62 protein-coding genes and 7 pseudogenes (2 of these 69 only partly in view) are annotated in these 57,671 nt (G+C 37.1%); 8 read left to right on the forward strand and 61 right to left on the reverse strand.

Translation table 11 applies throughout. From position 1 onward, the window contains the following. The 11 genes from ANG_RS06345 to ANG_RS06400 all read right to left on the reverse strand — a co-directional run. A protein-coding gene (locus tag ANG_RS06345) for a hypothetical protein (protein WP_003038040.1) crosses the window boundary here: on the reverse strand, window positions 1–639 show its 5' portion. 90 nt of this gene lie to the left of the window's left edge; the window shows 639 of its 729 coding nt (coding positions 1–639); its start codon is at window positions 637–639; its stop codon lies off the left edge, out of view. Further along, window positions 636–3,752 (reverse strand): phage tail tape measure protein, encoded by a 3,117-nt coding sequence (locus ANG_RS06350; protein WP_003038035.1) that lies wholly within the window; start codon window positions 3,750–3,752, stop codon window positions 636–638. Before ANG_RS06350 ends, ANG_RS06345 begins: the two co-directional genes overlap by 4 nt. A 186-nt stretch (window positions 3,753–3,938) precedes the next feature. Further along, a complete protein-coding gene (locus ANG_RS06360; protein WP_020999653.1) occupies window positions 3,939–4,358 on the reverse strand; it encodes a hypothetical protein in 420 nt (139 codons plus the stop codon). Window positions 4,359–4,360: 2 nt separating this feature from the next. Continuing rightward, on the reverse strand, window positions 4,361–4,939 hold the full coding sequence (locus ANG_RS06365) for a major tail protein (protein ID WP_003038032.1): 579 nt from the start codon (window positions 4,937–4,939) through the stop codon (window positions 4,361–4,363). 14 nt (window positions 4,940–4,953) lie between these two features. Continuing rightward, the gene (locus tag ANG_RS06370; RefSeq protein ID WP_003038030.1) at window positions 4,954–5,271 is read right to left on the reverse strand and encodes a hypothetical protein; all 318 of its coding nucleotides are present in this window, start codon (window positions 5,269–5,271) and stop codon (window positions 4,954–4,956) included. After that, on the reverse strand, window positions 5,268–5,636 hold the full coding sequence (locus tag ANG_RS06375) for an HK97 gp10 family phage protein (RefSeq protein WP_003037999.1): 369 nt from the start codon (window positions 5,634–5,636) through the stop codon (window positions 5,268–5,270). Before ANG_RS06375 ends, ANG_RS06370 begins: the two co-directional genes overlap by 4 nt. Next, entirely contained in the window at window positions 5,623–5,967 is a 345-nt protein-coding gene (locus tag ANG_RS06380; RefSeq protein WP_020999655.1) for a head-tail adaptor protein, read from the reverse strand. The genes ANG_RS06375 and ANG_RS06380 overlap by 14 nt, the downstream gene beginning before the upstream one ends. Beyond that, window positions 5,967–6,248 (reverse strand): head-tail connector protein, encoded by a 282-nt coding sequence (locus tag ANG_RS06385; protein ID WP_003038052.1) that lies wholly within the window; start codon window positions 6,246–6,248, stop codon window positions 5,967–5,969. The genes ANG_RS06380 and ANG_RS06385 overlap by 1 nt, the downstream gene beginning before the upstream one ends. A gap of 8 nt (window positions 6,249–6,256) precedes the next feature. Then, a complete protein-coding gene (locus ANG_RS06390; RefSeq protein ID WP_020999657.1) occupies window positions 6,257–7,438 on the reverse strand; it encodes a phage major capsid protein in 1,182 nt (393 codons plus the stop codon). 13 nt (window positions 7,439–7,451) lie between these two features. Then, window positions 7,452–8,135 (reverse strand): head maturation protease, ClpP-related, encoded by a 684-nt coding sequence (locus ANG_RS06395; RefSeq protein WP_020999658.1) that lies wholly within the window; start codon window positions 8,133–8,135, stop codon window positions 7,452–7,454. Beyond that, complete coding sequence (locus ANG_RS06400; protein WP_003038005.1) at window positions 8,128–9,390, reverse strand: phage portal protein; 1,263 nt, start codon at window positions 9,388–9,390, stop codon at window positions 8,128–8,130. The genes ANG_RS06395 and ANG_RS06400 overlap by 8 nt, the downstream gene beginning before the upstream one ends. Before the next feature lie 160 nt (window positions 9,391–9,550). On the opposite strand from ANG_RS06400, the gene ANG_RS10960 reads away from it, so the two are divergent. After that, a protein-coding gene (locus ANG_RS10960) for an IS3 family transposase (protein ID WP_148290573.1) occupies window positions 9,551–10,902 on the forward strand; the annotation gives its coding sequence in 2 pieces (ribosomal slippage) (window positions 9,551–10,013 and window positions 10,013–10,902; 1,353 coding nt in all). Window positions 10,903–10,934: 32 nt separating this feature from the next. Here ANG_RS10960 and ANG_RS06415 read toward each other — a convergent pair. From ANG_RS06415 to ANG_RS06535, 26 genes and pseudogenes are all read right to left on the reverse strand, one after another. After that, window positions 10,935–11,420: pseudogene (locus ANG_RS06415) on the reverse strand (VirB6/TrbL-like conjugal transfer protein, CD1112 family); the annotation flags it as partial. A 19-nt stretch (window positions 11,421–11,439) separates the two neighbouring features. After that, a pseudogene (locus ANG_RS10965) lies at window positions 11,440–11,520 on the reverse strand (Maff2 family mobile element protein); the annotation flags it as partial. Window positions 11,521–11,526: 6 nt separating this feature from the next. After that, on the reverse strand, window positions 11,527–13,173 hold the full coding sequence (locus tag ANG_RS06420) for a recombinase family protein (RefSeq protein ID WP_025271815.1): 1,647 nt from the start codon (window positions 13,171–13,173) through the stop codon (window positions 11,527–11,529). A 3-nt stretch (window positions 13,174–13,176) separates the two neighbouring features. After that, window positions 13,177–13,380 (reverse strand): hypothetical protein, encoded by a 204-nt coding sequence (locus ANG_RS06425; protein WP_025271816.1) that lies wholly within the window; start codon window positions 13,378–13,380, stop codon window positions 13,177–13,179. Window positions 13,381–13,441: 61 nt separating this feature from the next. Then, window positions 13,442–14,293 carry an ATP-binding protein gene (locus tag ANG_RS06430; protein WP_025271817.1) on the reverse strand — a complete coding sequence of 284 codons (852 nt, stop codon included), beginning with the start codon at window positions 14,291–14,293 and terminating at the stop codon, window positions 13,442–13,444. Between the two features lie 128 nt (window positions 14,294–14,421). Further along, entirely contained in the window at window positions 14,422–15,156 is a 735-nt protein-coding gene (locus tag ANG_RS06435; protein WP_025271818.1) for a hypothetical protein, read from the reverse strand. Between the two features lie 84 nt (window positions 15,157–15,240). Then, on the reverse strand, window positions 15,241–16,266 hold the full coding sequence (locus tag ANG_RS06440) for a PDDEXK nuclease domain-containing protein (protein WP_025271819.1): 1,026 nt from the start codon (window positions 16,264–16,266) through the stop codon (window positions 15,241–15,243). Window positions 16,267–16,580: 314 nt separating this feature from the next. After that, window positions 16,581–18,215 carry a MobQ family relaxase gene (mobQ, locus tag ANG_RS06445; RefSeq protein WP_025271820.1) on the reverse strand — a complete coding sequence of 545 codons (1,635 nt, stop codon included), beginning with the start codon at window positions 18,213–18,215 and terminating at the stop codon, window positions 16,581–16,583. A gap of 245 nt (window positions 18,216–18,460) precedes the next feature. Then, on the reverse strand, window positions 18,461–18,790 hold the full coding sequence (locus ANG_RS06450; RefSeq protein WP_025271821.1) for a DUF3847 domain-containing protein: 330 nt from the start codon (window positions 18,788–18,790) through the stop codon (window positions 18,461–18,463). Between the two features lie 85 nt (window positions 18,791–18,875). After that, complete coding sequence (locus ANG_RS06455; RefSeq protein ID WP_025271822.1) at window positions 18,876–19,292, reverse strand: sigma factor-like helix-turn-helix DNA-binding protein; 417 nt, start codon at window positions 19,290–19,292, stop codon at window positions 18,876–18,878. 125 nt (window positions 19,293–19,417) lie between these two features. Beyond that, window positions 19,418–20,149, reverse strand: a complete 732-nt coding sequence (locus ANG_RS06460; protein WP_025271823.1) for an ABC transporter permease — start codon at window positions 20,147–20,149, stop codon at window positions 19,418–19,420. Beyond that, a complete protein-coding gene (locus tag ANG_RS06465) occupies window positions 20,149–20,880 on the reverse strand; it encodes an ABC transporter permease (RefSeq protein WP_025271824.1) in 732 nt (243 codons plus the stop codon). The genes ANG_RS06460 and ANG_RS06465 overlap by 1 nt, the downstream gene beginning before the upstream one ends. Continuing rightward, on the reverse strand, window positions 20,873–21,796 hold the full coding sequence (locus tag ANG_RS06470; RefSeq protein WP_025271825.1) for an ABC transporter ATP-binding protein: 924 nt from the start codon (window positions 21,794–21,796) through the stop codon (window positions 20,873–20,875). Before ANG_RS06470 ends, ANG_RS06465 begins: the two co-directional genes overlap by 8 nt. 51 nt (window positions 21,797–21,847) lie before the next feature. Continuing rightward, window positions 21,848–22,264, reverse strand: a complete 417-nt coding sequence (locus tag ANG_RS06475) for a DUF5301 domain-containing protein (RefSeq protein WP_025271826.1) — start codon at window positions 22,262–22,264, stop codon at window positions 21,848–21,850. A 45-nt stretch (window positions 22,265–22,309) separates the two neighbouring features. Then, entirely contained in the window at window positions 22,310–23,077 is a 768-nt protein-coding gene (locus ANG_RS06480; protein WP_025271827.1) for an ABC transporter permease, read from the reverse strand. Between the two features lie 119 nt (window positions 23,078–23,196). Beyond that, window positions 23,197–24,105: a sensor histidine kinase gene (locus ANG_RS06485; RefSeq protein ID WP_025271828.1), complete on the reverse strand. Its 909-nt coding sequence runs from the start codon at window positions 24,103–24,105 to the stop codon at window positions 23,197–23,199. A 3-nt stretch (window positions 24,106–24,108) separates the two neighbouring features. Then, window positions 24,109–24,807, reverse strand: coding sequence for a response regulator transcription factor (locus ANG_RS06490; RefSeq protein WP_025271829.1), 699 nt, complete (start codon window positions 24,805–24,807; stop codon window positions 24,109–24,111). A 19-nt stretch (window positions 24,808–24,826) separates the two neighbouring features. After that, window positions 24,827–25,036, reverse strand: a complete 210-nt coding sequence (locus ANG_RS06495; RefSeq protein WP_025271830.1) for a helix-turn-helix domain-containing protein — start codon at window positions 25,034–25,036, stop codon at window positions 24,827–24,829. Between the two features lie 125 nt (window positions 25,037–25,161). After that, window positions 25,162–25,314, reverse strand: a pseudogene (locus tag ANG_RS10970) (Maff2 family mobile element protein); the annotation flags it as partial. Between the two features lie 3 nt (window positions 25,315–25,317). Further along, entirely contained in the window at window positions 25,318–25,629 is a 312-nt protein-coding gene (locus tag ANG_RS06505) for a single-stranded DNA-binding protein (protein WP_004832499.1), read from the reverse strand. A gap of 245 nt (window positions 25,630–25,874) precedes the next feature. Further along, window positions 25,875–26,882: a hypothetical protein gene (locus ANG_RS06510; RefSeq protein WP_025271832.1), complete on the reverse strand. Its 1,008-nt coding sequence runs from the start codon at window positions 26,880–26,882 to the stop codon at window positions 25,875–25,877. An 85-nt stretch (window positions 26,883–26,967) separates the two neighbouring features. Continuing rightward, window positions 26,968–28,749, reverse strand: coding sequence for a VirD4-like conjugal transfer protein, CD1115 family (locus ANG_RS06515; protein WP_025271833.1), 1,782 nt, complete (start codon window positions 28,747–28,749; stop codon window positions 26,968–26,970). Continuing rightward, on the reverse strand, window positions 28,746–29,231 hold the full coding sequence (locus ANG_RS06520; RefSeq protein ID WP_025271834.1) for a PcfB family protein: 486 nt from the start codon (window positions 29,229–29,231) through the stop codon (window positions 28,746–28,748). Before ANG_RS06520 ends, ANG_RS06515 begins: the two co-directional genes overlap by 4 nt. Beyond that, window positions 29,231–30,268 carry a DUF6017 domain-containing protein gene (locus ANG_RS06525; RefSeq protein WP_025271835.1) on the reverse strand — a complete coding sequence of 346 codons (1,038 nt, stop codon included), beginning with the start codon at window positions 30,266–30,268 and terminating at the stop codon, window positions 29,231–29,233. The genes ANG_RS06520 and ANG_RS06525 overlap by 1 nt, the downstream gene beginning before the upstream one ends. A gap of 76 nt (window positions 30,269–30,344) precedes the next feature. Then, complete coding sequence (locus tag ANG_RS06530) at window positions 30,345–30,626, reverse strand: CD1845 family protein (protein WP_025271836.1); 282 nt, start codon at window positions 30,624–30,626, stop codon at window positions 30,345–30,347. A gap of 18 nt (window positions 30,627–30,644) precedes the next feature. Next, window positions 30,645–30,977, reverse strand: a pseudogene (locus tag ANG_RS06535) (23S rRNA (uracil(1939)-C(5))-methyltransferase RlmD); the annotation flags it as partial. Between ANG_RS06535 and ANG_RS06540 the strand changes: the two are divergent. Next, window positions 30,950–31,582, forward strand: a pseudogene (locus ANG_RS06540) (IS982 family transposase); the annotation flags it as partial. The pseudogenes ANG_RS06535 and ANG_RS06540 overlap by 28 nt on opposite strands. A gap of 125 nt (window positions 31,583–31,707) precedes the next feature. Here ANG_RS06540 and pta read toward each other — a convergent pair. From pta to ANG_RS06560, 4 genes are read right to left on the reverse strand one after another with little or no spacing between them, the layout of a single operon-like run. Beyond that, the gene (gene pta / locus ANG_RS06545) at window positions 31,708–32,685 is read right to left on the reverse strand and encodes a phosphate acetyltransferase (RefSeq protein WP_025271839.1); all 978 of its coding nucleotides are present in this window, start codon (window positions 32,683–32,685) and stop codon (window positions 31,708–31,710) included. Window positions 32,686–32,695: 10 nt separating this feature from the next. Continuing rightward, window positions 32,696–33,586 (reverse strand): RluA family pseudouridine synthase, encoded by an 891-nt coding sequence (locus ANG_RS06550; RefSeq protein WP_003033251.1) that lies wholly within the window; start codon window positions 33,584–33,586, stop codon window positions 32,696–32,698. Further along, window positions 33,583–34,401, reverse strand: coding sequence for an NAD kinase (locus ANG_RS06555; protein ID WP_003033280.1), 819 nt, complete (start codon window positions 34,399–34,401; stop codon window positions 33,583–33,585). Before ANG_RS06555 ends, ANG_RS06550 begins: the two co-directional genes overlap by 4 nt. Next, window positions 34,385–35,056 (reverse strand): GTP pyrophosphokinase, encoded by a 672-nt coding sequence (locus ANG_RS06560; RefSeq protein ID WP_003033241.1) that lies wholly within the window; start codon window positions 35,054–35,056, stop codon window positions 34,385–34,387. The genes ANG_RS06555 and ANG_RS06560 overlap by 17 nt, the downstream gene beginning before the upstream one ends. A gap of 95 nt (window positions 35,057–35,151) precedes the next feature. Here ANG_RS06560 and ANG_RS06565 point away from each other — a divergent pair, with 95 nt between their 5' ends. The 6 genes and pseudogenes from ANG_RS06565 (at window position 35,152) to ANG_RS06590 (ending at window position 39,756) form a co-directional block, all read left to right on the forward strand. Beyond that, entirely contained in the window at window positions 35,152–35,712 is a 561-nt protein-coding gene (locus ANG_RS06565) for a CYTH domain-containing protein (RefSeq protein ID WP_003033316.1), read from the forward strand. An 83-nt stretch (window positions 35,713–35,795) separates the two neighbouring features. Then, on the forward strand, window positions 35,796–36,755 hold the full coding sequence (locus ANG_RS06570) for a ribose-phosphate diphosphokinase (protein ID WP_025271840.1): 960 nt from the start codon (window positions 35,796–35,798) through the stop codon (window positions 36,753–36,755). A gap of 9 nt (window positions 36,756–36,764) precedes the next feature. Then, on the forward strand, window positions 36,765–37,880 hold the full coding sequence (locus ANG_RS06575) for a cysteine desulfurase family protein (RefSeq protein WP_003033292.1): 1,116 nt from the start codon (window positions 36,765–36,767) through the stop codon (window positions 37,878–37,880). Between the two features lie 4 nt (window positions 37,881–37,884). Further along, window positions 37,885–38,232, forward strand: a complete 348-nt coding sequence (locus tag ANG_RS06580) for a DUF1831 domain-containing protein (RefSeq protein WP_003033258.1) — start codon at window positions 37,885–37,887, stop codon at window positions 38,230–38,232. Window positions 38,233–38,395: 163 nt separating this feature from the next. After that, entirely contained in the window at window positions 38,396–39,040 is a 645-nt protein-coding gene (locus tag ANG_RS06585; protein WP_006267105.1) for a redox-sensing transcriptional repressor Rex, read from the forward strand. A 27-nt stretch (window positions 39,041–39,067) separates the two neighbouring features. Next, window positions 39,068–39,756 (forward strand): annotated as a pseudogene (locus ANG_RS06590) (gamma-glutamyl-gamma-aminobutyrate hydrolase family protein). On the opposite strand, the gene radC reads toward ANG_RS06590, so the two are convergent. The 20 genes and pseudogenes from radC to pcrA all read right to left on the reverse strand — a co-directional run. Then, window positions 39,753–40,433, reverse strand: coding sequence for a RadC family protein (gene radC, locus ANG_RS06595; protein WP_003033331.1), 681 nt, complete (start codon window positions 40,431–40,433; stop codon window positions 39,753–39,755). The pseudogene ANG_RS06590 and the gene radC overlap by 4 nt on opposite strands. Before the next feature lie 86 nt (window positions 40,434–40,519). Next, on the reverse strand, window positions 40,520–41,173 hold the full coding sequence (phoU, locus tag ANG_RS06600; protein ID WP_003033270.1) for a phosphate signaling complex protein PhoU: 654 nt from the start codon (window positions 41,171–41,173) through the stop codon (window positions 40,520–40,522). 157 nt (window positions 41,174–41,330) lie between these two features. Continuing rightward, complete coding sequence (gene pstB, locus ANG_RS06605) at window positions 41,331–42,089, reverse strand: phosphate ABC transporter ATP-binding protein PstB (RefSeq protein WP_003033290.1); 759 nt, start codon at window positions 42,087–42,089, stop codon at window positions 41,331–41,333. Window positions 42,090–42,131: 42 nt separating this feature from the next. After that, on the reverse strand, window positions 42,132–42,935 hold the full coding sequence (gene pstB / locus ANG_RS06610; protein ID WP_003033284.1) for a phosphate ABC transporter ATP-binding protein PstB: 804 nt from the start codon (window positions 42,933–42,935) through the stop codon (window positions 42,132–42,134). 11 nt (window positions 42,936–42,946) lie between these two features. Beyond that, window positions 42,947–43,831, reverse strand: coding sequence for a phosphate ABC transporter permease PstA (gene pstA / locus ANG_RS06615; protein WP_003033308.1), 885 nt, complete (start codon window positions 43,829–43,831; stop codon window positions 42,947–42,949). Continuing rightward, complete coding sequence (pstC, locus tag ANG_RS06620) at window positions 43,821–44,732, reverse strand: phosphate ABC transporter permease subunit PstC (protein ID WP_003024154.1); 912 nt, start codon at window positions 44,730–44,732, stop codon at window positions 43,821–43,823. The genes pstA and pstC overlap by 11 nt, the downstream gene beginning before the upstream one ends. A gap of 21 nt (window positions 44,733–44,753) precedes the next feature. Then, window positions 44,754–45,620, reverse strand: a complete 867-nt coding sequence (locus ANG_RS06625) for a phosphate ABC transporter substrate-binding protein PstS family protein (protein ID WP_003033255.1) — start codon at window positions 45,618–45,620, stop codon at window positions 44,754–44,756. A 108-nt stretch (window positions 45,621–45,728) separates the two neighbouring features. Next, window positions 45,729–47,030: an RsmF rRNA methyltransferase first C-terminal domain-containing protein gene (locus ANG_RS06630; protein ID WP_003033261.1), complete on the reverse strand. Its 1,302-nt coding sequence runs from the start codon at window positions 47,028–47,030 to the stop codon at window positions 45,729–45,731. Further along, the gene (locus ANG_RS06635) at window positions 47,031–47,804 is read right to left on the reverse strand and encodes an inositol monophosphatase family protein (RefSeq protein WP_025271841.1); all 774 of its coding nucleotides are present in this window, start codon (window positions 47,802–47,804) and stop codon (window positions 47,031–47,033) included. After that, a complete protein-coding gene (locus ANG_RS06640) occupies window positions 47,788–48,072 on the reverse strand; it encodes a UPF0223 family protein (RefSeq protein WP_020999571.1) in 285 nt (94 codons plus the stop codon). Before ANG_RS06640 ends, ANG_RS06635 begins: the two co-directional genes overlap by 17 nt. A gap of 1 nt (window position 48,073) precedes the next feature. Then, window positions 48,074–48,475 (reverse strand): Spx/MgsR family RNA polymerase-binding regulatory protein, encoded by a 402-nt coding sequence (locus ANG_RS06645; protein WP_003033247.1) that lies wholly within the window; start codon window positions 48,473–48,475, stop codon window positions 48,074–48,076. 121 nt (window positions 48,476–48,596) lie between these two features. Further along, window positions 48,597–49,529 (reverse strand): bifunctional riboflavin kinase/FAD synthetase, encoded by a 933-nt coding sequence (locus tag ANG_RS06650; RefSeq protein ID WP_025271842.1) that lies wholly within the window; start codon window positions 49,527–49,529, stop codon window positions 48,597–48,599. Between the two features lie 25 nt (window positions 49,530–49,554). Then, a complete protein-coding gene (truB, locus tag ANG_RS06655; protein ID WP_003033231.1) occupies window positions 49,555–50,433 on the reverse strand; it encodes a tRNA pseudouridine(55) synthase TruB in 879 nt (292 codons plus the stop codon). A gap of 43 nt (window positions 50,434–50,476) precedes the next feature. Further along, window positions 50,477–50,624, reverse strand: a pseudogene (locus tag ANG_RS11570) (GNAT family N-acetyltransferase); the annotation flags it as partial. Between the two features lie 9 nt (window positions 50,625–50,633). Continuing rightward, window positions 50,634–51,908 carry a DUF2130 domain-containing protein gene (locus tag ANG_RS06660; RefSeq protein ID WP_003033332.1) on the reverse strand — a complete coding sequence of 425 codons (1,275 nt, stop codon included), beginning with the start codon at window positions 51,906–51,908 and terminating at the stop codon, window positions 50,634–50,636. Window positions 51,909–52,033: 125 nt separating this feature from the next. After that, window positions 52,034–53,773, reverse strand: coding sequence for an ABC transporter ATP-binding protein (locus ANG_RS06665; RefSeq protein ID WP_003033278.1), 1,740 nt, complete (start codon window positions 53,771–53,773; stop codon window positions 52,034–52,036). Beyond that, window positions 53,766–55,535, reverse strand: a complete 1,770-nt coding sequence (locus tag ANG_RS06670; protein ID WP_003033302.1) for an ABC transporter ATP-binding protein — start codon at window positions 55,533–55,535, stop codon at window positions 53,766–53,768. Before ANG_RS06670 ends, ANG_RS06665 begins: the two co-directional genes overlap by 8 nt. Window positions 55,536–55,791: 256 nt before the next feature. Next, window positions 55,792–56,691, reverse strand: a complete 900-nt coding sequence (locus ANG_RS06675; protein WP_003033237.1) for a helix-turn-helix transcriptional regulator — start codon at window positions 56,689–56,691, stop codon at window positions 55,792–55,794. Between the two features lie 24 nt (window positions 56,692–56,715). Continuing rightward, the gene (locus tag ANG_RS06680; protein WP_003033242.1) at window positions 56,716–57,114 is read right to left on the reverse strand and encodes an NUDIX hydrolase; all 399 of its coding nucleotides are present in this window, start codon (window positions 57,112–57,114) and stop codon (window positions 56,716–56,718) included. 19 nt (window positions 57,115–57,133) lie between these two features. Continuing rightward, a protein-coding gene (gene pcrA, locus ANG_RS06685) for a DNA helicase PcrA (protein WP_003033267.1) crosses the window boundary here: on the reverse strand, window positions 57,134–57,671 show its 3' portion. Its footprint extends 1,745 nt past the window's final position; only the last 538 of its 2,283 coding nucleotides appear in the window; its start codon lies off the right edge, out of view; the stop codon is at window positions 57,134–57,136.

Genomic DNA, 57,671 nt, shown 5'->3' on the forward strand with positions numbered 1-57,671 from the left:
CGTCAAAAAATCACCAGACCACTTGATTCTTTTTCCTGATGAGGTTCTAAAACTTGGTTTGTCAGGGTTGTTATCCATCACCAGTGTTTCACTAGACTCTATTTTCTCCAAACGAATAACCTGACTGCCAACCGTAAAACTGGTTTCAGTTGAGTTGTTGCCTACTATTGTCAATTTGGGAAAAGCCAGAGCCGAACCCTTCATTCGCAAAGCACCATTTTGAGTGAATGACTGACTATCCGTATCTTTAAAGAATTTTGTGGGATGGCATTGGAATGTCACTTCCATCTCATAAACTCCATGCTTGTCCTTTATCATTTTTGAAACAAGGACTTTATAGCACCAAAGTCGAACTGTCTTCAACTGCTCACTCTCCAGCCAAAACTGTTCTTTAGAAAAGAGTGTCAAAAACTGAAAGAGTTCTTCTTCACTTGCTTTGACTACATAAATCTTAAATGCCAACTCCATCACATTGCGATGCTTGTTGGTTTCCATGACAGCACCACTGATCCCTCTATGCTCAAGGAGCTGTGTTTTACTGCTTTTCATGACAATTGGTGGACTGTTTTCTACAATCACCTTAAAGGGGAAAGAGGAAGTATGCACCCCATCAATAACTAATTCATTGTATCGAATCATGTTCCCAATCCTTTCAGTTGTTTTTGCCTAGCGAGTTCATCTGCCAATCTTCCTGCCACATGTTCTGATAAGCGTTCTAAATCCGCTTCTTCTCTAATTACCACATCTGAAATTGTAATGGTAATCTGAGGCAGATCATCCAAGGTAGAAGCAATTCCTCGACCAATCTGACTCAATGTTTCTCTGTTCAAAGGAAGAACCGCTTCTCTTCCTGACTCTCCTCCCGCTAAGAGGTTCATACCATTTACGCCAAATATGGTCGGCTTGGTTAAAATCCCACCTTTGGCATACCATTCAATCCCAATCCGTGGAATATCCCCCTTTAACCAATCAAGCGGATTAGCGGATCCACTGACACTAAAGTGTGGCAACGGAATATGCGGCCAAGAGATATGGAAATTAAAGAGATTCTTTATGGCATTGATGGCAGAGGAGACGGCATTTTTAGCTCCATCAATTGCTCCAGAAATGGCATTTTTGATTCCATCCCAAATATTTCGAACAGTTGAGAAGATGTTGTTTAGGACATTTGATATGGTCTGCAAGATACCATTCCAGATATTGGATAGTGTGCTTGCAATCCCCTGAACAATCCCTGTCACCGTGGATTGAATGGCATTCCAAATGGATGAAAATAAAGAAGAAAGGGCTGATAGAATATTTGAAACACTATCTTTGATGCCATTCCAGCTATTCACTATAAATTGCCAGATGGCATTAAGAATGGTGCCAATGATGGACTGAATCCCTTCCCATACGGTAGATACAATTTGTTTAATGGTTTCCCAGGCACCAGACCAATCCCCAGTAATTACCTGCATGACCAATGTGATAATGCTAAGAATAACATTTAGGACTGTTTCTATTATCGTCTTGATAATATCCCAGGCTGTTGTGACAACTAGTTTGATATTCTCCCAAACGGCTGTTAGATAAGGCCCAATTAAATCCATAATGGTGGTGATTACCGTCGAAATGGCATTCCAGACTGTTGTTGCAGAATCTTGAATCAACTGCTGATTTTCCTGCCACCAAGAAACCAAGGTTCCCCAAATTTCCATCACAAAGTCTATAACTTGCTGAACGATGAAAGAAATAGCTGAATAGATGGCATTCCAAACTTCCATAACAGCCGTTCTGAAAGCTTCATTATGTTCCCACAGTTCCTTAATACCAATGACCAATAAAGCAACAGCTGCTATCACCGCAAGAACAATTCCTACAATCGGAGCAGCCGCAGATAACATCCCTCCAATCGTCGTCCCAAGAGCTAAAGCTGCAGCTTGTAAGGCCACAATAATGGGTAAGAGAATACCCGCAACAGTCACCAGTCCACCCACAACCAGAATGAACTCCCGCACCGGTTCCGGAAGATTCACGAACCATTCCGCAACACTTTTTAAAAGCGGAACAAGTTGTTGGAGAATCGGAGCTAGAGTTTCTGCAATCGATCCTCCGACTTCGGCCATAGCTTCTTTAGCTGCATTTTGAGCAATCGTAAACTGATCAATAGGATCAAGCGTTGCTTCATAGGTAGAAGCAACTACTCCCTTAGCTTTTTCTGCGGTTCCTGCTAAATCATCAAAAGATAGAGCCCCCCGCTTAATGGCATCCACCATCCGTGGAGCAGCTTTAGTACCAAAGATACTGGATGCAAGCGTTAAGGCTTCCGTTTCACTGGTGCTGTTTCGGATTTGTTCGACCGTTTCTCTTAAGCCTTCACTCAGTGTCTTGCCCTTAGCCGCATAGTTGACTGCTGCTTTGGAGAGGGAAGAAAGAGCAGCCGAAGAATCGACCCCACTTTTTTCAAACTGCCCCATAAGAGCCACACCCTCATCAAACGAAAGTCCTAAAGCCTTAATTTGTGGAGCACCTTGGATGGCTTTGGTCATCAAATCCTGAACGCTGACACCAGTCGCCTGTGCCGTATAAGTGACGGTATCTAAGACCCGATTTAAATCACTCGTCTCAAGTCCATATGCTTCAATGGCTTGTTTTGCGGAAATGGCTGATTCCGTCACGTCCGAACCATTGATTTCCGCATACTTAATCAAAGTCGCAGAAGCGTCCTTTAAGGCATCACCAGTCAACCCAAACTGGGTATTAAGCTCACCAACAGCACTGCCCACTGTTTGAAAGTCCGTTGGAATTTCAGTCGCAAGACCTTTTGCAATATCCGTCATCTCATCCAGCGCTTTTCCACTGGCACCGGTTTTGGTGACAATGATATCCATCCCTTCGTCCACTTCTCGAAAAGCTTCCAATGTTGCTTTTCCGAAGTCAATCAGCTTCTGACTAATTTCGCTCAGTTTTTCACTGAAGTTAACTAAAATCTCAGACTTTAGAAGATTGTTGGTTTCTGCTAAGCTGTGGTTGGCATTATCACTTGCCCCACTCATGTTGCTCATCTCATCTTGCAGATGATGGTAAGCCGTCTTGGTTTCATTGAGTGACTTCTCTAACTTATTGGCTTCAACTGAGTTCTCACCGTACTCAGCCTTGGTCAACTCTAACTGTCGTTCTAAATTGACAATCTGTTTCTCAACAATCTCTGACTGAGTCGCAATCTTCTTCTGAGCAAGGGCTAACTTTTCAGATTCACTGGCATTACGACCTAGCTGACTTTCTTGGAGTTTAAATGAGGAAGCAACCTTCTCACTCTCTGAAGCCAGTTGACTTTGTTCCGCTCCTAGAGCTGCTAGTCTACTTTTGTTGCTGGTGACACTAGAGCCATTTTGTTCCAAAGCTCGGCTGACACTTTCCAGCTTATTTTCATAGCTTTTGAGAGTGTTCTGAGTGATTTCGACTTCCCTTTGAAATGCTCGGTACTGATCAGCTCCGATTTTGCCACTTTGAAACTGAGCTTCTACTTGAGATTGGGCTTGACGTAATGTTTCTAGCTTCTCTTTGGTTGTTTGAACTTGCTTAGCTAAAACCTCTTGTTTCTGAGTTAAGAGAGTAACATTTCCTGTATCAAATTTTAGTGCCTTATCAATTTGTTTCAGCTCTCGGCTTGCTTCTAAGGCTTCGTGATTCACTCCTTTTAGAGCTTTTTGTAAGGGCTGCGTATCGCCACCAATTTCAATTGTGATTCCTTTAATGGTTCCAGCCATACCCTACCTCCTTACCGCTACATCAAAAGTTATCAAAGTCTGTCTGAGTGGCTTTCCTGCTTCGAATTTCTTCTTTAGTACGCACTTCCACATAGTCTGTCTGATAATCCAGCGCCATGCCAATCGTTATCTCCTTTAAATCAGAAATTGATAGCCCTGTCTCTTTACAACAGTGAAGATAGGATTCTACTGTGAAAGTTTCGCTGCTCGCTTCTTCCGACGCATCGACTTTTTTCTGGTTGTCATCCCTTGATTTAACAATTCCATCAGAACCGGTCCTACTGTTTGAAGCGGAAATTCTTCTAAGCCCATAAAGAACTCTTCAAAAGGTTCAATTGATGGGTTAGCTGATTTGGCAAAAACCCAAAAGAGCCGGTGGAAAAACGTCATATCAAAATCCGCCAACATGCTCATATCCACATCCGATGCAGATAAAGTTTTGCCTTCTTCTAACTGTTCAGCTTTTTTTAGAATCGACTCTGCCTGCAACATTTGAAACAGGTCCTGGAAATAATCTTTCCCAAATTCTTTTTTATAGGCAATTGGTGTGTAAGCATTGGTCGCAAGCTCAATTTTCTTACCTGATAACTGAATCGTTTTCCGCATGATTAACCTCCCAGTTTCACAGTTGGCTCATAGACTTTTGTAAACCAAGTCTTTTTGACATCTTCTGGGGTATCCTCTGTGGTCCTGCGACGGACGATTTTATCCAGCGGCCGAGGACTGGCTTTGAATTTCAATTCTACTTCGTTGATGTCTGAACCGCTCTTTGTTTTGGAAGCAACGGTTGGCCTGCTTGCATAACAATAATAGAGCACATGGAGCGTTTCCTTCTTATCCCCTTCAAAGCGAAACATTAAAGCAAAGTTTTTCTTTTCGCTGCTTGCAATTTCTGAGATGACATTACTCTGGGCATCGATAGTTTCTCCCAACACTCGGGTCAAAAATTCCTGTGTCAGAAGAGCCAGTTTCAGAGTTCCTTCATAGCCATCATTGGATTCTGTCGTATAAAAATTGATGTTGTCTGCTTTATAGGAACCCGAATCCCCTTGTGGCTCCAAGGTCAGCTCTGCGGCACCTCTGAGTCGCTCTACTGTGCCGTAGGTCAGCGCCCCATCATCTCCTTCTTTGGTTACTTCTGCCCAATGGACATCCTGCAAACCAAAGGTGACTTTATTTTTCTCCATCGGATTTTTCCTTTCTATTGACTTAAATGATAAATAACCTGATACAGCTTTTCTGTATACAGATAGGTTTCTTCCTTGTCAAAAAAGAGAGAATGGCTGTCGAGTACTGCTTCTATTTTCTCTTCTAAACCAAGGTCTTTTTTCTCGGTATAAAGCTCCAGTCTGACTTGACTTCCTTTGTGATAAGCCAGATTATCTGCTCCATAATTCTGAGAAGCAGGAAACCAATACACCAAAAAGGGAGGAGCTGGACTGTGACCCTCCTCAAAATGGTGATAGGCACAGGGCAAACCTAGACTGCTTAAAAATGGAAACCACTCATCTTTTTTCATAACTTCTCCTTCAAGCGCTCTTCAAATTGGCGAATCATCTTTTCTTCAACAGGAGCAATATGACGAATTCCTTCAACCCTACCACCGTCTCGTTTAGCATGACCGTTTTCTAAGAGATGCATCAGTCCTGGTGTTCGATTATGAATCGTTTTTATCAAAGCTAGATTCGTTTCTTTAGTCGCAGTAGAGGTCCAGTCTCGAGCATATTTTCCCCTCTTTTTGGGAGAACCATGCTTTAACTCATTGACGGCTTCCTGCGTACTGTCTTCCACCACTGCTTTCAATGTTTCAGTAGACCTTTCCACATAATCTTCTAACTCCTTTTGAACAGCCCGAGCTAGGTCAGATGGATCAATTGTTGCCATATTGCACCTCCTCTGTCGCATCTATCAGGATTAATTTCTGAGGATAAGTCAACGAATCAATGGCCTTGATATTATAAACCTTATCCTCAAAGCGAAGACGAGTGGTTTTACTATCCAACTCTCGAATAGCAGGGTCATAGCGCAGCGTAAATCGTAATTGATGAATATTCTTGATCATTACTGTAGCAGTGCCTTCCGTTTCAAGAAGCACCTTGCAGGAACACCACCTAGAAAACAACGGTTGCCACTGACTATTTTCATTGCCAATAGCATCTTGCTCAATGACTCGTTTTTCAAAGAAAACTCGTTTACTTAATGGGGCTATTCTCATTAGAATACATCCCTTCTATGAGCAGAAAGAAGAGCCTTGAGCAGTTCTACTAGGTTTTCCTGTCCTCCTTCTTCCCGATGCTCATAAAGATAAGCCGTTCCAAATAAAACAATCGTCTGAAGGAAGTCAACTTCTTTCTCCTCCGTCACTTCCTCCAGATTCTTGCGTAGGATACTGGAACACAACTCTTCACTGGCGGAAATCATGACTTGAATCAACTGATCATCCTCTGAGTGTTCAACCCTTAGATAGTTCCTTGCTTCCTCCAAACTAATCTTCATGAGAAGCCTCATTTCATGGTCAAAACTTTAACCGCTTCATTCAGAATTAACTTACCATCCACACGCTGACTAGCAAGGAAGCCAACTTGACCGCTTTCTGCATAGAGTTCATTCAGGCGTTTAAAGGAACGTCCTTGACGATCCGCAATCCAGTAGTAAGAAAAGTCACCGAAAGCCAAAACTTTCTTACCTGTATCAATGGTTGGTACAAAGCTAGAGGTGAAATAAGGACGATTCAGAATCATATCTGGTACACCAGCTTGAACAGATGGCTGCCAGATATAGTTGCCATTATTGTCCTTGAGTTTCCGTAAGGCTTTGACAGTCGAATCGTTCAAAATCCATACTGCATTTTTCCGATAAGGTGATTTAAGCGAGTGATACAAATCCATGACATCGTCAAAGGTAATCGTCGCACCACCACTAGTCGCCCCTTCAGTGACCGTTTGAAAAATTCCTGTTGGCTTACCTGTTCCATCACCAATCAGAAAAGCTTCCTCTTCCTTCACACCAATACGACGAGCAAATTCATTAGCCATATAGCTTTCCAAATCAAAGACGGAATCATAGAGCAGCTCATCAGAAATCTTAATGGCTGTTCCAACCTTATGGGAACCAAGCGTTACTTGATTAAAGGTATCTTCTGATTCCTTGAACTTAGAGTTCTCATCCATCCAAGTGGCTTCACCGTTCCCTGACACAACTGGAATCTTCCGCTCTCCGCTTGATGTCTGAATAACCGTTGCGAGACTCCGCATGAAGTTTTCTTCTTGAAGAGCCTGGATCAGACGTTTCTCATATTCATCTGGAACCAAGTAACCGCCACGTGAGTCGTCTCCAATACTGAGGGTATTTTCAATATCATAAAAGTTTTTCTTGCGGATATTGTTCCAAAAAGCTGTGTTATAGGCTTTAGAGGAACGTCCGCCTTTTGGATTTCCTCCGCCCACGGTTGGATTGGCAACAATCGCTTGACTAACCGGACTGGCCAATTCCTTGTCTAGTGCTTCCTGCCGTTCCAAGCGTTCAATCTCTTTACCAAGACGAACGACTTCATCTTCCATTTCTTCATAACGAGCCGTATCTTCTGCAGAAACCAGACCCTTATCATCTCTACAGGTATCTAGGAAGTTTTTTGCTTTCTCCCATACCTGTGCTCGTTTTTCCCGCAATTGTAAAATTTTACTCATGGTTATTCCTTTCCTATTTCAAGAGTGACAAACGTTTCTCTAACTGAGAAACTGGTGTTTTGGGCTGAGTTTTTTTATCAGCCAATTTTAAAAGCAATTGGTTGGTCACCGCTGCTTGACTAAACATCATACTTTGAACTGTTCCCTCTTCATGTGGAGCAGGTTCATACAAAATAGAATCCGCAAATCCAAGTTCAAGAGCCTTCTTAGCATTAAACCAAGACTCAGCATCCATCAAGTGGGATAGCTGTACCCGAGATAAACTAGTTTTAATTTCATAGGCATTGAGTATGGACTCTTTGACTTCCGATAACATAGCAATGGCCTTCTCCATTTCTTTAGAATCGCCAATTGCGACCGTCATCGGATTATGAATCATCATCATAGCTACTGGACTCATATTGACGGTGGTTCCCGCCATAGCAATGACACTGGCTGCCGAAGCTGCAATGCCGTCAATATTAACGGTCACATCGTCTTTATAATCCATTAACATGTTGTAAATTTGAGCTGCTGCAAAGACATCCCCACCTGGTGAATTAATCCATAAGGTTAATGGACCACTGCCACTCATAAGTTCATTCTTAAAGATTTGCGGAGTCACATCATCATCCACCCAGGATTCACTGGCGATTGTGCCATTTAGATGCAGTACGCGCCCCATTGCATCCTCGCTGAAATTCCAAAATTTATTCATGACTCTCTCCTTCTTGATTTGTTTTCATAAATCCTCCTGCATCCTTTAACTTGGTCATATTTCCATTAATGAGATAAAGGTCACCACCTTCTTCTGGCGGTATAGGGTTAAGTTCTTCTAGCTTCCTGATGTCATTGGTTGATAGCCAACCGTTTTGTCGACCAATCGCATAGCCATTCATCCGACTTTGGTAATCTCCACGAAGCAAGCCGTCCACATTAAATTTAATGAAATGGGTCTTCTTCTCTTCCGGCAGCAGCAAACTTTTCTTAAGAGCCTGTTCAAACCGAACCACCCAGGGATCCAAGGTATACTTAACAAACTCAAGGGATTGTTGCTCAATATTCGAAAAACTGGACTTCTCTAAATCTCCTACCATATGCGGTGGAATCCGAAAGAGACGTGCAATCTCATTGATTTGAAACTTGCGGGTTTCCAAGAACTGTGCTTCTTCAGGCGGTATCCCAATTTGCTTATAGCTCATCCCTTCTTCCAATACAGCGACCTTATGAGCATTTCGTGTCCCCTGATAGACTGCATTCCAAGAATCTCGGACCTTAGCAGGGTCTTTTAAAATCCCCGGGTGTTCGAGAACTCCACCGGGATTAGCACCGTTGCCAAAGAAACTAGCGCCATACTCTTCACAGGCTAGCGTCATCCCGACTGCATTCTTTGCCAGAGCAATCGGAGAATAACCAATCAGACCATCAAATCCTAAGCCAGGAATATGAAGTACCTCTTCTTGTGATAAAACAATGCTTCCTTTTTCCTGAAAATTAGGATTGTCTTCCTCAAAACGATTGTAAACATAAAAGAGCTTACCCTTCTCACTTCGATGAACGCTCATCTGATCCGGTAGCAAAGGATACAGCCCAATCACCTGACCTGAACGGTCACGAAGAATCTGAGAATAGGCATTCCCCCAGATCAAGAGATGGCTCATCAAGGTTTCTCGAAAGACAAAAGAAGTCATATCAGGGTTCGGCTCATCATGCAAAAGCGTGTAAAGGGCATGTTCTGTATCCTTCGTTTTCCCTCCTTCGGTGTATCGATAAACATGAAGAGGTAAAGATGCAATGGTCTCTGACAGAATCCTTACGCAGGCATAGACCGCTGTCGTTTGTAATGCCGTCCGTTCATTGACCGTTTTCCCACTCGTGGTTCGACCAAAGAGTAGCGAAAAGTCATTTCCTTCATACTTATTTTTGGGCTCTCCCCTCTGTCGTTTTAGTCCTAATCGTTCCAATATTCCCATAGTCATCTCCTTTTCTAGGCATGAAAAAAAGCACCTCTCTTGAGATGCTTTACAATCACTCTTTCAATTGTGGAAAATCTAATAAATTTAAAAGGATAAGATTCTGAACTGCACCCCAAAAGTTAGACAAGAAAACTCTAACTTTTGGGGTGTTATTTTTATGAAATTAAGTTATGAAGACAAGGTTCAAATCTATTACTTGCGAAAAAGCGGCGCAACTCTCAAGTCATTATCAAAACAGTTTAACTTCAATCAGTCAGGGATCGAATATCTGATTCGGCTGATTGATAGGCATGGAGTAGGCATTGTCAAGAGAGGTAAGAAGACTTATTATTCTCCTGAACTAAAGCAAAAAATCCTTCATCAAGTTCTTCTTGAAGGGCGTTCTCAATTGTCAGTCTCTCTCGATTTTGCCCTTCCTAACAGGGGGACTCTCCCAAATTGGCTGGCACAATATAAGAAAAACGGCTATACTATTGTTGAGAAACAAAGAGGGAGACCACCAAAGATGGGACGTAAGAAAAAGAAAACTTGGGAAGAAATGACGGAACTAGAGCGACTTCAAGAAGAGAACGAGCGTCTTAGAACGGAGAATGCCTATCTAAAAAAGTTGAGGGAGTTACGCTTAAGGGACAAAACCTTACAGCACGAAAAGCAGAGACAATTAGAGAGATGGTCAAGGGAGGATTCCGATTAAGTTTCCTACTAGCCATAGCTAAACTCTCTCGTGCAACTTACTATTACCAGCTAAAACAGCTGGACAAACCAGACAAGAATCAAGAGTTAAAAGCTGAAATTCAATTGATTTATGATGAGCACAAGGGAAACTATGGTTATCGTCGGATTCATCTTGAACTGAAAAATCGTGGCTTTCACGTTAATCATAAGAAAGTTCAGCGATTGATGCAAGTGATGGGACTACAAGCTCGAATTCGTCGTCAACGGAAGTATTCTTCTTACAAGGGGGAGATTGGTAAGAAAGCTGAGAATCTCATTCAGCGTCAATTTCAAGCTTCTAAGCCTTATGAGAAGTGCTATACAGATGTAACCGAATTTGCCTTACCAAACGTCAATGGAAAGCTCTACCTGTCTCCTATTTTAGATGGGTATAATAGTGAAATCATTGCCTTTACCTTGTCACGTTCACCTGACTTGAACCAGGTCAGAACAATGTTAGCCAAGGCTTTTCCTGCTGAAACCTACAAGGGAACCATTCTCCACAGTGACCAAGGCTGGCAGTATCAGCACCAGTCTTATCATCAATTCTTAGAAGCGAAAGGAATTGTCCCATCTATGTCTCGCAAGGGCAATAGTCCAGACAATGGGATGATGGAGTCCTTCTTTGGCATCCTCAAATCGGAGATGTTCTACGGTTATGAGAAGAGTTATCAATCGCTTGAGGAGCTGGAGAAAGCTATTGCAACTTATATTGTTTATTACAACAATAAACGGAGCAAAACTAAACTAAAAGGACTTAGTCCTGTGCAGTACAGAACTAAATCCTTTCACTAATATTTTTTGTCTAACTTTTTGGGGGCAGTACATCCAAGCCCCTTTTCTTTTAGGGTATCCATCATTGCTACTATCTGATCTCCGGAAACGGTGGCAGAGGTATTTATCACCCCTGCCGCCTTATTTACCATGTGCTGTGCCACATCAAAAACTGCCATTGAAAACTCAAAGGCATGGGATACTAACCATACAGCAATCCACATCTTGATGATGTACTTAAAAAATTCAAAGGTATCTATATCGTGCATATTGTTCTTTTGCATTACCATATTGATAAGCTCGATACAAAGAACTGCTGTGATGATTAGTCCCGCTATTGGAATGATAACGGAATCGTTAATGCTTTTGATAAAGGCAAATACATCTCCGTTCCACCCCATAGGCGTTTTACCTACATCTGTTGCAACCGCACCAACTTTGTCGTTGATATCAAGAAACATGGACTCTAAGTTTGCTTGGATACCGCCCAGTAGAAGTTCCTTAAAGAATTCTTCTATCTTGTCGAATATTCCAAACATCTAAGCTCTCCTTTTCTTCTTAATTGAGTACACCCGCAAGTAGTGGAATGAGCTTAAGTCCGATAAGAACGATACCTCCTCCAGCCATAAGCTGCTTTATGGCTAATTAGAGATTGTAGCTGACCTGTAAGCTGTCTGTATTTCCTATGAAATTGTAATGTATTTCTATTATTTGGGTGATTTCTCCGTCCACTACTTCCTTTTCGTGAACATAGATTTTTGAGATGAGTTCATTTAAGGTTTCTTTGTCCAGCTTCTTAATATTCTTGTGTTTCTTGATGAGTTCTATCCATTTATAGACACCATTTTCATCTACTCTACTTGTAACAACTTTTCTTTCCATTTCCTCAATTCGCTTTGTTAAAAGCTCTTGCTCATCTTGAGATTTTTCAAGTATTCTTTGGAAATTGCTCTCGCTGATTTTCTTATTTATCCAATCATCATAGAGTTTCTCAATCTTGTTACCAAGCTCTGCCACTCTTTTACTATCTTCTTCAATCTTCTTTGCGATATAGATTTGTTCTTCTTCATTTTCTGTATCTCTTGATTTTTCAAGAGCCTTTAAGACTTCCTTTTCATCTTTTAAAGCGAAGTCTGCATTCTTTCTAATATCTGCAAGTACGATTTCATAAAGAGTATCAAAGTATATCCTATGCTGAGTACACAAGTTTTTTCCGTATCTGCGATAAGTGTTACAAGTGAGTATTTTCTCTTTTTTCTTTGAGTTGTTTCTTCCAAGATTTAAGGCTTTCCCACAATCAGGGCATTTGACAAGTCCTGCGAAGATACTTTCTTCTCCTGTCTTAAAAGGTCGCTTCCTACTTTCTATCTTTTCATTTGCCATTTTGTAGGTATCTTCTGAAACGATAGGTTCGTGGGTATTTTCTACAACTATCCAATCATCTTTTGGTTTGTCTGATAGCCAACCGATTTTGAATTGATAGTTTGCTTTCTGACTTGCCGTGTGTCCAAGATAAACAGGATTTTCAATTATCTCCTTGATTGTTGTACAATCCCACCAATACTCGCCGTCTTTTAGGGTTTTTTCTAATTTGGTAAAAACATTTCTAAGTCCCTTTTTCCTGTTCCACCAAGTAGGTGTAGGAATTTTTTCATCAAAGAGTATTCGCCTTATTGCCTGTACTCCATATCCACTGATAGCAAGGTCATAAATCTTTTCCACTATCCACGAAGTTTCTTCATCTACCATAAGAGAGTAAGTATCATCAGGATTTTTCATATATCCGAATGGTGCAAGGCAGCCTGTAAATTTACCTTGTCTTGCTCTTGTAAGATATGCCGATTTCATCTTCTTTGAAACATCTCTTGAATAAAACTCATTTAGTACATTCTTAAAGGGTACTATCTCATTATTGTCCTGTAAGGTATCCACTCCGTCATTGACTGCAATATATCTCACTCCGTTTTTTGGAAAGAAATTCTCGGTATAATATCCTGTCTGAAGATAGTTTCTTCCAAGTCTTGATAAGTCTTTAGTAATGACTATATCAATTTTTCTTTCCTCAACATCTTTTATCAGTCTTTGAAATGAGGGGCGGTTCGTATTTAAGCCTGTGTATCCGTCATCGACATATACATCAGCTATATTCCAACCTCTTGCCTTGACATAATGTTCAAGCATATCCCTTTGGTTTTGTATGCTGGCACTCTCTCCTTTCTGCTCATCATCTTTAGACAGTCTGCAATAAATTGCAGTCCGATATGAAAAGTGATTTGAATTTGTTTGTATCATTTCCTATTCCTCCTTTGGATTTTTAGGAATGACACAACCCTCTCTAAAACTGTCTTTAGTATAGCACACTTTCTTATCTTTATCAATATTATATTGTGTATATTCAATGTTGTTGTCTTTTTTAATCAGCTTGATAAACGCTTCTGCTCCTGTTCTTTGTGTTGTATAGTTTCGTTTTACAATATATTTTGTCTTTTCTTTTTTCATCGATTGCTCCTTTCCTTGCAATTAAAAAAGCGATTAGAATTTTTTACTTTTCTAATCGCCTCTACTCATCTATTAAGTTTTGTGCTTTCTTCAGCTTTTCTTTACTTTGTATTTTTCTTCTGTCCACTCCTATAACTCTAAGGGGTAAACACATCTCTATTATCCTTGAATAAATCCTCCCAAGCATTATATCTTCCTGTTCTTTCTCTATATCCTTAAAATTAAGGTTTGTAGTTATAATGGTCGGTCTTGCCTTTAGGTATCTTGCATTTATCACATTGTAGATTTGCTCTAAGGCATATTCTGTATTTCTCTCTATCCCAAAATCATCAAGAATTAGTAAGGTTGGATTTGTTATTTGCTCAATATATTCGTTTCTATCAAGGTTAAAGCCACCTTTTTGTAAGTCATTTAGTATCTGTGCGAAATTTCTCATCTTAACTGTATAAGAATACTCTGTGATTATGGCATTGGAAATAGCACAAGCTATATAGGTCTTACCACTTCCTACATTTCCATATAAAAGCAAGCCTACATTGTCCTTTCTCATTTCTTCAAAATGCTTTACATAGTTTTTAGCTTTTTTGATGATTTCTTTATCGGTATCTTCATCAGCATTTTCAAAGGTATATGCTTTTTTATTTTTGGATATAAAGCAGTTTTGTCTTAACCTATCCTGTTCTATTTGCTTTTCTCTTTGTTTTTCTCGTTCCTGTCTATCTCTATCACATTTACAAGTTGTTCTGATAATCATAGGCTTATCCAACATCTGAATTACTTTGCCATCTATTATTTCATTACAAGCCTTGCAATAGATATGTCCGTCCTTTTCATGCTGAGTATCTTTGTTGTAGGTAAAATCTGTACCTCGTATTTTTGTAGTTACCATATTTTGATTTTCTTTGTTATTCATAACTTTAATTCTCCTTTTTCCTGTTAATTAGTGGAATGCGTTTTAAGGTTTTTTTATCTTTGGTGTATTCTGATACCTATTTTAGCTTTAATGCTCTAAAAACACCTTTCCACCTTGTTATATGATGTTTATAGGCTATCGCTATCCTCATAGTTGGTTGAGTAGGTTTTAGAACTTCCATTTTGAGTGTTTTTCTGTGTTAGTTTTTCTTTATCCTGTTCATACCAATTAAGAATGGTTACATAGTGGTCTTTATAATCTGTTCCTTTACTTTTAAGATACCTTGATAGCTTTTCAATCATGGTATCGGTATGACCTTGAAGCTTATCCTTTAGCTTATGGTATTCTTCGTCAGTTAATCGAACATTTTGATATTCTCCGTAAAAAGAAAAGGGGGCTGATTGGTTTTCTTGTTCTCCTCTCCCCTTATCTATACTATGCGGACAATTGACGGACACTTGGTTGTCAGTTGGTTGACTTTTAGTTGACAAGTGGTTGTCATTTGGTATACCAAGATTTTCAAGCTTTATATACGCTCCATTCTCTGTTTCTGATAAGAATTCTTTTTCTTTGATATACAAAGTTTCTTTTCGTCTATCATTTCGGATATAGTTATTTATCTTCCAATGGGTAATGACTATAATTCCTCTTTCAAAGACAATTACAAAGCCTTTTGTAATTAAGATTTTTAAATCATCGTCATTTGCTCCTATGATCTTTATTATCTTCTTTGGATTATCCACAAAGCCGTCATCATCTGCCCTCATTGATAAATGAAAATATAGGCATTGGCTACTTAGTGGCATATCTAAAAATAAATCGCTATCCACTATCTTCAATGAAAACATTCTTTTATCTGCCATTTATTCCTACCTTTCTTCAAATAAAAAGAGAAGTATCGGCACCTTTGCTTTTACTTCTCTAAAATATTTCTGTAATTTTTACTATTATTTTTTCTTGTACTTTTTTACTACTCTTTCTACCTGTTCTTCTAATTGTTCTCTGTCTGGAATGTATAGCGTATACTTAGAAGCAAATATCTGGTTAGATAAGCTACCAAGTGCATATTCTGCCTGTATGCTATCCTTGTTCGCACAAAGGATAATTCCAATAGGTTCATTATCCATTTCGTCATTAACTTCTGCTTTATAGTAGTTAAGATACATATTAAGCTGTCCTACTGCTTCTGGCATTAGCTTTCCTGTTTTTAATTCAATCAAAACATAGCTTCTGAGTATCTTGTTGTAAAATACCATATCAACATAATAATGGGTATTTCCAAGTGTTACCCTTTGTTGTGAGCCAACATACATAAAGCCTTTACCAAGTTCCAATAAGAATTTTTCTATATGAGTTACAAGTGCTTTTTCTAAATCACTTTCCATCATTGGCTTTTCTTCAGGTAGTCCTAAAAACTCAAATACATACGGATCTTTTATTACATCACTTGGCGTAGCTATTTCGTTTCCCTTTAGAGCTAAATCTAATACTTTTTCTTTATTTTCATCTCCACTTGATAGCAATAATCTCTCAAATAGTGATGTATTTATTTGTCTTTTTAATTCCCTTACAGACCAATTTGCATTGACCGTTTCTTTCTCATAAAAACTACGCTTATTCATATCGTCAATAGACAACAACTCACAATAATGCGACCAACTCAATTTAACAGACAGTGTCTGTTGAATTTCATATTCTTGATAAAATCTCCTCATAAACTGTAGATTAGAAACCGAAAATCCACGCCCAAATTCTTTAGTCAGCATTTTAGACAAATCTTTCAGTAGAGTTTTCCCATACTCAGCTCTATCTGAATGACCTTGCTCATCTTCTACAATAATTCTCCCTATTTCCCAATAAGTTTTTACTAATATATTATTAACTTGCTTCGCTACATCAGTTCGTGCATTATCCATTAGTTTTTTTATATTTGCATAAACATCTGCATGAAGATTTTCAACTAAATTATTCATAAGTTTACTCCTTAACTCATCATACTATATTGCTAATTGTACCATAAATATTGAGTGTGTTCAATATTTATACAGCTAAAGGAAGTAGTAATTTATGACACCCTTTATAGTTAATACACCCTGAAATATGAAGTCCTTATATAGCTGCCATCGTGAAACACGACACTAGTTATATGTGTCCCCGAAACAGGGACTCATCTTTATATCTGCGTTCACAAAATGGGTACGCAGCCTTATGCAACGAAATAGTGCGTCAGTTTGTAGTACTAAATGATTTGCTCACTCCCTACTAAAGGTTGTCCTATTTTATGATTTCATCTTTCTTGTTCCGTATATTTTTCTTTTGCCTTTTGTCTATACTGATCTCTTTTTTCTTGTTGTTCTTGGAATTTTTTCAATTGTGCAATTACACTTGGCTTTTCTCCTCTCTTAATTGCTTTGTCTATCTCTATGGATAAATCTATGCCATACTCATCATTGACAATCTTTACTGCATATTTGAGATGGTCTATCTGCTTAAATTCATCTTGAATTTTGATTTTATCTTTGTTTAAGACTTCTATTTCTTTTTCAAGTTTTGTAATTTCTTTTTGCCAATCATTTAATTTTATGGCTGAAGTCCCAGTAAATTTTTCTATAGTCTTTCTTGCTCTTTGGTACTTATCTATTTCCTTTTTATGAGAATTATAAAAGCTGTCTTTGAATATGGTTTTGCTCTTATATTCCTGATAGACTTTTTTGTTTTCTTTTATAGAGTCTATGCAACTTACACATTGATTTAAGTCTTTAATTCTTTGTGTTTTTTCTTGAATATCACTGCTTATCTTTTTACTTTGCTTTGCAAGTTCAAAGACTTTTCCTTGTAGGTCTGCTATGGTTTGAAGATGATTATCTTTCAAATAGTAGATTGCTTTTACAAATCTCTTTAGGTCTGCATTTCCCTTTTTTATCTGTCCATAGTATGATAAATTCTTTGTTTTTTCTCCCTGTATCTCGTTGTAGATAGAAATATACTCATAGAGGTTAAAGAGTTCTGCTTTGTTCTCCAGTTCATCTTTCTTGTCCTGTTTATACTCATCATATTTTGCTTGCAGATTTCCAAGTAAAGAGTCTATCCAAAAAGTTATTTCTTTTATCTTGCTCTTAATAGCCTTTACTAAGGAGTTGTGCTTTTTGATTTCTCTATTGATGTTTCCTTTGTCGGTTTCTATTCCTTTTTTCTCTAATGCACTGGCACTTGCTCCCATATGAATGGTTGGAATTTCTTCTATCCCTTGTCTTTTGTAGGAACGATGATCTACTCTTTTTTCCTGATGATTTTTTTCTAAATACTGATTACAAAGGCTTGCAAAATTCTCTCTCCATTTCTCTGCGTTTCCTTTATCGTTCCAGTCTGTAAGCTCTACTTTTCTTGTTTTGTAGTTCCCACTTTTTAGTTTTACCTTTTCTCCGTTTTCATCAAGGATATATTCTTTTTTTGATTTTGCTTGCCACTCTCCTTTTTCATTGATTGGTCTAAGGGTAGTCATAATATGTGCATGGATATTGTTGTTATCTTCACTTGTTCTATCATGTATTGCAAGGTCTGCTATCATTCCTTTTGATACAAAATTTTCTTGTATGAAGTCTGTAATAAGTTTCTTGTTTTCCTCAAAGGATAACTCTTTCGGTAAAGCAATAATGAAGTTTCTTGCAAGCTGTGCATTGCTTGCCTTTTCATTTAGCTCCACGCTGTTCCATAAAAAACTTCTGTCTTGTAATTCTTTTGGTATGTTCTCCGGCAAGTAAATTTGCGAATGTAAAAGTCCCTTTTTATTATGGTAGTCGTGGACTTCTCCGTCCCATTCATTTTTGATCTTTTCACAAGAGATATATGCTGCACTTGCAACTGCCGATTTACTCTTACCTCTGCTTATCATGGAAATACTAAAGTGAAATGTTTCTGCCATCGGTATAAGCTCCTTTCATTTTTTGTTTGTTTTCATGTAAATGAAAAAGCAGATAGGCTATTTTTTATATATTTTCCTATCTGCTTTATCCGTATGTTTTTATTAAGTTTTGGATTTTCAAAGACTTGCTAAAATCCCTTAGTTTACTAAGGGCGCAATTATACACCCTAAAGAGTGCTTTGCGACCTGCGGTGCTTTTTGCCCTTGCAGGGAGCTTCTGAAAAAACTAAGATTTTTTATTTTATCTACTCGATGATTGTTTCATCTTCTATATCTTTCCCATTTATCATTTCTTCATAGGCTTGTCTGTATTCTTCTGTGTGAGTAGCAACTTTAAGTAATTCTTCTACCTCATCGTTAGTAAACATTAGAGGATTTTTAACCAATCTTTCTACTATCAATCCCCTTTGTATGAGCCTATGATTTCTTCTTTTTCGTTCCTTTTCATTTGCCAACTTTTCTAATTTCTTCCCTTGATTTTGTAGTTGTTTCAGCTTTACATCGCACTTTTCTTTTTCTTCCTGAAGTTCAGAAATTTGTTCTTGTACTTCCTGTAATGTTTTTTCTTTCTTCATTTTTCATTCCTTTCGTCTAATCTTTTTCTGTTCTCATAAAGAAAGGCTAAATACCTTTCTTTGATACTTAACCTTTCATCATTTTTTAGATTTTATCTTCTAAAAATTTTCTCAACTTTTCTAAAATTCTATCCCTCCTCCCACTGATTGCTTGATGTGTAACTTTCTCTCTTCTGCTAATTGACCTTAAACTTTCTTCTTTGTAGAAGATGGCTTCCATTAACTCTCTTTCTTCTTTTGTCAGTGTAGCTAATGCTTTATTTAGTTCTTCAATTTGCATTTTTACTTCTACGATTTTTTCTAAGTCTATTTTTTCATCTATGATGTTATCTACAAAGTGTCCGTCATGGTCTAATGCTGAAAATGGTATTACATTATGCTTCCAATCTTTTCTTTGGAGATATTTTTCATGCTCTGTTATCTTCCAATAAGCTTTGTAGATTTCTTCACTTACGGCTACGGCTTTCCCTCTGATATAAATATAGTATTCTCTTTTGTCCATTGTGCGTTCCTCCCTTTTTATTTCTCTGTTTTGGTTTTTTGAGAATAAAAAAGGAGGACTTCTACACTTTGGCGTAAAATGTCCTCTTATAAATAATTCAGATTGATTTCTTCTGTTTTTCTTATTTACTTTTTACTAATACTTATTTTATTTAATATCTTATACGCTATTAAACAGCAAAAAGTATTTACAATTATACTAATCATAATTTCTATCGCTGATGTTTCATACGCTCCTGACAAAATAAACACAGATGATATTGGATAAATGGCTCTTAAAATTTCCTTTGAGGCAAAAAATATTCCCACAAAAGAGTATATCTCAGCGATAATCAGAGCTATCCAGTAGCTCCTTTTAACAAGTCCAATAAGTGCAATAATTGGAGATATTACCATAAAAACGCCTATTCCAGTTAATACATATACAACAAAATAGTGAACTACTTCACTCATATTTACTGCGTGTAAATGCAATACCGTTTCTATAATTAAAGATACCATAAACAATATTAGATAAATAAAAATGCTACCCAATAGAGTAATTATCATTTTGGCAGTTATCATATTTTTTTCATCTATCGGTATTAACTTCAATGATTTAAGTACATCTTCTTGTTCCTCACGACAAATAATATATCCTCCAAATAACGCTATCAGACTTGGCAATACAAAATATGTTGTTAAGGACTGAACCTGTAAAAAATACCATCCAAATGTGTCTATATACTTTTTGCCATCAAATGAAAATTGTCCTTGAAGAAATACAATCCCTAATGTCATTATAAGTGCAAATACAAGCAAAAACATCAATTTTGACCTGTAAAGTTTTTTATATTCAGCAAATAAAAGTGTCTTCATTACCATCCTCTCCTCTTCAATAATAATTTTGTAACTATTGAAAATCCAACTACCCATATCCCTATGCAAAGAAGAGAATAAAATATATTTATATCCTGATTTAATATTATTCCCGGGACATCCCTCAAAACAATTGCTGTAGAGCTTGATAATGGATGCACATACATATTAACCATCAAAATTACAAACCCTGAAAAAGCATAAACAATCGTCAAACAAATAGGTAAAATATATTTTTTTGTCAAAAATGCGACAGATAAAATAGGCAGCATAGAAACTGCTAAAAGTCCACTAATCTCAAAACACTTTCTAATAAGAAAAGCAAACAAAGAATAATCTATCTCTATATTATGAATAATTTTCCCCAAAAGAAGCGTAAATAGAATTGACAGACTCATAAATACTAAAGTGTAAATAAGCACAATTACAAATTTGCTAATCAAAAATTTCGTCTTTTGTACCGGAACAATCCATAATGCTTTAAAAGTATCATTCTCATACTCTGCCGACACAATCATTGTAGAAAATATTCCTAATATTATTGGCAAAATCAGCCATAAATTATAACTAAATATTGTCCATTTGAAATATTTCATTACATTGTCTGAAAGATCTATATTCCCAAAGTATATAGTGGCAAGTAATGGCATTAGGAGTGTTGCCAGAAACATCATCAAAACAACCTTTTTCCTTTTTAATTTAAGAAACTCTACTTTAACTAAATTAAGCAATTCCCTCTCCTCCGGTTATTTTCTTAAAGTAATCCTCCAAAGAATCATTACATGTTTGTGATGAAATCACTGATATTTCATTCATAACCAACAACTTGTTAATTTTTGCCATATCTAATCCATGACTATATATCCTTATATGATTATTATCTTCAACGGAATAATTTGTTATTCCAAATTCTTTTTCCAAAATGGTGGCAGATTTTGATACATCTGATACTTCCAAAATAATATACTTTCTATTTTTCTTATTTAATTCTTCCATACTGTTTTCTTCTAACAAAACTCCTTTATCTATAATGCCCACTGTATCAGCAAGGAGTGTTATTTCAGATAGAATATGACTGGAAATTAAAATCGTCTTTCCTTTTTTTACACTTAAATCTTTTATAAAGCTTCTAACTTCTGCTATTCCTATTGGATCTAATCCATTTGTTGGTTCATCTAAGATTAAAACCTCAGGATCATGTAAAATTGCATTAGCTATTCCCAGTCTTTGTTTCATTCCTAAAGAATAATTCCCAAAAAGTTTTTTATCTTTATATGGCAGACCAACTACTTCTAAAGCATTTTTAACTGCATTAGGAAAAGCCGTTCCTCTTAACATTGCAAATATTTCCAAATTTTCTGTCCCTGTAAGATTAGGATAAAATCCAGGTGTTTCAATAATTGCACCAATTCTTGGATAAATCTTTTTCTCGTTACCTTTTATGTTTTGATTGAAAACACTTACTTCACCATTCGAAATATCCGTAAGACCCAATATCATCTTCATAATGGTTGTTTTTCCTGCTCCATTTCTCCCTAACAACCCATATATAGAACCTTTTTCAATGTGTAAATTTACAGAATTGACAACCATTTGTTCTCCATAAACCTTTGTCAAATTCTTTGTTTCGATAATATAATTTTTCATTTCACTTTTTCTCCTTATTTTGTAACATCATTTTCTGCACTCTATTACATATTATTTTTTGCTAATCAAATCACTAATATTATTAAAAATTCCCTGTTTTAATTTCCAAATCCCAGTATAGGGCTGTTCAATATAACAGTTACCTTTTTCCTTATATAAATATGCTACACTTGGATTTTTCCCCTCATCTTTGTGATAGAATTTTATTATGATATAGCTATCAACATTCGTAGGTTGGTCGTTTACACTTTCCGTATTATCATTTTCTGAATTATCTTTTATATCACTAATCAGTTTTGATATTTCCTCTTTATCACTAATTATCTTAAAGATTTCAGAAGTATTTTCAATAATTTCTACTTCTGTTATATTTTCAACTTCGGGCAACACTATTTCTTTTTTATTTCCGCATGCCGTTAAAGCTAAAAAACAAATTACAATTAGTATTATTACAGTATATTTTTTCATTCTCTCACACCTCTATCTAAAAATAATATTTTTTTACAAATTAGTCTAATAATTTTGTTTTTTCATGGATTTTATACCGAGTAGAAAAAATAGAATTCCGATTATTGCAATAAAAGATAAACAACTAAACGGTGATGCATTTAGCGGATATCCTCCAATACTATTTTCTACCATTTCTTTAGCAGCAGATGATACATTTTGATAGACTCCTAATAAACTTGCAAGTGGATGTATAGGTATTAAAGTTGATGCACCAAATATCGGGGCGCCTACATAAATCAAGCACATAGAAATCGATAAAATATAACCCTTAGAAAAAGTAGCAATGTAAATCACTGGAAGCATTGCAATCGGAATTAACAAAGCTGCTACTACATATAAAATAGTGGCATCTTTCAATGTAATTAAATTAAAATCTACGAATCCGGCACTTAATACTGCACCCAAAACTGATGACATATATGTTAATACCATCAAAAATATAGTCAGTAATTCTATCAAAATAAATTTCGCAAAAAATACTTCAAATCTACTAACCGAAGTTATTAGTACATTCTTTAATGTGTCATTCTTCCTTTCGTCAAAAAATAACATTGTAGAAATCATTCCAATTACGATTGGCAAGAACACAAAAGTTATATTCTTAAACGCTAAACAATATAAGTCTCCAAAACTATCCATGATAGGACTTTCTCTTGAAATTGAAAATGCTCTTTCAATTGCAAACAAATTCAAGATAACAGTTAGTATAATAATACCTATCAAAATTTTACTTCTCTTCCATTTTTTTATTTCAGCTTTTATCAAGAACATATCGCACCTCCTTACAATAAATATTGTAAATGATTAACCTTGCCATAATCTTGCGACACTCTTGTTTTTATCTTGCTTCAATAAAAAAAGCCCCCTAAGAGGCTTCCTAAATCAGCTATTTACATTGCAAACTCTACAGTAAAAACAGTTTTTATATTTGGCACACTACTTACGCTTATTTTAGCATTATTTACTCGCAATAATTCTTTGGAGATTGATAATCCAAGCCCTGAACCTTTTGTTAATCTTGAACTATCTGCCTGATACATTCTGTCAAATATATATGGTAAGTCCTTTTCACTTATACCATCTCCATTATCTAAAATCGTCAAAATAACTTTTGTATCCGATTCTTCTAATTTCAAATGTACTCTATCACAATTACTATGAACAATAATATTGTTTATAATATTGTTTAAACTTCTAAAATAAGCATTTTCATCTATCCTTATATTACATTCCTGTTCCGGAATTTCAATTTCATAGCTTATATGTTTTTCTTCAAAAACAGGAATCCAATCACTTATGACATTTCTTGTTAATTCGTTCAAATCCTTATCCGCAAAAGAAAACTTCCATTCTCCTGAATCCAATTTTACCCAATCAAAAAGTTTTTCTACAAAATCCTTTAAGTAATGTGCTTTACTTAAAGAAACTTTTATATAGTCATCTTTTTCATCACCTGTAACAAGTCCTTCTTGAACTGCTTCCAAATACCCAACCATAGATGCTAAAGGAGTTTTTACATCATGAGATAAACTTGTCATGAGTGATTTATATGCCTGCTCCGACTGTTTTTGCTCTATTAGTTTATTTTGACTTTGTAGTGTTATCTCATTTATATCGTGGCAAATTTTTTCTGTAGTATCATTTTTCTTAATTAAAATTCTACGATTGTAATCACCATGTTTGATATCAACAAGTACCTCCCTAATCCTATCTATTTCCTTTTTTATATGCGTGATCTTTTTTACTAAATATAGGATCACACATAAAAGTATCAAGATTATGATATTTTTTATATCCATACATCATTCCCCCTTACTAAAACGGTAACCCACGCCTCTTACTGTCAAAATATAGGTCGGTTCTTCAGGGTTAGGTTCTATTTTTTTTCGGAGTTTACTTATAAAGGACATGATATTACTATCATCAAAAAGATAATCTTCTTCCCAAACATTCGTATATATTTGTTTTTTTGTAAAAATTCTCCCTTTGTTAGATGCGAGAAAATATAACAAGTCAAATTCTTTACTTGTTAATTCGATACTGTTATTACTTATTTTTACAGTTCTATTCTCTTTATCTATTCTCATATCTTCTATTATGATTTCATTAAGCTGATCTGTACTTTTCTGATTAAAGTCTGTGAATCTTCTGACCATAGCTTCAACTCTTGCTTTAAGTTCATTAATATTAAACGGCTTCGTTAGATAATCATCCGCACCTTGTTTAAGCCCATAAATTTTCGAATCATCATCGGACTTTGCGGTTAACATTAAAACTGGAACAGTGTATTCTTCTCTTATCATATCCAAAACTTGAAATCCATCAAAATCAGGAAGCATAATATCTAATAAAATCAAGCACAGATTATTTGCACTTCGGATTTTCTTATATCCATCCAATCCGTTATTGGCAATATCTACAGAATATCCGTCTGTGCTTAAACATTTTTTAATTAAATTACATAACGCAATATCATCATCTATAATTATTATCTCTTTCATATCTCATAACTCCATATACTTATCCAATATAATCATCAAATGAAAATACATCATTTGGTGTGCAATCTAAAGCCTTGCATATTTTTTCTAAGTTTTTTAGTGTTATAGGCTTATTCTTTCCCATCTGTGCCATAACGTTGGTGGTAAGATTTGCCATAGCTATTACATCAGTTTTCTTCAAGCCTTTTTTGGCTAACTGTATCCATAACGGTTTATAATTTAATGCCATACTAATCCTCTTTTCTTTTAATACTATATTTATAAGGATTATACCATAAATATTGGTTATATTCAATTTATATTTGAGTATCTGTTTTGTTTTAGAGATTTTGTTGTGTCATTCCGTCTTTATTTCGCCATCAATTGCTTAATACCTTGGCTCTTAGCACCGGGATTGTCATTACCATATCCTTCCATCAGGTTGATAACGCCCCATGCTCCAAGTCCTGCACCTACTGCCATAACCAAAATCTTTAATACATTAACTGCCTGTGTAAAAAATGCCATAAGTTATTCCTCCTCGTTTTCTTCTTTCTTTTCAATCTTGTTATATGACTTCACTACAAAGTTTTTGTAAGTCTTTCCCTCTTTTTCACGCTTCTTAAAGTAACCAAAGATATGAATTAAATCTCCTTTTTCAAAGTCCTTTGCTTTCTCAGCTTTTTCTCCATAAGCTGCACAGTTAATATACTCCTTGCCTTTACCGTACTTTTTTACAAGCGTGAAGTTTGCAACTTCTACTTTCTCTCCTTCATTTTCAAAACTTGAGAAGGTAGGCTCTGCCAATAAGTTGGCGTTGATGTTAATCATTTCCTGCTTCATTAAAAATTTCTCCTTTTCAATTCAATAAAAAAGCGACTGGAGTATTTCTTTTCCAATCGCTGATACTTTTTCTATTTAGTTTTTTCTTAGTGGGACTTCTGATCCTTATCATCTTACCTCCTGATTTTAAGTAATAAAAAAGACGATAGATTTTTTCTTTCTATCGTCTTCCAAATATTATATTTCTGTATAAAACATAAAACAAACGAGTTTACACACAATATATAACTTATTACTATATGAATTTACTTCTCCAACTCTAAAAGTATTTCATCAAGTTTATTTAGTAAGTACTCTGATGGATTCTCCTCATCATTTTTCATTTTTATCATCTCTAATAAGTCATTATTTGTAAGTAATAATATTAGTTTTCCATTCTCTCTCAAACATCCTTTTGCTGCCCAAAAAGCATTTGTATCATAACCATTTGGAGTTATTATTATTCCAACAGATCTTAAAGCTTTAGAATATAAATATCTCTCTGTTGTATATATTTCTTTTTGAGTAACTGCTTGCGAATAATTCTTAAATTCAAAAATTATATATTTTGTTTTAAAATAATTTTCAACAATTGACCAAAATGTTTTCTTATTATCATCTTTAATTCTACATAGTAAATCGAATCTATATAAATCATTATTTGATTTTTCTTGTTTTTTCCATAAAGCTAAATCCTCCGAAAATAATAGTTCTAATATCCTATAACAAACATCTTCATAGGTACTAAAACATTTTTTGCCAGATTTGCATAAATCCAATTCCTTAATTAGTGATTCTATATAATTGTTATGTTGTAAGAAATCTATATCAATAAAAGATTTTTGTGGAGAAATATCTTCTACAGAAAAAGGTAATATAGAAATCAATTCATACTTAAGTTTATCAGTATCTTTAACAACATAAAGCAAATTAGAAATATCAATTATTTCTAATTCCGGATATTTATTTTTATATATACTTTTTTCTTCCTCTTTAACTTCAAAAGCCGTAACAATGACCGGAATCATATCTGTACCACTTATATAGCTGTAAACTTGTTCAATTGTTTTTTCTGAAATTGTTGAAAATTTAACTTCAATACAGTAAATTTTTTCTTCTTTTTTTGCAATTATATCGGCTCTTCTGCTTGGCAAGTTGGATTTAACTTCTTTCATATCTGCTTCATTTACAGTTTGATACCCACTTTTATTAAATAAGTTCGATACATATTGTTCAAATATATACTCTGGTCTTAGAATTTTATTATCACGCACGCTCAATTCTCCTTTATATAGACTCTTATTATATAAACAATTATATCAAATATACCCATGCCCTATAAAGCTATAACAGTTAATATTACAATCTTGTAATCACAGTATCTCTATTAAGCTTCGATTTCCCTTTTCGCTTCATATAGCTTTCTATATCAAACAAATTCTTCTTATCATAGTCCTCAAGCAGCTTATAGTTCTTGTGATTTGTAATGTCGTACTTATCTGAAAGAAAAGGTCTGACGCCTCTAAGCTGAAAGATACATTTTCCACCATCCATGACCGTAATCTCATCTTGGCTCATCAGCTCTTTACCTGTCTTTTGATAGTTAAGTCCAAAGCTCTTTTGATTGCTCCTTGTTTCCGATGTATTGTAAAGATCGATAGTTTCTTTCCCCAGCGTTTCAGAAAGTTCCTTTAATGTGGTCTTTTCCTTGCCACCAAGAAACAAGGTACTATCACAGTTGCCTACAATTGTATCTGCATTATCCTTATATATCGCCTTTAGCTGAGATTGTGCTTGAAGTATGATGCTTGCGGATATTTCTCTTGAACGGATTGTGGCAATTAACTTCTCAAACTTAGGTATTAAACCAATATTTGCAAATTCATCAAGTAAGCATCTCACATGGATAGGTAATCGTCCGCCATATACATCATCTGCCTTATCACATAAGAGATTAAAAAGTTGTGAGTACATAATGGATACTACAAAGTTAAAGGTATCATCTGTATCAGAGATAATAACAAAGAGTGCAGTTTTTCTATCTCCGAGTGTATCAAGTTCAAGTTCATCTTCACTCATCAAGTCCCTAAGTTCCCTAATATCAAATGGAGCAAGCCTTGCACCACAAGAGATAAGAATAGATTTTGCCGTTTTTCCGGCAGCCAATTTGTACTTTTTATATTGCTTCACTGCAAAGTGTGTAGGCTCTTTCTTTTCCAGTGCTTCAAAGAGTCTGTCTATCGGATTCATATAGGTTTCATCATCTTCTCTAACTTCTGAAGCGTCTATCATATCGAGAAGTGTTGCAAAGTTCTTTTCTTCTCTTGGAGCTTCATAGAAGATGTAGCCGATAAGGGCTGTATAGTAGAGCTTTTCAGCTTTGACCCAAAAATCTTCACCTGCTTTTTCGCCCTCTCCTTTCGTATTTGCTATGATTGTCTGCACCAATTTCAGAATGTCTTTCTCAGAACGGATATAGGCAAAGGGATTGTATTTCATACTCTTTTTGAAGTTGATAGTATTTAAGATTTTAATCTCATAGCCATTATCCTCAAGCATCTTGCCACACTCAAGGACTATCGTTCCTTTCGGATCGGTTACGCAATATGACGAGTGCATCTGCATTAAGTTAGGTTTGACATAAAATCGGGTTTTTCCACTTCCTGAACCACCGATTACAAGTACATTTTTATTTCTTGCATACTTTGGATTTGCCGGTCTGCCATTCATGGTTAACATTTCTGTTTGGGTAAGTAAGATATTGTTTTGAAACTTTTCATCCATGTATGGTTCTATATCTTTTTTCGTTCCCCATCTTGCTGAACCATACTCTTTCCCCTGTCTAAACTTTTTCGCATTTTTACTCTTAGTATAGACAATGAATTTGATTAAAGTAGCTATACCAATTCCTGTGAGTATATCCACCGGATAAATACTCGGAATAAAACTCATGGTATTAAGCTCTAATATCCCTTGAAAGATTTTGTCAATAATATCGCCACCTACATAAGCTCTCACATGATGGGCAAAGATGTTTCCTAAATAGAAAAATGCAAGATAGGGAATGTTCTGCTTTACAAACTTTGCCTTATCTTGCACCTGAAATAAGCCTTTGATGTCTTTTAATATCTTAGCTATCATAGGCTCTGCTCCTTTTGTTTATTCTTGATTTTATCTTTGAAAACAGAGTTTTTAGCCATCTCCTTGAACTTCTCAATATTCTTATGGATGGATTCTTTTCTTTCCGTTTTCTTTTCCGATTCTGACAGGGCGTGCTTAAATGCTTTGTCCATAACCTTCATATCTTTAGCTTGAAAGAATACTGAGTATTTCCCACTTTCTTTATCTTTCATGACTGAAAACTTAACTCCGTATCGGTTCATTTCTTTTTTCAGTTCTTTAAGCTCTGCTTCTTCAACCGGAATTTCTTCGAGCTGACCTTTCTTTACCATATCTTTGAGCTTCACTTCACTACCTTCAGCCTTAACTAATTTTCCTAAGCCTCCATATTGTTTTGATCGTTGATGTAATTTATTGATATGATTTAATATCTCCTGATATGTTGCTTTTAAAACATTTATTTCAATATTTACTACTCTATTTGCAATTTCCTCATTTATCATCAAAGTCCTCCTTCCCTCATATCATAACTAACAAGCGCAGTATAATAGGCATCCATATTACTTGGTGCATTGTATGCTGCGGTTAGAATAAATGCCCTAACATTTCTTATTTTGGCTTCATTTTCTGATAACGCATTTACAAGATACTCCATATGCGATGAATTTAAACTTCTAAACCTCTCTTGAACTATAGATGCCGGTAACTTTGTTTGGTTGATAGTAACTGTATCATCTGCATTTAATATCATTACATCAGCTAAAACTCTAATAATTTCATCGTATGTTCGTGCAATAATCTTATTTCCCAATTCCATATGTTCGTTATATCCTGTACTTTCTCTAAGTTCTTCTAAACAGGATTGATATGATTTTATTTTTTTATTCCCTCCATCCAATCCGCCCATCGTGTACAAATCTTTATCTTCATAGATGGGTAGGTGGGAGGAAGCCCCTGAAGAAATATATGAAGTATTCTTTGATGAATTCTTTGTAGTAATCTCTGGTAACGGTTCATGCAATTTGCCATAATGCGTTGGTAGATTTTCATTGAATGCATCAGTGCTATATGCATCATTGCATTGGTGCATTTTGCCATATTCCATTGGTGCATTTTGCCCTAATGCATTGTGCATGGTATTTTGACTTTCTTTCTCTAAAATGCTTCTTTCATGTTCCAGCTTTTTCTTATTCAATTCAAGATATAATTCTTCTAATTTTTCATCATTTATCGTATACCATTTTGTTTTATCTCTTGGATCTTTATTATAGTTTCCAACCAAAAGATAACCCGCCTTTTCAAGTTTGGCAAAAGTTCTTTTTACTGTATCAACACTCATATAGTCAAAATCATTTTCTTGCCATGCCCTTATAGAATTGTATGTCCAATATTTCTCATCATGATAGTTTTTACCGGACTTCTTATTTATCTCAATCCAATAGTTTATCTGTTGCAATACTAAGGCTTCATTTAACCCTAATGCTCTTGCCAATGCTTTATTTGCAATAATAGGCTGCTCGTCAAATAAATACATACTCACATCATCCCCTCCTTTCTTTTCAATTTTTGGCATGAAAAAAGGCGATAGTATTTTCTCTATCACCTCATTAGTTTCTTTATATTTCTTTCAATCTATCCCTTGCAAATTCAATGTATGCTGTAACCCATAATGCAATTTTAGGCAGTCCATAGGGACTTATCAAAAATGCTATTACCAGTGCTTGAATAAAGGTAGTTGTGTCTTTTTGTATAAGGGCTGAAAGCGAACCCAATACCACTAAGAACGATAATATTCCTAGAATCATTCTACTAACACTAATTATGAATTTTAGAAAAGAAATTAGTATTGATAGAAGTAATATTATTGGAAATAAAATTATCTTTAATATCCACCTCATAAATACCCTCCATTTCTACTAAATCATTTTAAAATGCCTTAATGCATCCATGATAGCTTCCTCTTTTTCCGGTGTGCATTGTGGAATAACCTGTTTCTCTTTTTTTGATTTATTATAATGCTCCCTCAGTACAATTCCACATTTCTTTTTAATCTGTGCAATATAGAGTGTCGAAACCTTTAAATCAAATTTTTCCAATATATATTCCTTGATTTGTGCATAAGTCGCTTTACTTTCAGCACTTGTCAAATCAAGCTCATCAAGCTTAATTTCAACATCTATATGTTTGTCGACATCAAGTTTGGACAATAGTGCTACCGTCTCCCTGTGGCCGACTTCTGGAAAGAAGTCGCTTCAATCGTCGTTCAAGGCAGTTGATTTGGTTGCTACAACTCATTCGTCAGGCGATGAATGACCAAATCTCCCCCAATACGATTGCCATCGTAGACAGTTTTCCCCTACCACTTTGTCAGTCTGTTCGTAACCATAGAGCAAGTATTTTCGAAGGATTGGTAGACATTGGCTACAATGCGTCAAAACACTTATGGTTCTATAGTTTTAAAGTTCACATGCTCGTTACCTTATCTGGTTATATTCTGAACTATATTGTCACGTCAGCTTCTGTTCATGATATCAAAGTGGTGGAGGATTTATTGGAAGGCTGCCAACAATCTGTGATTTTAGCAGATTTAGGGTATCTCAGTCAGGCTCTTAAAGATCGGTTGAAACAGAGAGGGTATCATTTATGGACGCCCTTACGTCAGAATATGGGAAGCGCGAGCCAGCATAACAACTGGAGATTACTAGTTATGAGGAGAACCATTGAAACGCGCTTTTCTGAGTTATGTGCTCTCTTTGATATGGAACACACCTTTGCCAGAGGAGTAGCTGGACTACAACTGAGGATTGAACAAATCCTATTGACTTATAATTTGAGCTATTTTGAACTTAACTAGCACCACGGGTATAGCTTATAAATACCCAAGATACAACATCAGCATTTTTATTGAGATATGACTTTAGTATAACACAAAATAAAAAGAGAACCCAGAACTTGAATTCTGGATTCTGTCTTGGCTTTCTAATAATGACCAACTACTTGGCTGGCAGTAATCAATGTTAATTTATAAACATCATCAGCGTTGCATCCACGTGAAAGGTCGTTTACTGGATGATTCAATCCTTGCAAAATAGGACCGACTGCTGAGAAGCCGCCGAGACGCTCTGCCATTTTATAGCTGATATTTCCAGCTTCAATGCCAGGAAATACAAAGACAGTTGCTTGACCAGCTACATTGCTGCCTGGAGCTTTTAATTCTGCCGTTTTAGGCACAAAAGCTGCATCAAACTGTAACTCTCCGTCAATAGCTAAATCTGGTCGCATTTCTTGCGCAAGTTTCGTTGCTTCGACGACTTTATCAACCTTTTCACCAAATCCAGAACCTTTAGTTGAATAACTCAGCATAGCCACTTTAGGGTCAATGTCAAAGATTTGCGCGGTCAAGGCAGAGTTAATAGCAATTTCTGCTAATGTTTTAGCATCTGGATCAATATTGATTGCACAATCACTGAAAACATAGCGTTCATCACCGCGAACCATGAGAAAGGCACCAGATGTGCGAAAAACCCAAGGAAGTGTTTTGATAATTTGAAGAGCTGGGCGAACCGTGCTTGCTGTAGAATGAATCGCACCAGAAACCATACCTTGTACTTTACCAAGATAAACAAGCATTACACCAAAATAATTGACATCCTCTTTCAATAATTTACGCGCTTCGTCTTCTGTGATTTTTCCTTTACGACGTTCTACAAAAGCTGCAACCATTTCTTCAAAGCATGAACAATTTTGAGGGTCAATGACTTCATAACCTTCTGTCACACCTTCAATTTCAAGATAAATACGAATTTTTTCAGGATTTCCCAATAAAACAGGTGTGATACTTGTTTCCTTTACCAAACGTTTAGTAGCTTGAAGAATACGTGGTTCCTCACCTTCTGGTAAGACAATCTTCACTTCTTTGTCTTGCAATGTTTCACGAATTGTTTCAAAAATTTTCATGTTTTACTCCTTAATTATTGCTTAATTTTTGAATAACTGTTTTAAAATCTTCCGGAAGAGGACTTGATTTATTCACAACTTTCTCATGGAATGGATTGTAAAAACGCAATGAATGACAATGAAGCGCTTGCCGCGTTATTCCGTCAGTCATACTCCCACCATATAAATCATCTCCCAAGAGCGGAAAACCAATATAAGAAAAATGAACCCTAATCTGGTGTGTCCGTCCTGTATGAAGGTGAATATCCACGAGATAAATGTCATCATACTGCGCTAAAACTTTATAACTCGTATGAGCATATTTTCCATTTTTTGCCACACAGCGAGTAATGATACTACTATCTTCACGCGCTATGGGAGCAATAATATCTCCTTCTGGCTTTAACGGTGCCGAACCCTTGACCAAAGCATAATAATGCTTCTCAATGACTCTCTTTTGCAACTGTTTGTCCAATCTTGCATGAGCATAACCATGTTTTGCAAACAACATCAGACCACTCGTATCACGGTCTAAACGAGTCACAATATGAATCTGCTGATTTTCATAATGATTTGCAATGTAATAAGCCTTCACAAAATTTGCCATTGTATTAGAATGATTCACACTAGGAATGCTTGCTATACCAGATGGCTTGTTCAAAATCAAAAAATGTGCATCTTCGTAGACAATTTCTAAATCTTTCTCTACAGCTTGCAAACTGCCAAAACCTTCTTCTGCAGGAATATCGACGGCAACTTTGTCGCCAATATCTAACAAATAAATGGCATTTTGCTTTTTGCCATTTACCTGAATATCCCCGCCAGAAAACTTAATTTTTGCAAGTAAACTTTTGGAAATTTCCTGTTTTTTTAGAAAGGTTTTGACTTTCACATGCTCATCTGCGATAAATTCAAACCTCATTCCTCCACCTCGCCGATAAAGGCATCTTTGACACGATTCCAGAAGCTCGTATGACTCGGTGTAGCAAGAAAGTTAATCTTATGTTGATCGATTTGAAATTCAATTTTAGAAATATTGTTAATCATAAAATTTTGATTGTCAATCGAAATTGCATGTCGATCATTCCAAGTCGGCATAATTTCAATTTTATCTTTCTTAGGAACGATAATTGAGGAGCCCAAAGTCCGAAACACACGATTGTTTAAGCTTGCAACTTCTGCAATCTGAAGAGCTTCAATAGTCGGGTGGAGAACAGCTCCGCCTAGCGATTTATTGTAAGCTGTGCTTCCTGTCGGAGTTGATACTGAAATGCCATCACCACGAAAGCGCTCAAAATGCACTTGATTGATAATGATATCAGCGACCATTGTTCGTCCAGAACGCTTGACTGTCGCCTCGTTTAATGCACGCTTTATACAAATTTCATTATTTCCATGGAAAATTTTAACATTTAAAATCGGATAGGACACCTTTGCGCCCGTATCTAATTTTAAATTATCAATTAGTTTGTCCAACTCAAAATCTCGATAATCTGTATAAAAGCCCAAATGTCCTGTGTGAACACCAACAAAGCGAACTTTGTCTAGCTGATCTTCATATTTGTGAAAGGCTGACAAAAGCATCCCGTCGCCACCGATTGAAATGACAATATCAGGATTATTATCATTCAAAATAAAATGATTTTGCTTTAATTTTTGTTTTAATTGGCGACAAAGTTCTTGACTTTGCCGTCTGCGATTACTGATAATCCCTATTCTTTTACCTGTATTCTTCATCTGTATCGTCACTATTTCCTACGCCATCATTTAATTTACGACTAATTGGATCAAATAAAGCTTGTGCCTCTTGAATATCATCGCGAATTTTTCCCATTTCTTCGTCTAATTGATAGGCAATTTTTGCTGTAATTTCCAAACGTTTCTTAATCTCATCTGGAAATTCTCCTTTATACTTATAATTCAGAGAATGTTCAATCGTTGCCCAAAAATTCATGGACAGAGTACGAATTTGAATTTCTGCTAAAATGATTTTATTGCCATTAATTGTATCAACAGGATATTCAATAATGACATGGTAGCTTCGATAACCACTAGCCTTACGGTTTTTAATATAGTCTCGCTCCTGGATAATCCGCATGTCGTGGCGCTTTCGCAAAACATCCAAAACTTCTTCTACGTCATCCACAAATTGAACCATTACACGCAAACCAGCTATATCTTGCATATCTTGCGCTAGATTTTCCTCTTTAATCCCACGCAAAGCCATTTTTTCTTTGATACTTTCTATCGGTTTTACACGACCTGTTACAAATTCAATCGGAGAATGCTGTTTCTGTTTTCGGTATTGTTTGCGAATCCCGCGCAGTTTGATTTTCAACTCACCAACCGCTTGAATATAAGGATCCAGAAACTCTTCCCATTCTACTTCCATACTATCACCTTGTCATTTTACTTATTTTTTTATAAAATAAACACAATACTTATTATAACATAAATCGCTTTCAAACAAAAGAAAAGGATTGGAAAATGAACCACCTAGAAATTGAATACAAAACACTTCTGACAAAGAATGAGCACCAACAACTGCTCCCCTTGTTTTCTGATGTATCTGCTATCAAACAGACAAACTACTATATTGACACAGCCGACTTTTTAATCCGAGATGCAAAAATGGCACTTCGAATTCGTGCTTTTGACAATCGTGCCGAATTAACTTTGAAAATTCCGCAACAGGTCGGTAATATGGAATACAATCAATCTTTTACTTTAGAAAAGTGTCACACACTCATCAATACATGTGTGCTACCTGAAGGAGAAATACGCACCCTGCTGACTCACGCTGCTATCAATCTCGATGAATTAAAGGTGCTAGGGAGCTTAACAACTATTCGCTATGAAAAAGAAACCACTATTGGCTTAATGGCACTTGATGAAAATCATTATTTTGACAAAACAGACTACGAATTAGAGCTGGAAGTGACAGATGCAAAAACTGGAAAAGAACAATTCGAGTGCTTTTTACAAGCTCATCATATCCATTATAAATATGCAAAACCTAAAGTTGCAAGATTTGCTCAAAACTTATGAATAAAAAGCTGAAATTTTACTTATTTTTTGATAAAATGGAGTGTAGAAATCAAAAGGAGTCTTAATAAGTTATGATGGATATACTGACGGATAAAGCACAGATGAAGTTGTTTGCACTAAATTCCAATCACGATATTGCCGAAAAAATCGCTAAAGCTGCTGATGTGCCTCTTGGAAAACTTTCATCACGTCAATTTTCAGACGGAGAAATCCAAGTAAACATCGAGGAAAGTGTGCGTGGCTTTGATGTATTTATCATTCAATCAACAAGTTTTCCTGTCAATAATCATTTGATGGAACTTCTCATCATGGTGGATGCTTGCAATCGCGCCAGCGCTAATTCTGTCAATGTTGTGATGCCATATTTTGGCTATGCTCGTCAAGACCGAACGGCCGCTCCTCGCGAACCAATTACAGCCAAGCTCGTAGCAAATATGTTGGTAAAAGCAGGAGTTGATCGTGTTCTAACCCTAGATTTGCATGCTGTCCAAGTTCAAGGCTTCTTTGATATCCCTGTTGATAACCTTTACACCGTTCCTCTTTTTGCCAAACATTACTGCGAAAAAGGCTTGTCTGGCGAGGACGTAGTTGTGGTCAGTCCCAAAAACTCTGGTGTTAAACGTGCTAGAAGCTTAGCAGAACATTTAGATGCTCCAATTGCGATTATTGACTATGCACAAGACGATTCTCATCGTAACGAAGGATACATTATCGGAGATGTTGCTGGCAAAAAAGCTATTCTCATTGATGATATTTTAAATACCGGACGTACCTTTGCGGAAGCTTCAAAAATCGTTGAACGTGAAGGTGCAACAGAGATTTATGCAGTTTCTAGTCATGGTTTATTTGTTGAGGGAGCCGCTGAAAAGTTAGATAACTCTCCTATCAAAGAAATCCTGGTTACTGACTCAGTTGCAACGAAAGAAAAAACTCCGAAAAATGTTCAATACATTACTGCAAGTGGGCTAATCGGAGATGCAATCGTTCGTATTCATAAAAGAAAGCCAGTTAGTCCTCTCTTTGCTTACAATAAAAAGAAATAAGGAGAAATCTTGATTTATTTCGATAATGCAGCAACAACTCCCATGTCAAAAGCTGCTATTACTGCTATGACACAGGTTATGGAAAATACCTTTGGCAATCCATCTAGCATTCATAGCCACGGAAGAGCTGCTAGTAAAATTCTTCGCGAAGTCCGACAAGAGCTTGCTGAACTGCTTCATACTAATAGTCAACATATCATCTTTACATCTGGTGGAACAGAAAGTAACAATACAGCCATAAAAGGATATGCCTTAGCCCATCAGGATCAAGGAAAACACATTATTACTACTGCTATTGAGCATCATTCGGTTCTTGAAACGATTGAATATCTGGTGGATAAATTTGGCTTTGAAGCTACTTATATCCAACCTAAAAATGGAGAGATTACGGCTCAACAGATAAAAGAAGCCCTTCGAGAAGATACAATACTTGTCTCAACCATGTACGCCAATAATGAAACAGGCTATATGCTTCCAGTCAAAGAAATTGCTGACATTGTGAAACATCATCCCGCTGCTTATCATGTGGATGCTGTGCAAGTTATAGGCAAATTACCTGTGTATCCTGAAGAACTAGGAATTGACTTCATGAGTGCATCGGCTCATAAATTTCACGGTCCTAAAGGAGTCGGCTTCTTGTACTTCAATCATGTAAAATTTGACAAATTTTTACACGGTGGAGATCAAGAGGATAAAAGACGTGCAGGAACTGAGAATTTAGCGGCTATTGCCGGTATGGTTGCAGCTCTAAAGGAGAGCCTCAATTGCTACCAAGAAAACATGGAACATGTTGAAAGTTTGAAACAGCAACTTCTCTCTGAACTTGACGGAATCCATTACTATATAAATAATGATTCTCATGCACTCCCCTATGTAATAAATCTCGGCTTTCCTAAACAAGCTAATGACTTACTACTTATGCGTTTAGACTTAGCTGGAATCTCTATCTCAACTGGCTCTGCTTGTACAGCAGGTGCCGTTGAGCCCAGTCATGTTCTTGAAGCTTTGTATGGTAGTGATTCAGAGCAATTAAAGGAATCTATCCGCATTAGCTTTTCAGAACAAAATACTTCAGAAGAAGTTCGACAATTTACTACAACATTAAAAGAAATTTTAGGAGGATAAATAGATGGCTTTTCAGACCACTATTCACTTAAAAGATTGCCCATACAGCTACTCTCTTGGAGAAAACGTAAAAAAATTTACTTTGCGTGATAACACATTTGCTGAAACCAAAGTTGGAAATTACGAATTGACACGCTTATTAGAAAATGTTCCCAATAGTGGAGACGGCTTTTTGTTGAAAATCATTATCAACAAAAACCTTTCAGGTGTAAAAATCAACATCACAGACAAATCTGGCCTTCGGTTAGTGAATATTTTTAAATCAGAAGACAATCACATCATTCAAGAAAAGTTTTATTTCTTAATGGATAGCTTGGTAGAACGTGGTATTTTCACTAAACAAGAACAATAAACAAATAGCTTAAAAACTCATTTTTAAATCATTAGTAAAACAATAAAGAGTAGGAAACAAACCAAAAATCTTTGATTTTGTCCTACTCCTTTTCTATTTTTATCAAATAAGTTGATTTTTTCACAAACTTTCTATAAAATAGTCTTTGAAAGGATGTGATTTTGTGAAATCTGAAAAAAATACAACCATTCCACGCGCAACTGCTAAAAGGCTCTCTCTGTATTATCGGATTTTCAAACGATTTAATTCCGAAAAAATTGAAAAAGCCAATTCAAAACAAATCGCAGATGCAATTGGGATTGATTCTGCAACTGTTCGTCGTGATTTTTCTTACTTTGGTGAATTAGGTCGTCGTGGGTATGGTTATGATGTAAAAAAACTCATGAATTTTTTTGCTGATTTACTTCATGATCATTCTATTACCAATGTGATGTTAGTCGGTATCGGTAATATGGGACACGCATTACTCCACTACCGCTTCCATGAACGTAATAAAATGAAGATTGTTATGGCATTTGACACCGATGATCATCCTGAAGTTGGAACGACTACAAATGACGGGATTCCTATTTATGGCATTTCACAAGTAAATGATAAACTAAAAGATATAGATGTAAAGACCGCTATTTTGACGGTTCCAAGTACAAGAGCTCAAGAAGTGGCAACTATCCTTGTAGAAGCTGGCGTAAAAGGTATTCTCAGTTTCTCACCCGTTCACTTAACCGTTCCAAAAGATGTTGTTGTTCAATATGTTGACTTGACAAGTGAGCTGCAAACACTCCTCTACTTTATGAAAAAAGGGTATTAAATAATTAGAAAGAGCAGATATTTATTTATGAAGAAACCCCTTATCGGAATTACTGGAAATGAAAGACCCAACCCTGAAGACGAATTTGCCATCATGAGCTATGCTGCTAAAGGATTTGTAGAGGGCGTAAAAGAAGTTGGTGGAACTCCTATCATATTGCCGATTGGAGATGCAGATATGGCACGGTGCTACATCCAGATGATTGACAAACTTATCCTAACGGGTGGGCAAAATGTATCACCACAATTCTATGGCGAAGAAAAAACAATTGACAGTGATGATTACCATTTGGAGCGTGATTTGTTTGAATTAGCCTTAATCCATGAAGCTATCCAGCAACAAAAACCAATTTTTACCGTTTGCCGCGGTACGCAATTGTTTAATGTTGCAATGGGTGGAACTCTTTATCAAGATATTGAGCACCATTGGCAAGATAGTTCTGCTGAATATACTACTCAAAAACTAGTCACTAAATCCGGTTCTGTTTTGGAAAAGATTTACGGCGAAGTGTCTCATATCAACTCTTTCCATCATCAGAGTATCAAAGATTTAGCAGAAAAGAAGTCATTGCCCGTGATCCGAAAGATAACACCATTGAAGCCATTACAACAACTGATGAAATCGCTTATCTGGGAGTCCAGTGGCATCCAGAATTCTTATTTGAAACACGTCCTAAAGATCGAATGCTGTTTGACTATGTTGTCAATAGACTTTAAATCAAGTCTGTTTCTTCGCGATAACTATAATAATCTTTCTCTGCGACGATGAGATGATCCAGTAAGATGAAGCCCATTAATTCACACGCTTCTTTTACATGTTTGGTCACTTCATCGTCATTTTTGCTTGGCAGTACAGCTCCTGACGGATGATTGTGCACCAAAATAATGGATGTCGCCATGTGTTTTACAGCATAATGCAGGATTTCTCGTGGCTCTGCAATACTGCTTGACACACTACCGATAAAAATCGTCTGCTGATGAATGATTTTGTTTTGAGTATTCAGATATAAAGCCACAAGGTGTTCCTGCTTCTTATGCCCCAATTCTTGTTGCATTTTTTTCGCCAGCTTTTGACTACCTAAAATTTGCTCTTGCGTAATCAATTCTGCCTTACTGACTCGCTGTCCTAATTCAATCATAGCTTGTAATTCAATAGCTTTGACACGACCAATTCCAGAGATTGATTGCAATTCTTGTAGCGTCATATTGCGCAAATCATTCAAACTAGAAATAGTTGATAAAATTCGTTGAGAAACTTGAAAAACAGTTTCTTTTTTATTGCCCGTGCGGATAAGAATGGATAACAATTCTTGATTGCTCAATTGTTCTGCACCTTCTGCAACTAAACGTTCCCTTGGCAACAAAGAATCTTCCTGAAATGAAATACTATACATAAAAAACCTCCTCATATCCTTATTCGGAAAAAGAAGAGGAAAATAAAAAATCTGAGAAATGATTCTCAAATTTTTTTAGTTAGTATTTACATTTCAACAATTTTACCTGTTTCAAAATAAACAACCCATTCACAGATATTTTTGGCGTAATCACCAATACGTTCTAAGTACGAAATAACTTGGAAGTAATCACGACCTGTCACAATCAAATCTGGATTTGACTTAATTTCTTGCGTTGCTAGGTCTCGAATATCATCAAAGTACTGATTGATTTTCTCATCCATAGCAGCTACTTCGTAAGCCTTGTCCACATCGCCATTAAGGTAAAGATCAAGCGCTGCTTCCACAAAGTTTTTAACATCACGCCCCATCTTGCTGATTTCTTCCTCAACAGACTGGATGCGAACTTCTCCTTTCATGCGGATCGTCGCCTGTGCAATGGAAACAGCGTGGTCGCCCATTCTTTCCACATCACTACTTGCTTTCAAAACTGTAATAACTGTGCGTAAGTCTTGTGAAACTGGCTGCTGCAAAGCAATAATTTCCAGAGATTTTTTCTCCAACTTTACTTCATACTCATTCACTTCTGCGTCTTCTTCGATTACTTCTTTTGCTAATTCGCGGTCGTGGGTCACAAATGCGCGAACTGTGCGATTAATCTGTGACAAAACTTCATTTCCCATTGCATAAAATTGGTTATGGAGTTTTGCTAAGTCTTCTTCAAATTGTACTCTAAGCATAAATTTTCCTTTCCTAAGATCTAAAGAATTTTATACGAAAATCCATCTTTTTACATAATTCTTGTCTACAAGTATATGTGCATTTATATATAGGGAGAATCAGCAATCTCCAAAACATTAAAAATAACCACAATATTGTAGTGAACAATTACAATCTCTAACCAAACTTGCCTGTGATATAATCTTCCGTTTCCTTATGAATCGGACTGAGGAACATCTCTTTCGTGGCATTAAACTCAATCAAATCGCCATTTAGGAAGAAAGCTGTCTTATCTGAAATACGACTAGCCTGTTGCATTGAGCGGGTCACGAGTAACATTGTATATTGATCTTTCAGCCCATGAAGTGTTTCTTCAATTTTTCCTGCAGAAATGGGATCAAGTGCTGATGTTGGCTCATCTAAAAGGATGATTTTCGGACTTGTCGCCAAAACACGAGCCACACAGACACGTTGCTGCTGACCTCCTGACAAGCCAATCGCTGAATCATTCAAACGATCTTTCACTTCATCCCAAATAGATGCTCCTTTTAATGATGTTTCAACTACTTCATCTAGTACCTCTTTGTCTTTAACGCCATTGATTCGCAAACCGTAAATAACATTTTCATAAATCGTCATTGGAAATGGATTGGGCTGTTGAAAAACCATTCCAATTTCTTTGCGAAGCTCCACCGTATCTGTCCGTGGACTGTAAATATTGTGCCCGTTATAAATTACAGTGCCTGTCGTTGTCACCTCTGGATTTAAATCACCCATGCGATTAATTGCTTTTAAGAGGGTTGATTTTCCCGACCCAGAAGGACCAATCAAAGCTGTAATCTCATAAGGCAATACATCCAATGATACACTATTAAGAGCTTTCTTTTTGTTATAATAAACCGACAAGTCCTTGATTTGTAAAATAGGTTCTGTCATTCTGATAATCCTTTAATAAATTCTAATTAAGCAGCAATTTTCTTAGCCAAAATGACCAGAAACATAGTCATTCGTAGACTGTAACTTAGCATTTTGGAAAATATTGGCAGTTTCATCATATTCGATTAAATCACCAAGATAGAAGAAACCAGTATAATCGCTCGCACGCGCCGCTTGCTGCATGCTGTGGGTCACGATGATAATCGTATAGTTCTTCTTCAACTCTAACATCGTTTCTTCTAACTGCGCTGTTGCGATTGGATCGAGTGCAGAAGCAGGTTCATCCATTAGAAGTATTTCTGGCTTCACGGAAATGGCTCTGGCAATGCAGAGACGTTGCTGCTGACCGCCTGATAACATCAAAGCAGATTTATGAAGGTCATCCTTTACTTGTTCCCACAGAGCTGCTTGTTTTAGAGATGTTTCTACAATTTCATCTAAGATTTTCTTATCCTTAACACCGGCACGTTCATGCGCAAAGGTGATGTTGCGGTAAACAGATTTAGCAAAAGGATTTGGTCTTTGAAAGACCATTCCGATATGCTTCCGCATTTCATAGACATTGATATCTGGGCGATTAATGTCAATACCTTCATACCAAATCTCACCAGTGACTTTAGCAATGTCAATCGTATCATTCATCCGATTCAAGCTGCGAAGATAGGTTGATTTACCAGAACCTGAAGGCCCGATAAGAGCTGTAATCTTATTTTTCTTGAACTGCATATCAACCCCTTTAATGGATTCGTTTTTACCATAGTAAACATGCAAATTCTTCGTTGATAAAACAACCTCTTCCTCAGGAAAAGTAACAATATGTTTTTCATTCCAGTTATATTCTGTCATTTCTTCTCCTTTTAGGCAGATGTTAATTTCTTATGCAGATAACCTCCGAGCTTACGAGCTCCAAGGTTAAAGATCAAAATAAAGATAAGAAGTACTGCTGCTGACCCAGCTGACACTTCTACTGCATCAGGAATCGTTCCTTCACTATTGACTTTCCAAATATGAACAGCCAAAGTTTCAGCTTGACGGAAAACAGAAATTGGGCTAGTTACACTGAAAATATTCCAATTTGACCAGTCAAGTGCTGGGGCAGACTGACCTGCTGTATAGATAAGCGCAGCAGCTTCCCCAAAAATACGCCCAGAAGCTAATACAATCCCTGTCACAATACTTGGTAACGCTTCTGGAACGACGACATGGACGATCGTTTCCCAGCGGGAGATGCCAAGTGCAAGCCCAGCCTCACGCTGTGTATGATGTACATGCTGTAAGCTGTCCTCCACACTACGTGTCATCTGTGGCAGATTAAATACAGTCAAAGCCAAAGCACCAGAAATGATTGAGAAACCATATTGAAATTGAATAACAAAAATCAAATATCCAAAGAGACCGACAACAACGGACGGCAGGGATGATAAAATTTCAATACAGGTTCTGACAAAATCTGTTACCGGACCTTTTTTTGCATACTCAGATAAGTAAATCCCTGCTCCCATTGACAGAGGAATGGAAATAATCAAGGTGATAACTAACAGAAACAATGAATTATAGAGCTGAATTCCAATTCCGCCGCCCGCTTGGTATGAAGACGATTGTCCCGCCAAGAATTTCCACGAAACATGAGGTAAGCCCCTTACTAAAATGTACAAAATCAAAGAAGCAAGAATAGCAACAATGATTCCTGCAATGGTATAGAGGACGCCTGTTGCCAATTTATCCATCTTTTTAGCGTGCATAGTTCTTCTTACCTCTTTCCTTTGTAATCAATTTAATCACAGTATTGAAGGCTAAACTCATCAAAAGCAGAACCAGAGCAAGCGACCACAAGACATTGTTATTAACGGTTCCCATAACGGTATTGCCAATTCCCATTGTTAAAATAGAGGTCAAGGTTGCAGCAGGTGTTGTCAGAGAAGTTGGGATAACCGCTGAATTTCCGACAACCATTTGAATCGCCAAAGCTTCACCAAAGGCACGAGCCATTCCAAAGACAATAGCCGTAAAAATACCTGAGCGAGCTGCTTTTAGCGTCACACGCCAAATCGTTTGCCAACGAGTCGCTCCCATTGCCATACTAGCTTCTCGATAATGCCGCGGTACAGCACGCAGGCTATCTGTTGTCATAAAGGTCACCGTTGGTAAAATCATGACAAAAAGAACAAAAATTCCTGATAAGATTCCAAAACCTGTTCCACCAAAGATACTGCGAACAAAGGGAACAACTACCTGTAATCCAATAAATCCATACACAACCGATGGAATTCCGACTAGAAGTTCAATAGCTGGTTGTAGAATTTTTGAGCCTTTAGGGGAAACCTCCGTCATAAAAACAGCTGCTCCAATTGCAAATGGTGTTGCTAATAAAGCTGATAGGAGAGTTACGAGGAAAGATCCCAGAATCATTGGTAAAGCACCAAATTCCTTACCGGATGGATTCCACCTTGTTCCAAAAAGAAAACTGAAGATGTTTACTTTATTAACAAAGAAAGTCGAAAGTCCTTTCTCCGCTACAAATAATAAAATCATTGCAACGACAAAAACAATTAAACTCATGCAAAGAAAAGTAATGGTTTTTCCAAATGTTTCTAAACGAGAGTTTTTTGACTTTGTCAGCATTTTTTTTGCTACTTCGTTCATGTTATTCCCAAATTCTTTCTTTTACTTTGAGCTGATAGTTCCGTCAAGACTACGAGTAACTTTCATGTCGTTGATAGGAATGTAACCCATTTTACCAACAATATTATTTTGGACTTCTGCTGTCATCATATACTCTAGAAATTTTTTAGCTAATTTGTTAGGTTCTCCCTTAGTATACATGTGCTCATAAGACCAAATAGGCCAGTTGTTCGTTGTCACATTCTTCTTCGTTGGCTTGTAGCCATTCAAGTTTAAACTTTTCACACTCGTGTCCACATAAGAAAAAGCTAAGTAAGAAATGGCACCTGGAGTCTGTGAAACAATTGTTTTGACCATTCCGTTAGAATCCTGCTCCTGCGCCTGCTTGGCTTCTTTGCCCTTCATAATAACACTATCAAAAACTGCTCGACTACCAGAACCAACGGCACGGTTGATGATGGTAATTTCCAAATCTTGACCACCAACTTGCTTCCAATTGGTGTATTCTCCGGTAAAAATTTTACGTAGCTGCTCTGTGGTTAAGTTGTTTATCTTAATGCTTTTATTTGCTATGATAGCAGTACCTGCAACAGCGACCTGATGATCAACTAAAGCCTTCGCATTGATACCACTTTTTTCTTCTGCAAATAAATCGCTATTTCCAATATCTACTGCACCGGATTGGACTTGTGATAATCCAGTTCCCGATCCTCCACCTTGCACATTTACAATTTTTTTCGGATTTTCCTCGGTGTATTTATCTACAACTGCTTCAACCAACGGTTGTAGAGCTGTTGAGCCAACTGCTGTTATCGCCTCACCGCGGTTAATCCAGGAAGAACAGGCTGAAAGACCAATGCTGCAAATCACGAGAGTGACTGCCCAAAGTATTTTTTTGTGTTTAATCACATGAAACTCCTTTTCAGATGTGAAAGCATTTTCATTCTAAGATTTCCCTAATCTTTTCACATCTAATCTCACTATAGCATATCTTTAGACATTTGGAAAGATTTTTTATTAAAATCTCAGGCCTTTTGGAAAATAATTTTTCAGAATATTTCCAGTCACTTTTGCAAACCCTAAACCATTACCTTGGACAACAACTTGATACCAACCATTTGCAGTGTTCTGATGGAGATTGACTGTCTCCCCGGCAACGTACTTTTTAAACTGCTCTTCATCAATTTCAATTATGTGCTTTACTTCACTTGGTTTTAAAGTCAGTCCCAAAGCAAAACTCGGTTCAAATCGTTTTTTCTTAAAAACACCTAGGTGCAAACCATTTCTGGCAATTTTAAGTTTCGATAGATCTGGAAGACCTAGTGGCAATAGATATAAATGTTCACCAAAAGTCTGTAACTCTCCAGTTAGCTCTATGGCAAGATGTTCTCTTTGAAACTCTTTCCACAACATCTTCTGCTCCGATGTCAAACAGCTTTTTCTTGTCTTTGTCTTTTTAGCTGACTGCTCACCACAAAAACGAAATTTTGCAACAAATTGCCCTTCCCCTTTGAAATGGTGAGGATACATGCGTGCTGTTTCCGAAAACTGAATACCAGCCACCATGCCATTGATTTTTGGAATTTCAACTAATTCAAGTGGATAATTTTCTAACAGCCAGTCAACTATTTTTTCATTTTCTTCTGGTGCCCAAGTACAAGTGGAGTAAATCAACTCACCATTCGTCGCCAACATTTTTATCGTATCTTCCAATATCTCACGTTGAAGCTGTGCACATTGAGCAGGATAAGATTCACTCCAATACTCCATTGCCTCTGGCTGCTTTCTAAACATTCCTTCACCAGAGCAAGGTGCATCTAAGACAATCAAATCAAAATAACCTTGAAAAACTTGGCTTAACCTATCAGCAGATTCATTTATCACCACAACATTTCTCGCTCCAAATCGCTCAATATTTTCTACTAACACTTTAGATCGTTTTGGATTGATTTCATTGGAAACAAGAAGGCCTGTGTTGTTCAAGTATGACAATAGATGAGTGGATTTTCCACCCGGCGCTGCTGCCAAATCAAGTACTTTCATATTCTGTTGTGGCGCTGCAGCTTGGGCAACCATTTGTGCAGCAGGTTCTTGTGAATAGACTAATCCTGTGACATGCTCTATTGATTTTCCAGAAACTTTTCCATAATAACCCCAGTTCGTATTTGGAATAGGATTTGGAAAAGTTTTTTGCTGCTCTTTTAATGGATTGACCCGAAAAGCGGAAACTGGCTCCTCATCGAAAGTTAGAAAAAAAGAGGGAGCCTCCTCTCCCAAAAGATTGTTGTACGTTTCTTCAAATCCTTTTGGAAAATTCATCTAATCCTCTCGCTTTCGATATATGTATTTTTTAATTTCGTTCAATTTCATAGTTGGAATCATCATAATACCTTGATGGCTTTCATAATCAGGCTCCTCACCCTCAAATGTCAATGTCGTATAGCCTAGCTTATCTCCCATAATGGAAGCTGCAGCATAATCCCAAGGCCAAATATAGGAAATATAGGTCAACAGTTGTCCTGATAAAACCTTGCTAAAACTAATCGCAGCACTTCCGTACACTCTAACGCCCAAGGTTTCTTTTGCCAAATCCGCAATTCCCCAATCATTGCGCTCAAAAATACCAGCATTTGATGCCATTAAAAACTGGTTTAAAGGGCGATCTTGGTAGGGAAGCAATTTCTGCTCATTGCAATAGACATCAAATTGACCACCGCCGTGATACAATTTATCTCCTATCACATCATAAATGACACCAAATTGACCAATGCCATTTTCAAAATAAGCCAGAACAACAGCAAAATCTGCTTTTTGTGCTACAAAGTTATTCGTGCCGTCAATAGGATCAATGACCCAAACATTTCCATCTGAAATAGAATGCCGCAAGTCATTTTCCTCAGCTAAAATGTGATCCGCAGGATAAGCTTCTAAAATCCAAGTTACTAGATTATTCTGAACTTCTTTGTCCATCTGGGTTACCAAATCAGTCGGACTGGACTTGGTCTCGATTTGCAACTGATCATTCAAATGCTCTTTGATATAAGAAGCCGCATTCAGTACGATTTGCTTGGCAAAATTAAATTTCTTTTCCAAGAGAAAACGTTCCTTTCTCCTTTAGTTTTGCAGCTTGAACAGCTCGATAGAGAGAATAGCCACTCACTACTTCAAACTCACGTCCGATACGCTTTTCTTCAGCCTTGCTTGGAACAATTTTTTTGAATTGTTGATAAGATGTTAATATCTTTTCTGCTGCTATTTTCGCTTCATAAGCCTGCTCAACATCATTCAAAAAAGAAAGCACTGAAGCAAGCTCTTCAGTGCTCCACGACATGTCTAGTGGGTAACGATAATTTTTATTCATATTATTCAATCTCAGCTCTCAAAGTTGCATCGCGCAATTCTTGTTTACGATAACCACGAGGCAAAAACGCACGGATTTCGTCTTCGTTAAATCCAATTTGCATTCGCTTGTCTTCCAGAATAATCGGGCGACGTAAAAGACCTGGATTTTCCTCAATTAGACGAAGCAATTCGGAAATTGATAAACTTTCAATATCTAAATTTAATTTTTGAAAAATTTTTGAACGAGTTGAAATAATGTCATCTGTCCCATTCTCCGTCAGAGAAAGGATATGTTGCAATTCTGGTGCAGACAGTGGACTAGTCATAATATTGTGCTCCTCAAAAGGAACTTCATGATTGGATAGCCATGCACGCGCCTTGCGACAACTTGTACAACTCGGTGATAAAAATAGTGTAACCATGCATTTCTCTTCTTATTATTTGTAACTGTTATCATTATACTAAATTTTATGTAAGATTACTAGGTATTTTTACAAATTTTCTCCTATTTTTTTAGGAAAAATAAGAAGCTTAATACATGATTTAGTGGTTTGCGTTTTTAGGTGTCCAATATCTTGCGATTTCCTCATCAGCCTGCAGTTGTTTGACTAGTTCGTCCACATTGTCGAATTTTACCATATCTCGGATTTTATCCAACCAAAAAATACGAATAGTATCACCGTAAATATCTTGTGAAAAATCAAAAATATTAGCTTCAAAACGAAGTTCATCACCTTCAAAAGTGACATTTTTTCCAACGCTAGCCATTCCGCGATATATCTGCCCATCGTGCTCTACATCAACCACATAGACCCCATCTGCTGGTAAAATAACCCGATCTAGCGGAGCAAGATTTGCCGTTGGATAGCCAATCGTCCGCCCTCTTGCATTGCCATGAACGACAATTCCTCTAGTGGATAACGAATAGCCTAACAATTGATTGCTTTCGGCGACATTTCCTGCTAGTACTGTTTCTCGAATGCGAGTTGAACTAACTTTTTCTCCATTGAAATTTACAGAAGGAACTACGATAACTTGTCCGTCAAATAGTTTCTCCAAATCTTCTGCATTGCCTCGATCTGAACCAAAGTGGTAGTCAAATCCCGCAATGACAACTTTTGCTTTCAAACGCGAGACGTATTTTGTAAAAAATTGTTCAGCCGTATTACGAGCAAACTGGCTGGTGAAATCAATCAAATAAAGGTAGTCTACACCAAGATTTTCCATTTGCTGCAAGCGATCTTCTGGACTAGTCAAATGAAACATTAAAGAAGGCTGGTAGCGTACAAAGGCTAATTTGGGAGATTCTGGAAATGTCAGCACTGCAATCTTCAAATGCTTTTCTGCTGCCATTTTTCTCGCTTCAGCAAACAAAGCTTGATGTCCTTTATGTAACCCGTCAAAATACCCTAACACTAGAACTGTGTGTTCAATTTGCTGAATGTCTTTTTCATTTTTAATTCTAATCGTTTTCATCATTTATCTATTTTATCACAAAATTTTAAAGAAATACTTTTCTAGGTTTATATTCTTTGTCACGCTTTTCTAAAATGGCTTGTAATTTCCCTTGATAAAAGCCAGCCACCTGTTCTGCCTTGGTATCTATATGAATAAAGCGTCCAAATCGCACTTCTTCAACCTGCTCTTCCGTAAGGTTTACCTTAGGTAAATCTCCTATGCCAAATTCAATGGGCTGCAAAAATGAAAAGTCTCCTTTATTCACCTTCTCATCAATTTCTGCTAAAGTCAAAGCTTCTTCCAAAGCCATGCCAGCCGCAGCAGTTCGAGTCAGTTGAGACATGTGGGAAGCATATCCTAATTTCGCTCCTAAATCAACTGCCAACGTTCGCACATAAGTCCCCTTGCTGCATTTAACCCGAAAAGGAAAACGTGCCAAGTCGCCTTCATAGACAATAGCCCCTGTCCGCTCAAAGTTATAAATTGTCACCTGACGCTTCGGTCGCTCTACTGTCTCTCCAGATCGAGCATACTCATAGAGTTTTCGCCCATTGACCTTGACAGCCGAGTACATAGGCGGCACTTGAGTCTGCTCTCCAACCATACTAGCAATGACTTGATCCACTAAGTTTTCATCCAATATTTCCGTCACAGGGCTGAAAGCAATCTGCTCCCCACTAGCATCCTCTGTCGTTGTTGAGCAGCCCAGGGTAATCTCCCCCTCGTAGACCTTGCCTTCCTCCTGCATAAACTCAACCAAGCGTGTCGCCTTTCCGACTGCAATGGGCAAGACACCCACCACATCTGGGTCCAAAGTACCACCATGACCGATTTTTTTAGTTCCTAAAATTTTACGCAGTTTAAAAACCGCATCATGCGAGGTCATTCCAGCTTCTTTTTTTAAATTGATAATTCCGTTCATTGATTCCTTATTCTGCTAAAAATTCTATTAGTAGTTGATTAAATTCTTTATTTCTTTCAGCCCCACAAGAGCCGTAATGAAGCTGTATTCAAACATCTAGTCAGACTAGAAACAGTCGTCGGATAGCCTAAATCTTCATAGAGGGGGAGCAAGGCTTCTATGTCTTTCAAGGTCGCTTGTCGTATCTGCATCGTTTTCTCCTAGTCGTTCTTCAACGCCTCAAACTTAGCTTTCATAGTTGGATTTTTGCGGGTCAGTTTCTTGACGGAGACGTCATCAAGCTTGTTGTTGGCGAGGCGCAGTTGATTATCTGATGTCTGAAGTGCCTGTTTAACTGCTTCCATTCGCTTAATGGCCTTGTCAATTTCTTCAATTGCCTTGTTAAAATTCTTAGAAGCTGAATTATAATTCTTCGCAAACGCTACTTTAAAGGTTTCTAAATCATCTTCAAAGTGGGTAATATCAATATTCTGCTCTCGAACCAGAGCCAGCTCCTGCTTATATTTCAGAGAATTGAGCGCAGCATTGCGTAAAAGTCCAATCAACTGAATGAAAAATTGAGGACGAACCACATACATTTTTTCATACTCATGGCTGATATCGACAATGCCAGTGTTGAAATAATCATTATCTGCTTCCAGCATGCTTACCAATACAGCATACTCGCATTTCTTTTCCCTGCGGTCCTTGTCCAATTCTTTGTAAAAATCAGCGTTTTTATGCTTCTTCTCCGTATCGTCTGCTTCATTTTTCATCTCAAACATGATAGAAATGATTTCTACTCCGTTTTCATCTTCCTCACGGAAAATGAAATCTCCTTTAGACCCTCGTGCAGAAACCTGATTATCCTTCTCAAAGTAAGCATTCGGGAATGCAAAACTGCGAACTTTGTTAAATTCGCTTTCAGCGTAATGTTCTAAACTTTCTCCAATCGCTTTAGTAGACTGTTGTGCTTTAAAGTTCTTGTAAAATTCTACTTGTTCATTAGCTGCCTTTAGCTGAGCTTCGTAATTTTGTTTAACAGATGCAAGGGATAATTCATTTTCTTTCTCTTGCAACAAAAGCTGGTTTTGGATTTGGTCGCGTTCTTTTTCAATATTTGTCAGCGAAGCTTGCAGCTCATTTTGGTGTTCCAGTCTAAGACGGTCTAGTTGGGCTTGTAGCTCTACCAATTCTTTTTCTTTATCCGATAGTTTTCCAGACAAAGCCTGCTCTGTATCCTTTTTTATCAGCTCCTTTTGGGATTCAAAATTGGAAATAGTCGCCTTGAGTTCCTGGATTTCAGATTCTTTCTGACTTAAGGCCTGCTGTTGCTCATTCTGTGCCTTTTGTTTTTCTAAAGCTAATGCCTGCTCAATTCGAGTATGAATTTCCTTGTCGAATTCTGTCGTCCGTACCTGAGCCAAGAGCTCGCTGTATTGACTTTCGTTGACTGTAAAGACTTCCCCGCAGTTGGGACATTTGATTTCGTTCATAGTCACCTCTTCATTGATCGTTCTTTATAACATCTTATTATACCATTTCTTATGGTTATTTTAAATCAACAGCTTAAATATAAAAAAGACCGTTGCACATGAACAACAATCCTTTTGCTTGTAAATTAAGCCTGTATTCGCCAGCTGACAGCACTGCGTCTTTCCTGAATAAATCTACTGTACAAGCCTTGTTTGGCAAGCAGCTCTCGGTGTTTTCCTTGCTCAACAATGCGTCCTTGATCAAGAACAACAATTTGATCGGCACGTTCTACCGTTTTTAGTCGATGAGCAATCATAATAATAGTCTTATCCTTTGTCAAAGAATGAATAGCCTGCATGAGTGCTTCTTCATTTTCAGGGTCGACATTAGCTGTTGCTTCGTCCAAAATGATAATTGGAGCGTCCTTGATAATGGCACGAGCAATGGAAATCCGCTGCCGTTCCCCACCGGAGAGACTGGCTCCGCCCTCACCAATCTTGGTCTGATACCCCTCTGGCAAAGACAGGATAAAGTCATGACAAGCAGCTTTTTTTGCAGCAGCGACAACTTCTTCATGACTAGCGTCTGGATTTCCAAATTTAATATTATTTTCAATGGTATCTTCAAACAAATAGACCGTTTGAAAAACAAAACTAAAATTACGAATAAGGCTGTCATAACTGTATTCTTTCACATCATGACCGTCTAAGCTAATACTGCCACTCTCTATATCCCAGAAACGAGCAATGAGATTGCAAAGAGTTGTCTTTCCAGAGCCAGAGGGTCCCACAAGAGCTGTCGTCGTCTTTTCTGGAATATCCAACGATACATCATCAATAATTTTCTTACTCTCATAGGAAAAATTGACATGATTCAGCTTGATATTGCTGGTTTTTGGCTGCAAATCTTTTCCGCTAATATCCATTGGTTTAATCGACAAAACTTTGTTGACCATATCAACTGATAAATCAACAATGCGAAGAAGAGAAGAAAAACTGCCAACTCCATCCAGACTTTCGTAAATCATAAAAGCACTGATGAGCATCATGATACAAATCAAAAGGTTCATACTGCCTTTTAGGTAAAAGTAAATAGAGAACGCTCCCATAACCGTTCCAGTCAGCTTGGTAATTATCCCTTGCAGGGCGATATAAGGCGAGGTAACCCAAGTCAACTTTGTATCTAAGCGCCTTTTATTATCAATAGCACATGATAGCTTTTTAGCTGATGATTGAACAATATTATAGTTCTTTACTTCCGCAATCCCTTGACTGTATTCCAGTACAATTGCTACCAAATCTGTATCAGCTTGTTGTTTAGCTTCTGATACATTCCCAGCTTGCCAACGCATCAATCCATTTGGCAAGAGAAACAGTATCAATCCTGCCAACAAGATCAAACCAATTCGCCAATCGTAGATAAATACAAAAACCGTAATAATTCCTGCCGTTAGGAATCCTTCCAACGTCATCATAACAACCCGAGTAGCAACATCTGCTAGACTTTCAAGTGTATTGGTTGTAACGCTGGTAATTTGTCCCAGACTATTTTGATTAAAATACCCCATTGGCAGGTAGCGCATGTGTTCAGCAATTTCAATCCGCTTATGGGTACAAGTATGATAACCTGCTTCTGTCTGCAACATTGTAACTTTCAGGCTAATCAAAATATTAAGAATAACAGACAAGAGCATCATTCCAAGAGAGAGCCATACAGTCTGCATAGAAACATCATTGTTAATGATAGCCATAACAACCAATCCAATAGCTGGAATCCGAAAAGCAACGATAAAGGCTTTTAAAACCCCTAAACAAACAGAAGTATAGAATTTTTCACGATCTTCTTCCGTACAAAAATCAAAGAATTTTTTCAATGTACTAAGCATCTGCCAATCCTCCTTCCGTCATTTGATCGCTATCTTTTACTGCAAGATGAGCCTGCCACATAGAAGCATAAAGCGGACAAGTCTTCTGCAAATCTGCATGTTTTCCTTTTGCCTCAATACGTCCGTCATTAACTACGACAATCTGATCTGCACTTGCAATCGTTGAAAGACGGTGAGCAATGACCAGAAGCGTACGACCTTCTATCAAACGAGCTAAACTAGACTGAATGAGAGCTTCATTTTCAGGATCGGTATAAGCGGTTGCCTCATCCAAAATAATGACTGGTGCGTTTTTCAGCATAGCTCGTGCAATTGCAATCCGTTGTCGTTCTCCACCAGATAAATGACCGCCGCCAGTTCCAACACGGGTCTCAAAACCATTTTCTAAATTACTAATAAAATCATAGCAGCCGCACTTGCGAGCAATGTCAATCACTTCTTCATCCGAAGCAGCGGAATTACCCATACGAATATTTTCCATAATCGTTTCATCAAAAAGGTAATTATCCTGTGTGACATAGGCAATCTGACGACTGTAATAATCAAGAGGTAGGTTTCGAATGTCCACGCCACCAAAGGTAATATTACCAGAATTGACATCCCAGAAAGAAGCTAGAAGTTTAGCAATCGTAGATTTCCCTGAGCCAGAAGGGCCGACAAGAGCAGTCACTGTATCAGGCTCAATCGTTAAGGAAATACTATGCAATACTTCTTCCTCATCTGAATAACCAAAACTAACATCTATCATTTGAAGTTCTGTTCCCTTTGGAATGTCCGTTAATTCTGTCGGACGAGGTAAATCAGGTTTTTCCAAAATAGCAATCACTTCACCAAAGATTGTCGCAATTTTCCGTAAATCATCCATATAGGAAGCCACTAAAATAAACGGCGTCAAAAGGCTAAGAGACAGAATGATTAGTAAAATAAAGTTACTAGCTGTTAGGCTACCTTGAAGGTAAAAGAGAGTTCCAAAAGGGAGTAAGAAAAGCAAACCGGACGGTAAGAAAGCTGTAACAATGCCCATTTCAACTACGCACTTGCGCATCCATTCAATAAAGCAATCAGCTCCTTCTTTGGCAGCCTTGACAAATTTATCGTAAGAAAATTTCTCTTTTCCAAAAACCTTGATGACTTCAATCCCATTGATGTATTCTACTGCTGTATCGTTGAGTTTCTTCGTTTTCTCAACTGTATTTTCAAAATCACCTTCGCTCTTGCGTAGCATATTCCCATAAGCTAAGATAACAATCGGGATTGTCAGAAGCGAAAGCATGGTTAGGCGCCAATCAATCACCAACATGGCAATTAAGATAATAAAGGGACCAAATAGCCCGGATGTAAACTCAGGAATTAAGTGTGCCAAAGTTACTTCTGTGGCATCCACTCGCTCAACAATGATATTTTTGTAAGTTCCAGAAGATTGACTTAAAACCGTTCCCAGAGGCAATTTGGCCAATTTCTCTGTCAGACGATAGCGCATTTCTGCTAAAATCTTAAAGGTTGCTGTATGAGACAAGAGCGTCGAAATCCCGTGAAATCCCCAATGTGCTATCCATGCCAGTCCTATCCAAATGGACTGAAGGACATAAAAATTCCAATCTCGATTGCCTTGTAAGAGCTGATTGATGATATTTCCTACAAAAAAATAAGGCAAAAATCCGCATAAAACAGATAAAAAGGCAAAAACAAGACTAACAATAAAATAAAATTTGTGAAGAGAGACAAATTCCAGTATCCAAGATACAACCGACTTTTTCTTCATACAAATCCCTTCTTTCTCCTAAAAAACAAATAAAGAACCCTAGTCAAACAATTCATGATATGCTGTCATTTAATTTATACTTATATTATAAATTCTGACAATTCTAATGTCAAACAAAAATAAAAAAGTGAGACAGAAATCAGTAGTTTCGTAGAAACCTGATTTCTATCCCACCTCCACACAGCTCGAAAGGTTTGGGGAACCTTTCGAGGTTGGAAATAAAGTCAAATGAAGCTTGAAAAAGTAGACACTGCTATCAGTTTTTATATTTTTGTGCCATACGTTCAATCATTTCTGTTATTTGCACACGAATCTTTGTTGGCTCCAGCACTTCCACATTGTCTCCAAAAGAGAGAATATAGCAGTACAGACTATAATCATTCGGAATTTCTATCTCTGCATACAAGTTTCCTTGCTCATCTTCTTTGACTGGACAATCCAGTTCATCATATACTCTAAAAGCAACTTTTTTATTAAATTTCAGCTTGACTCGTACGACCTCTTCTAATCGCGCTTCTTTTTCCAAGCTAACATTGTCAAAGTTATCTGCAAAATGTTGTGGTAAAAGCTTTAGCTGGCTTATGCGAGAAAGTTTAAAATAACGAAAATCATTTCGGACTAAGCAAAATGCATGAAGATACCAGGATTGTCCTTTAAAAAGCAGGCGGACTGGTTTTGCTTGACGCTGGGTGAATTCCTCTTTGTTGCTAACATAAGAAAAGGAAATCACTTGCTTACTGATGATTGCATTTTTCAGATTCTGAAATAGCTCTTCATATTTCTTGCTATTGAACCAGCTGGTAAAATCTACTTCTATCCAGTTTGGTTGGTTCAATTTAAATAAAGCCGATAGTTTGGTCAAAAGCTCGTTTTCATGCAGAAGACCCGTAACCCCTAATCCTTGTAAAGCAACCAACAGTTGCTCTTTTTCCGATTGATTAAGCAAAGAACTATTTAGTACAAAATCCTCCGTCAGTCGAATGCCTCCGTCTCTGCCTTGTGTCGTGTAAATTGGAATACCTGCGCTGCTAAGTCGGTCAACATCTCGATAAATCGTTCTAACAGATACTTCAAATTGTTCTGCCAGTTCCCTCGCTGTAACGTTATCCCTTTCTAAAAGAACATACACTATTCTAAATAATCTACTCTCTGTCATAGACCGTGCCTTTCCATGAACACCTTATCTCAATTTCTCTAAAACCTTTTGAAAAGTCTCTTGATTGCTCTGCCAGTACAATATATCAGGCACATTTTTAACTTCTGTCCACATAAAATCAATGTGCTCATCAGAAATATGAATATCTTTTTGCTTTGTTTTCACAAGAAAAAGTGTTTTTAAAATAGTCAAGTCTTCATCAACAACAACTGTGTGATAACCGATTTTCAAGAGCTTTGTTAGCTCGATTTCCAGTCCCGTTTCTTCAAAAATCTCACGAATACAAGCTATTTCAGAACTTTCACCATTTTCAATGCCACCAGTAATCGGTTGCCAGAAAGAAAGTTGTTCAGTTTTAACTTTTAAGAGCAAAATTCCCTTAGCAATCGGGTTATAAATCCAGGCTTCAATGGAATATTTCATCGCAGTAGTCCCTTAGATTTCACTTTTTCTCAATTGGTGCAACACTTGCCAACAGTTTCTTTAATCCAACCTCTGGGAAATTGATTTTCAATTCTTGGCTACTACCGCTGCCTGACACTTCCAATACCGTTCCGTCTCCCCATTTTTTATGGTGAGCAATATCACCGATAGCCCAATCAATAGTCGGCTGATTAGCAGCTACATTTTTACCAAATGGCAACTGGCTTGAGGAAATGCTGCTCGGTGCAGCTTGCCGCTTGCGTTCCTGCAATGCTTGAGCGAGACTCATTCCTTGACCAAACTGAACAGCTTTGCCATTCACATAGGAAGCTTTAAAGGATGTATTAGCAGGTCGAGCCAAGCCTTGATAATCTAGCAAGCTTGAGCTAATTTCATTGAGAAAACGAGTTGGACGATTGTAATTGGTTTTTCCGTATAGCAGGCGCGAGTTTGCATTGGTTAGGAACAAGACTTTTTCAGCACGAGTAATTCCAACATAGGCTAATCGGCGCTCTTCCTCTAGCTCGTCTTCATCTTCAGCCGCACGACTAAGTGGA

Origin of the sequence: Streptococcus anginosus subsp. whileyi MAS624 (genome assembly GCF_000478925.1) — a bacterium.
GTDB lineage: Bacteria > Bacillota > Bacilli > Lactobacillales > Streptococcaceae > Streptococcus > Streptococcus whileyi.

Coding starts and splice junctions, on each gene's coding strand:
- ANG_RS06350 (WP_003038035.1), bottom strand. CDS start 3,752: ATGGCTGGAACCATTAAAGGAATCACAATTGAAATTGGTGGCGATACG.
- ANG_RS06360 (WP_020999653.1), bottom strand. CDS start 4,358: ATGCGGAAAACGATTCAGTTATCAGGTAAGAAAATTGAGCTTGCGACC.
- ANG_RS06365 (WP_003038032.1), bottom strand. CDS start 4,939: ATGGAGAAAAATAAAGTCACCTTTGGTTTGCAGGATGTCCATTGGGCA.
- ANG_RS06370 (WP_003038030.1), bottom strand. CDS start 5,271: ATGAAAAAAGATGAGTGGTTTCCATTTTTAAGCAGTCTAGGTTTGCCC.
- ANG_RS06375 (WP_003037999.1), bottom strand. CDS start 5,636: ATGGCAACAATTGATCCATCTGACCTAGCTCGGGCTGTTCAAAAGGAG.
- ANG_RS06380 (WP_020999655.1), bottom strand. CDS start 5,967: ATGAGAATAGCCCCATTAAGTAAACGAGTTTTCTTTGAAAAACGAGTC.
- ANG_RS06385 (WP_003038052.1), bottom strand. CDS start 6,248: ATGAAGATTAGTTTGGAGGAAGCAAGGAACTATCTAAGGGTTGAACAC.
- ANG_RS06390 (WP_020999657.1), bottom strand. CDS start 7,438: ATGAGTAAAATTTTACAATTGCGGGAAAAACGAGCACAGGTATGGGAG.
- ANG_RS06395 (WP_020999658.1), bottom strand. CDS start 8,135: ATGAATAAATTTTGGAATTTCAGCGAGGATGCAATGGGGCGCGTACTG.
- ANG_RS06400 (WP_003038005.1), bottom strand. CDS start 9,390: ATGGGAATATTGGAACGATTAGGACTAAAACGACAGAGGGGAGAGCCC.
- ANG_RS06420 (WP_025271815.1), bottom strand. CDS start 13,173: ATGATACAAACAAATTCAAATCACTTTTCATATCGGACTGCAATTTAT.
- ANG_RS06425 (WP_025271816.1), bottom strand. CDS start 13,380: ATGAAAAAAGAAAAGACAAAATATATTGTAAAACGAAACTATACAACA.
- ANG_RS06430 (WP_025271817.1), bottom strand. CDS start 14,293: ATGAATAACAAAGAAAATCAAAATATGGTAACTACAAAAATACGAGGT.
- ANG_RS06435 (WP_025271818.1), bottom strand. CDS start 15,156: ATGGCAGATAAAAGAATGTTTTCATTGAAGATAGTGGATAGCGATTTA.
- ANG_RS06440 (WP_025271819.1), bottom strand. CDS start 16,266: ATGAATAATTTAGTTGAAAATCTTCATGCAGATGTTTATGCAAATATA.
- mobQ (WP_025271820.1), bottom strand. CDS start 18,215: ATGGCAGAAACATTTCACTTTAGTATTTCCATGATAAGCAGAGGTAAG.
- ANG_RS06450 (WP_025271821.1), bottom strand. CDS start 18,790: ATGAAGAAAGAAAAAACATTACAGGAAGTACAAGAACAAATTTCTGAA.
- ANG_RS06455 (WP_025271822.1), bottom strand. CDS start 19,292: ATGGACAAAAGAGAATACTATATTTATATCAGAGGGAAAGCCGTAGCC.
- ANG_RS06460 (WP_025271823.1), bottom strand. CDS start 20,149: ATGAAGACACTTTTATTTGCTGAATATAAAAAACTTTACAGGTCAAAA.
- ANG_RS06470 (WP_025271825.1), bottom strand. CDS start 21,796: ATGAAAAATTATATTATCGAAACAAAGAATTTGACAAAGGTTTATGGA.
- ANG_RS06475 (WP_025271826.1), bottom strand. CDS start 22,264: ATGAAAAAATATACTGTAATAATACTAATTGTAATTTGTTTTTTAGCT.
- ANG_RS06480 (WP_025271827.1), bottom strand. CDS start 23,077: ATGTTCTTGATAAAAGCTGAAATAAAAAAATGGAAGAGAAGTAAAATT.
- ANG_RS06485 (WP_025271828.1), bottom strand. CDS start 24,105: ATGGATATAAAAAATATCATAATCTTGATACTTTTATGTGTGATCCTA.
- ANG_RS06490 (WP_025271829.1), bottom strand. CDS start 24,807: ATGAAAGAGATAATAATTATAGATGATGATATTGCGTTATGTAATTTA.
- ANG_RS06495 (WP_025271830.1), bottom strand. CDS start 25,036: ATGGCATTAAATTATAAACCGTTATGGATACAGTTAGCCAAAAAAGGC.
- ANG_RS06505 (WP_004832499.1), bottom strand. CDS start 25,629: ATGAAGCAGGAAATGATTAACATCAACGCCAACTTATTGGCAGAGCCT.
- ANG_RS06515 (WP_025271833.1), bottom strand. CDS start 28,749: ATGATAGCTAAGATATTAAAAGACATCAAAGGCTTATTTCAGGTGCAA.
- ANG_RS06520 (WP_025271834.1), bottom strand. CDS start 29,231: ATGATAAATGAGGAAATTGCAAATAGAGTAGTAAATATTGAAATAAAT.
- ANG_RS06530 (WP_025271836.1), bottom strand. CDS start 30,626: ATGAGGTGGATATTAAAGATAATTTTATTTCCAATAATATTACTTCTA.
- pta (WP_025271839.1), bottom strand. CDS start 32,685: ATGAAAATTTTTGAAACAATTCGTGAAACATTGCAAGACAAAGAAGTG.
- ANG_RS06550 (WP_003033251.1), bottom strand. CDS start 33,586: ATGAGGTTTGAATTTATCGCAGATGAGCATGTGAAAGTCAAAACCTTT.
- ANG_RS06555 (WP_003033280.1), bottom strand. CDS start 34,401: ATGAAGAATACAGGTAAAAGAATAGGGATTATCAGTAATCGCAGACGG.
- ANG_RS06560 (WP_003033241.1), bottom strand. CDS start 35,056: ATGGAAGTAGAATGGGAAGAGTTTCTGGATCCTTATATTCAAGCGGTT.
- ANG_RS06565 (WP_003033316.1), top strand. CDS start 35,152: ATGAACCACCTAGAAATTGAATACAAAACACTTCTGACAAAGAATGAG.
- ANG_RS06580 (WP_003033258.1), top strand. CDS start 37,885: ATGGCTTTTCAGACCACTATTCACTTAAAAGATTGCCCATACAGCTAC.
- radC (WP_003033331.1), bottom strand. CDS start 40,433: ATGTATAGTATTTCATTTCAGGAAGATTCTTTGTTGCCAAGGGAACGT.
- phoU (WP_003033270.1), bottom strand. CDS start 41,173: ATGCTTAGAGTACAATTTGAAGAAGACTTAGCAAAACTCCATAACCAA.
- pstB (WP_003033290.1), bottom strand. CDS start 42,089: ATGACAGAACCTATTTTACAAATCAAGGACTTGTCGGTTTATTATAAC.
- pstB (WP_003033284.1), bottom strand. CDS start 42,935: ATGACAGAATATAACTGGAATGAAAAACATATTGTTACTTTTCCTGAG.
- pstA (WP_003033308.1), bottom strand. CDS start 43,831: ATGCACGCTAAAAAGATGGATAAATTGGCAACAGGCGTCCTCTATACC.
- pstC (WP_003024154.1), bottom strand. CDS start 44,732: ATGAACGAAGTAGCAAAAAAAATGCTGACAAAGTCAAAAAACTCTCGT.
- ANG_RS06630 (WP_003033261.1), bottom strand. CDS start 47,030: ATGAATTTTCCAAAAGGATTTGAAGAAACGTACAACAATCTTTTGGGA.
- ANG_RS06640 (WP_020999571.1), bottom strand. CDS start 48,072: ATGAATAAAAATTATCGTTACCCACTAGACATGTCGTGGAGCACTGAA.
- ANG_RS06645 (WP_003033247.1), bottom strand. CDS start 48,475: ATGGTTACACTATTTTTATCACCGAGTTGTACAAGTTGTCGCAAGGCG.
- ANG_RS06650 (WP_025271842.1), bottom strand. CDS start 49,529: ATGAAAACGATTAGAATTAAAAATGAAAAAGACATTCAGCAAATTGAA.
- truB (WP_003033231.1), bottom strand. CDS start 50,433: ATGAACGGAATTATCAATTTAAAAAAAGAAGCTGGAATGACCTCGCAT.
- ANG_RS06660 (WP_003033332.1), bottom strand. CDS start 51,908: ATGAACGAAATCAAATGTCCCAACTGCGGGGAAGTCTTTACAGTCAAC.
- ANG_RS06665 (WP_003033278.1), bottom strand. CDS start 53,773: ATGCTTAGTACATTGAAAAAATTCTTTGATTTTTGTACGGAAGAAGAT.
- ANG_RS06670 (WP_003033302.1), bottom strand. CDS start 55,535: ATGAAGAAAAAGTCGGTTGTATCTTGGATACTGGAATTTGTCTCTCTT.
- ANG_RS06675 (WP_003033237.1), bottom strand. CDS start 56,691: ATGACAGAGAGTAGATTATTTAGAATAGTGTATGTTCTTTTAGAAAGG.
- ANG_RS06680 (WP_003033242.1), bottom strand. CDS start 57,114: ATGAAATATTCCATTGAAGCCTGGATTTATAACCCGATTGCTAAGGGA.